The organism is Nonomuraea cypriaca, from assembly GCF_015645445.1.
In the GTDB taxonomy this organism is placed as follows: domain Bacteria; phylum Actinomycetota; class Actinomycetes; order Streptosporangiales; family Streptosporangiaceae; genus Nonomuraea; species Nonomuraea cypriaca.
The window spans coordinates 1-57,671 of the sequence record NZ_JADOGI010000009.1; the positions used below are offsets into that span (position 1 = coordinate 1).

At 70.1% G+C, this 57,671-nt stretch carries 43 protein-coding genes and 2 pseudogenes (1 of these 45 running past the window's edge); 20 read left to right on the forward strand and 25 right to left on the reverse strand.

Features of this window, described 5'->3' with window-relative positions; translation table 11 throughout:
- The 4 genes from ITP53_RS04770 to ITP53_RS04785 form a co-directional block, all read right to left on the reverse strand.
- A partial coding sequence (locus ITP53_RS04770) for an FAD-dependent oxidoreductase (protein ID WP_195894051.1) occupies window positions 1-470 on the reverse strand: 470 nt, incomplete at its 3' end.
- A 98-nt stretch (window positions 471-568) separates the two neighbouring features.
- Window positions 569-1,276, reverse strand: a complete 708-nt coding sequence (locus ITP53_RS04775) for an aminoglycoside phosphotransferase family protein (protein ID WP_328813975.1) — start codon at window positions 1,274-1,276, stop codon at window positions 569-571.
- A 235-nt stretch (window positions 1,277-1,511) separates the two neighbouring features.
- The gene (locus ITP53_RS04780) at window positions 1,512-2,213 is read right to left on the reverse strand and encodes a hypothetical protein (RefSeq protein WP_195894052.1); all 702 of its coding nucleotides are present in this window, start codon (window positions 2,211-2,213) and stop codon (window positions 1,512-1,514) included.
- A gap of 2 nt (window positions 2,214-2,215) precedes the next feature.
- Complete coding sequence (locus tag ITP53_RS04785; RefSeq protein ID WP_195894053.1) at window positions 2,216-2,983, reverse strand: bestrophin-like domain; 768 nt, start codon at window positions 2,981-2,983, stop codon at window positions 2,216-2,218.
- Between the two features lie 667 nt (window positions 2,984-3,650).
- Between ITP53_RS04785 and ITP53_RS04790 the strand changes: the two genes are divergently transcribed.
- Complete coding sequence (locus ITP53_RS04790; protein WP_328813978.1) at window positions 3,651-3,992, forward strand: hypothetical protein; 342 nt, start codon at window positions 3,651-3,653, stop codon at window positions 3,990-3,992.
- Window positions 3,993-4,069: 77 nt separating this feature from the next.
- Here ITP53_RS04790 and ITP53_RS04795 read toward each other — a convergent pair whose 3' ends face one another.
- Window positions 4,070-4,741 carry an Lrp/AsnC family transcriptional regulator gene (locus tag ITP53_RS04795; protein WP_328813980.1) on the reverse strand — a complete coding sequence of 224 codons (672 nt, stop codon included), beginning with the start codon at window positions 4,739-4,741 and terminating at the stop codon, window positions 4,070-4,072.
- 106 nt (window positions 4,742-4,847) lie between these two features.
- On the opposite strand from ITP53_RS04795, the gene ITP53_RS04800 reads away from it, so the two are divergent.
- The 6 genes from ITP53_RS04800 to ITP53_RS04825 are packed head-to-tail and all read left to right on the forward strand — an operon-like array spanning window position 4,848 to window position 11,060.
- Window positions 4,848-6,431, forward strand: a complete 1,584-nt coding sequence (locus ITP53_RS04800; protein WP_195894055.1) for an ABC transporter substrate-binding protein — start codon at window positions 4,848-4,850, stop codon at window positions 6,429-6,431.
- A 16-nt stretch (window positions 6,432-6,447) separates the two neighbouring features.
- Window positions 6,448-7,488 carry an ABC transporter permease gene (locus tag ITP53_RS60085; RefSeq protein ID WP_328813982.1) on the forward strand — a complete coding sequence of 347 codons (1,041 nt, stop codon included), beginning with the start codon at window positions 6,448-6,450 and terminating at the stop codon, window positions 7,486-7,488.
- Window positions 7,485-8,363, forward strand: a complete 879-nt coding sequence (locus ITP53_RS04810; protein WP_195894057.1) for an ABC transporter permease — start codon at window positions 7,485-7,487, stop codon at window positions 8,361-8,363. Before ITP53_RS60085 ends, ITP53_RS04810 begins: the two co-directional genes overlap by 4 nt.
- A complete protein-coding gene (locus ITP53_RS04815; protein WP_195894058.1) occupies window positions 8,360-9,133 on the forward strand; it encodes an ABC transporter ATP-binding protein in 774 nt (257 codons plus the stop codon). The genes ITP53_RS04810 and ITP53_RS04815 overlap by 4 nt, the downstream gene beginning before the upstream one ends.
- Window positions 9,130-10,083, forward strand: a complete 954-nt coding sequence (locus tag ITP53_RS04820; RefSeq protein ID WP_195894059.1) for an oligopeptide/dipeptide ABC transporter ATP-binding protein — start codon at window positions 9,130-9,132, stop codon at window positions 10,081-10,083. Before ITP53_RS04815 ends, ITP53_RS04820 begins: the two co-directional genes overlap by 4 nt.
- Complete coding sequence (locus tag ITP53_RS04825; RefSeq protein WP_195894116.1) at window positions 10,083-11,060, forward strand: M24 family metallopeptidase; 978 nt, start codon at window positions 10,083-10,085, stop codon at window positions 11,058-11,060. The genes ITP53_RS04820 and ITP53_RS04825 overlap by 1 nt, the downstream gene beginning before the upstream one ends.
- Window positions 11,061-11,129: 69 nt before the next feature.
- Here the strand turns inward: ITP53_RS04825 and ITP53_RS04830 are convergent, their stop codons facing one another.
- Window positions 11,130-11,699 carry a bactofilin family protein gene (locus tag ITP53_RS04830; RefSeq protein WP_207755537.1) on the reverse strand — a complete coding sequence of 190 codons (570 nt, stop codon included), beginning with the start codon at window positions 11,697-11,699 and terminating at the stop codon, window positions 11,130-11,132.
- Window positions 11,700-11,951: 252 nt separating this feature from the next.
- Here ITP53_RS04830 and ITP53_RS04835 point away from each other — a divergent pair, with 252 nt between their 5' ends.
- Together ITP53_RS04835 and menC are read left to right on the forward strand one after the other, a co-directional pair.
- A complete protein-coding gene (locus ITP53_RS04835; protein ID WP_195894060.1) occupies window positions 11,952-12,734 on the forward strand; it encodes a GNAT family N-acetyltransferase in 783 nt (260 codons plus the stop codon).
- The gene (menC, locus tag ITP53_RS04840) at window positions 12,731-13,831 is read left to right on the forward strand and encodes an o-succinylbenzoate synthase (protein WP_195894061.1); all 1,101 of its coding nucleotides are present in this window, start codon (window positions 12,731-12,733) and stop codon (window positions 13,829-13,831) included. The genes ITP53_RS04835 and menC overlap by 4 nt, the downstream gene beginning before the upstream one ends.
- A 48-nt stretch (window positions 13,832-13,879) precedes the next feature.
- Here menC and ITP53_RS04845 read toward each other — a convergent pair whose 3' ends face one another.
- The gene (locus ITP53_RS04845; protein WP_195894062.1) at window positions 13,880-15,736 is read right to left on the reverse strand and encodes a S9 family peptidase; all 1,857 of its coding nucleotides are present in this window, start codon (window positions 15,734-15,736) and stop codon (window positions 13,880-13,882) included.
- 222 nt (window positions 15,737-15,958) lie between these two features.
- Between ITP53_RS04845 and ITP53_RS04850 the strand changes: the two genes are divergently transcribed.
- The 3 genes from ITP53_RS04850 (at window position 15,959) to tuf (ending at window position 18,469) form a co-directional block, all read left to right on the forward strand.
- Window positions 15,959-16,174 carry a hypothetical protein gene (locus ITP53_RS04850; protein ID WP_195894063.1) on the forward strand — a complete coding sequence of 72 codons (216 nt, stop codon included), beginning with the start codon at window positions 15,959-15,961 and terminating at the stop codon, window positions 16,172-16,174.
- A gap of 331 nt (window positions 16,175-16,505) precedes the next feature.
- On the forward strand, window positions 16,506-17,060 hold the full coding sequence (locus ITP53_RS04855) for a dihydrofolate reductase family protein (RefSeq protein ID WP_195894064.1): 555 nt from the start codon (window positions 16,506-16,508) through the stop codon (window positions 17,058-17,060).
- Between the two features lie 242 nt (window positions 17,061-17,302).
- The gene (gene tuf / locus ITP53_RS04860) at window positions 17,303-18,469 is read left to right on the forward strand and encodes an elongation factor Tu (protein WP_195894065.1); all 1,167 of its coding nucleotides are present in this window, start codon (window positions 17,303-17,305) and stop codon (window positions 18,467-18,469) included.
- A gap of 313 nt (window positions 18,470-18,782) precedes the next feature.
- Here tuf and ITP53_RS04865 read toward each other — a convergent pair whose 3' ends face one another.
- The 4 genes from ITP53_RS04865 to ITP53_RS04880 all read right to left on the reverse strand — a co-directional run bounded on the left by ITP53_RS04865 (window position 18,783) and on the right by ITP53_RS04880 (window position 27,815).
- Entirely contained in the window at window positions 18,783-21,554 is a 2,772-nt protein-coding gene (locus ITP53_RS04865) for a glycoside hydrolase family 2 TIM barrel-domain containing protein (protein WP_195894066.1), read from the reverse strand.
- Window positions 21,555-21,728: 174 nt separating this feature from the next.
- Window positions 21,729-22,979: a M20 metallopeptidase family protein gene (locus ITP53_RS04870; protein ID WP_328813988.1), complete on the reverse strand. Its 1,251-nt coding sequence runs from the start codon at window positions 22,977-22,979 to the stop codon at window positions 21,729-21,731.
- 40 nt (window positions 22,980-23,019) lie between these two features.
- Window positions 23,020-24,204: an amidohydrolase family protein gene (locus tag ITP53_RS04875; protein ID WP_195894068.1), complete on the reverse strand. Its 1,185-nt coding sequence runs from the start codon at window positions 24,202-24,204 to the stop codon at window positions 23,020-23,022.
- 194 nt (window positions 24,205-24,398) lie between these two features.
- Complete coding sequence (locus ITP53_RS04880; RefSeq protein ID WP_328813991.1) at window positions 24,399-27,815, reverse strand: phosphodiester glycosidase family protein; 3,417 nt, start codon at window positions 27,813-27,815, stop codon at window positions 24,399-24,401.
- 106 nt (window positions 27,816-27,921) lie between these two features.
- Between ITP53_RS04880 and ITP53_RS04885 the strand changes: the two genes are divergently transcribed.
- Entirely contained in the window at window positions 27,922-29,106 is a 1,185-nt protein-coding gene (locus tag ITP53_RS04885) for a cytochrome P450 (protein WP_407941214.1), read from the forward strand.
- Between the two features lie 211 nt (window positions 29,107-29,317).
- On the opposite strand, the gene ITP53_RS04890 is transcribed toward ITP53_RS04885, so the two are convergent.
- The 4 genes from ITP53_RS04890 to ITP53_RS04905 form a co-directional block, all read right to left on the reverse strand.
- On the reverse strand, window positions 29,318-31,567 hold the full coding sequence (locus ITP53_RS04890) for a hypothetical protein (protein WP_195894070.1): 2,250 nt from the start codon (window positions 31,565-31,567) through the stop codon (window positions 29,318-29,320).
- Between the two features lie 61 nt (window positions 31,568-31,628).
- A complete protein-coding gene (locus ITP53_RS04895; protein ID WP_328813994.1) occupies window positions 31,629-32,480 on the reverse strand; it encodes a sugar ABC transporter permease in 852 nt (283 codons plus the stop codon).
- Entirely contained in the window at window positions 32,477-33,451 is a 975-nt protein-coding gene (locus tag ITP53_RS04900; RefSeq protein WP_195894120.1) for a carbohydrate ABC transporter permease, read from the reverse strand. Before ITP53_RS04900 ends, ITP53_RS04895 begins: the two co-directional genes overlap by 4 nt.
- A 24-nt stretch (window positions 33,452-33,475) precedes the next feature.
- Complete coding sequence (locus ITP53_RS04905; RefSeq protein WP_195894071.1) at window positions 33,476-34,762, reverse strand: extracellular solute-binding protein; 1,287 nt, start codon at window positions 34,760-34,762, stop codon at window positions 33,476-33,478.
- A gap of 340 nt (window positions 34,763-35,102) precedes the next feature.
- Here ITP53_RS04905 and pulA point away from each other — a divergent pair, with 340 nt between their 5' ends.
- Both pulA and ITP53_RS04915 read left to right on the forward strand, forming a co-directional pair.
- Window positions 35,103-40,931, forward strand: coding sequence for a pullulanase-type alpha-1,6-glucosidase (pulA, locus tag ITP53_RS04910; RefSeq protein WP_328813995.1), 5,829 nt, complete (start codon window positions 35,103-35,105; stop codon window positions 40,929-40,931).
- A 259-nt stretch (window positions 40,932-41,190) separates the two neighbouring features.
- A complete protein-coding gene (locus ITP53_RS04915; RefSeq protein ID WP_328813996.1) occupies window positions 41,191-41,856 on the forward strand; it encodes a hypothetical protein in 666 nt (221 codons plus the stop codon).
- A 114-nt stretch (window positions 41,857-41,970) separates the two neighbouring features.
- Here ITP53_RS04915 and ITP53_RS04920 read toward each other — a convergent pair whose 3' ends face one another.
- From ITP53_RS04920 to ITP53_RS04935, 5 genes and pseudogenes are all read right to left on the reverse strand, one after another.
- Window positions 41,971-42,294 (reverse strand): helix-turn-helix domain-containing protein, encoded by a 324-nt coding sequence (locus ITP53_RS04920; protein ID WP_195894072.1) that lies wholly within the window; start codon window positions 42,292-42,294, stop codon window positions 41,971-41,973.
- Window positions 42,295-42,790: 496 nt separating this feature from the next.
- Window positions 42,791-45,379 (reverse strand): outer membrane protein assembly factor BamB family protein, encoded by a 2,589-nt coding sequence (locus ITP53_RS04925; RefSeq protein WP_195894073.1) that lies wholly within the window; start codon window positions 45,377-45,379, stop codon window positions 42,791-42,793.
- Between the two features lie 62 nt (window positions 45,380-45,441).
- The gene (locus ITP53_RS04930; protein WP_195894074.1) at window positions 45,442-46,380 is read right to left on the reverse strand and encodes a HupE/UreJ family protein; all 939 of its coding nucleotides are present in this window, start codon (window positions 46,378-46,380) and stop codon (window positions 45,442-45,444) included.
- A 383-nt stretch (window positions 46,381-46,763) separates the two neighbouring features.
- A pseudogene (locus tag ITP53_RS61695) lies at window positions 46,764-46,886 on the reverse strand (IS701 family transposase); the annotation flags it as partial.
- A 500-nt stretch (window positions 46,887-47,386) separates the two neighbouring features.
- The gene (locus ITP53_RS04935; protein ID WP_195894075.1) at window positions 47,387-49,435 is read right to left on the reverse strand and encodes a DUF4091 domain-containing protein; all 2,049 of its coding nucleotides are present in this window, start codon (window positions 49,433-49,435) and stop codon (window positions 47,387-47,389) included.
- 11 nt (window positions 49,436-49,446) lie between these two features.
- Here ITP53_RS04935 and ITP53_RS04940 point away from each other — a divergent pair, with 11 nt between their 5' ends.
- Complete coding sequence (locus ITP53_RS04940; protein ID WP_195894076.1) at window positions 49,447-49,593, forward strand: hypothetical protein; 147 nt, start codon at window positions 49,447-49,449, stop codon at window positions 49,591-49,593.
- Window positions 49,594-50,201: 608 nt separating this feature from the next.
- On the opposite strand, the gene ITP53_RS04945 is transcribed toward ITP53_RS04940, so the two are convergent.
- Together ITP53_RS04945 and ITP53_RS60090 are read right to left on the reverse strand one after the other, a co-directional pair.
- Window positions 50,202-51,167: a reverse transcriptase domain-containing protein gene (locus ITP53_RS04945; RefSeq protein WP_328813999.1), complete on the reverse strand. Its 966-nt coding sequence runs from the start codon at window positions 51,165-51,167 to the stop codon at window positions 50,202-50,204.
- Window positions 51,168-51,873: 706 nt separating this feature from the next.
- Window positions 51,874-53,064 (reverse strand): helix-turn-helix transcriptional regulator, encoded by a 1,191-nt coding sequence (locus ITP53_RS60090; RefSeq protein WP_195894077.1) that lies wholly within the window; start codon window positions 53,062-53,064, stop codon window positions 51,874-51,876.
- 75 nt (window positions 53,065-53,139) lie between these two features.
- Here ITP53_RS60090 and ITP53_RS04955 point away from each other — a divergent pair, with 75 nt between their 5' ends.
- Genes ITP53_RS04955 through ITP53_RS04965 form a run of 3 tightly spaced genes read left to right on the forward strand, consistent with a single transcriptional unit; the run spans window position 53,140 to window position 54,931 of the window.
- Entirely contained in the window at window positions 53,140-53,697 is a 558-nt protein-coding gene (locus ITP53_RS04955; RefSeq protein ID WP_195894078.1) for a YceI family protein, read from the forward strand.
- Window positions 53,698-53,739: 42 nt separating this feature from the next.
- Window positions 53,740-54,339, forward strand: a complete 600-nt coding sequence (locus ITP53_RS04960; protein WP_195894079.1) for a dihydrofolate reductase family protein — start codon at window positions 53,740-53,742, stop codon at window positions 54,337-54,339.
- A gap of 25 nt (window positions 54,340-54,364) precedes the next feature.
- Entirely contained in the window at window positions 54,365-54,931 is a 567-nt protein-coding gene (locus ITP53_RS04965) for a dihydrofolate reductase family protein (protein ID WP_236050453.1), read from the forward strand.
- 588 nt (window positions 54,932-55,519) lie between these two features.
- Here the strand turns inward: ITP53_RS04965 and ITP53_RS57030 are convergent.
- The 3 genes and pseudogenes from ITP53_RS57030 to ITP53_RS59055 all read right to left on the reverse strand — a co-directional run bounded on the left by ITP53_RS57030 (window position 55,520) and on the right by ITP53_RS59055 (window position 57,107).
- On the reverse strand, window positions 55,520-55,753 hold the full coding sequence (locus tag ITP53_RS57030; protein WP_236050454.1) for a hypothetical protein: 234 nt from the start codon (window positions 55,751-55,753) through the stop codon (window positions 55,520-55,522).
- A 69-nt stretch (window positions 55,754-55,822) separates the two neighbouring features.
- A pseudogene (locus ITP53_RS60955) lies at window positions 55,823-55,918 on the reverse strand (transposase); the annotation flags it as partial.
- A gap of 1,060 nt (window positions 55,919-56,978) precedes the next feature.
- Window positions 56,979-57,107 carry a hypothetical protein gene (locus tag ITP53_RS59055; RefSeq protein WP_268960933.1) on the reverse strand — a complete coding sequence of 43 codons (129 nt, stop codon included), beginning with the start codon at window positions 57,105-57,107 and terminating at the stop codon, window positions 56,979-56,981.
- A gap of 533 nt (window positions 57,108-57,640) precedes the next feature.
- Here ITP53_RS59055 and ITP53_RS04975 point away from each other — a divergent pair.
- On the forward strand, window positions 57,641-57,671 hold the 5' end (the start) of the coding sequence (locus ITP53_RS04975) for a multicopper oxidase family protein (RefSeq protein ID WP_195894081.1). 1,388 nt of this gene lie beyond the right edge of the window; the window shows 31 of its 1,419 coding nt (coding positions 1-31); it begins with the start codon at window positions 57,641-57,643; its stop codon lies off the right edge, out of view.

Here is a 57,671-nt window from a genome sequence, read left to right on the forward strand (position 1 = left end):
CGGTAACCCGCGTAGTGCAGTTGCCGCCCCGCGAAGCCGGCCGCGCCCGGATAGTACGGCCAGTACGGACGCGTCCAGGTCCCGGTCGCGTTGACCACGGCCCGAGCCGCCCACTCCCCCACGTCCGTCCCAACGAGCAACCGGCCGTCCGCGCTACGATGAACGGCCGTCACCTTGACGGGTCGTACGACCTCCAGCCCCACCCTGCGCTCGTAGTCCGCGTAATACTCGGGGACGACCTCGGCGGCGGGCTGCCCACCGTCCGGCTCCGGCTGACGCCGCACGCCCGGCAGATCGAAGATGCCGTGCACCTTCTCCATCGTCAGGGAGGGCGAACGATGCCGCCACGCCCCGCCCGGCCCTTCCGCCGCGTCCAGCACGACCGGCTCATACCCGAACCGGCCCAGATGGTACGCGCTGGACAGCCCCGCCTGCCCGGCACCGATCACGACGACCTCGGTCTCCTCCACGATCAAACCAAACCACCGACACCCCCGAGCTCTTCCCGAACGGCCCCGCCCACCTTGATGCCGTCCGAACGAAGGCGGTCGGATGCGATCGGGCTTGTTCAGGGGCCGGGGGCGGGCGGCTCCGTGAGCGTGGACTGGAACGCGGCCCGGTGGCGGGCGATGTGCGCGATCTCGATGAGGTAGAAGCGGTCGTCGCCGCGCGCGATGTGGCTCGCGAACGCCTCGTTGCCCTTGGCGGCCTGGTCGTGCATGTGGCGGATCAGGTGGTCCAGGCGGGCGCGGGCGGTGTCCGTGAGCGTGTTCCTGCCTGCGGCGTCGAGTCCGTACGCGTCGGCGAACAGCCGCAGCCGGCGCGCCTGCTCCGCCACGGGGAACGTCGGCGTGTGGTCGGGATCGCTCAGCGGCACGAAACGGTAGGCGGCATAGGACACGTCCCAGACGCGCGGCCCCGGGTGAGCGGTGTCGAAGTCGATGAACGCCACCGGCCGCCCATCGCGGAACACGCAGTTGTACGGTGCCACGTCGCCGTGACAGATGACCTCGGCCGGACTCTCCGGCGGGAAATACCACGCGCTGTCAGGCATTTCATGAAATTTCAGGAAATCGGCGGTCGCATCGTGGTACGCCCGCAACAGCTTGGCAACGCCGGCCAGCGCGCCATCCGACAGCGCCCATTCTGGCAAGGGATGGTCCGGCACCTCCCCGGCCACGAAGTCCAGGACCTCCCGCCCCTCACCGTCGACCCCGTGACTCCTCGGCGCACCCTCGAACCCGCCCGCCGCCAGATGCCCGAGCAACGCATGCACGGCCGGCGTCCATGGCCCCACAGGCCGCCGGACCGTTCCCCCAACCCTGACGACATGATTCACGCCCCCACCGGCAAGCACCTGCTCATCCACCACAGGCCGCCCATCCGTCACGGCGGCTGCCTGACGAGGTTGGGTTCACTATGCGGGCTCCTCATGCCGGTCGGCGGGGGTTCGCCGGTCAGTGTGTCATGTGGCCCGATGGCGTGGCACCCGGATAATTCGCCGCGGACGGTCAGCGGCGCGCCCCGAAGGCTACGGCGGTCGTCGATGCGATGGTCGTGACCAGAACCACCATGAGCAGCACAGTCGTCATGGGGTTCTTGCGACGCGGTGTCGGCACCAGACGTTTCGCCCGGGAACGAGGCGTGACGACCGGCGTCGGGGTCGGCACGTGCACAGGCGCCAGCCGGGGCGCGAGACGGGGCGCTTCGCGCGGATTCCGGCGCGGGCACTCCCCCACCTGGACCCGCCGCCCGCACACCACACCCGGGAAGATCGTCATCCCGGGCACCGTGACCTTGGGAACAGGCCGCTGCTTTCCCTGCGGCACCGCGATGGACACCCGGGGAACGGGCGAACGGCGTACCGAGACCCGGGGAACGGATCCGCTCGAATCCACGGAGACGTCCCGAGGGGGTGAGCGGCGTGCCCGGACCCGGGGAACCGCGACGTCCCGAGGGGGCGCGGGGCGTACTGAGACGCGGGGCATGAATCCGCCGGGGACGCCACGCGGAGGTGCCGGGGGCCGTACGGACAGTTCGCCGCTGGGCGGGGGGTCGCGGTCGGCACCGGCCGGACCCGCGACGCCCGCGACGCTGGCCGGGCCCGCGACACTGGCCGGACCCGCGCTCGGGCCCGCGGCGCTGACCGGGCCAGCGGCGGCGGTCGCGAGCAGGGCGGCGGCGAGCAGCAGGGGCGCGCGCCTGACACCCACGATCACATTCCCCCGGCGATCCGGGAGAACTCCTGCAGCGCCCCCTGGAACGCCTCGGGCCCGACGGCCAGCGGCCCATCGAAGGCGCGGGCGATGTCCCACGTCAGGTAGGTGCCGAAGCCCAGCAGCCCGGCCATCGCCACCAGCGGCAGGATCGCGGCCCCGCGCGGCCTGGCCCCGGCGAGGAACGGGAACACGATGACGAGCACGCCGGTCAGGACCGTCAGGAGCAACAGCCCCTGGGGCGGCGCCGCGGCGGCGTCGGCGGTGCGCTGGGCGCGCGCGGTGGAGACGGCCCTGATGTGCTCCAGCACGTCCGCCTTGGCGTCCTCCTCGTCGTTGTCCTTCACCTGAACGTCGTAGACGCGGCTGCGGAGCTGGTCCATGCGGGCGGCGCCGACCGGGTCCATCCGGCCTTGAGCCATGAGCGGCCACTCGTCCCTGACCACGAACGTGACGTAGTCGCGCAGCGCGGAGCGCACCTCCTGGGGCGCGGTGCCCGGCAGGTCGTCGGCCGCCCAGTAGGCGTCGATCGCGGCCTGGCTCTCGGCCTGGGTGTTGAGGCGGGCGGCGTCGGCGGTGGTCCAGGGCACGATGATCGCGATGGCGAACACCAGCAGGAACATCGCCGACAACATCGCCCCCGCGTGGGCGGCGGACGGGCCGCCGGGATCGCGATCGTCGCCGGCCTGTTTCACCAGCCTGAACACCAGCGCGGTGAGCGCTACCACGCCCACCGCCGCCAAGATCGAGAGCGTGTACGCCGCCATGAGGATCTCCCAAATCCCTTCGAATACGCAGTGTCACATTACTATCACACAGCGCAATGTTGGCGTCAGGCCCGCACGGGTAAAGGCCCGGCAACGCCGGAGCATGCCCCAGACCCGTCGCCGCACGGCCTACACGGGAGAGCGGAGCGGTCGCCGCACGGCCTACGCAGCGGGAACGGGTCGATCGCCGCACGGCCTACACGCGGGAACGGGGCAATCCCCGTACGGCGCCTATCGCGCGGGAGTGTGGCCCGGGGCGGTCGCCGCATGGCCTACGCGCGGCGACCGCCCGGGGTGCCACCGGCCCCTGCGCCGGCATGGCGACCCGGCGCTCCCTCGTGACGGCTGCTCCACGGGGGCCAAGGAGGCACATCCACCTGTCGCGCAGAGGATCCCGGCCGTCCTTCCGCGGAACGGCCCAAGGTCTTCTGCCGCGCCCTCCCACGGGCGGACACCTCATATGATCCGGTTCGCCGGGCGGCCCGCGCGTCAGGGTGTGTCCCGGGGATTCCCCTCGGATCCCAGCCTCAAAGATCACGAACCGACCTGCTCGCGTACGACCCCCAGCACCGGGCCGGGTTGGACGGATTGCCGATCATTGACAGAAATCCCTCACCATATGTCCAGCCAGATGCTGATATTTCGGAAATGTAGGAACTATGGAGGCGTGAATCTCAACGGCCGTAAATTCGTGATGATGAGCTCGACGGCGAGCGCGGTGAACCTGGAAAGTCCCACGGAGTTCCTGTACGAGGAGGCCGACGGGGTGGTGTGGGGCAGCTACACGGGCGACACCGTGACCCACGGGCGTTTCGTCGGCACGCGGGACGGCGACCAGGTGTCCATCGCGTACGCCCACGCGCTGAAGGCCGGCGGCAAGGCGGGCGGGCGGAGCAGCAGCCGCGTCGAGACCGGGGACGACGGGCTGCTGCGCCTGGTGGAGGAGTTCAGCTTCGACGGCGACGACACCGTCCACGTGAGCGTGTGCACCGAGGTCCCCCAGCCCTGACAGCAGCCCTGGCGACAGCACTGCCAGCAGCTCTGACAACAGCCGTGGCAACAAGCCCGCACACCGGCGGCGGCCGGTCAGAGGTCCTTCTGGAGCGCGGCGCGGCCCTCGGCGGCGCCGACGAAGCGCATCTTGCCGAGCGGCACGTCGCCGCCCTGCGCCTCCCCGGCCGGCCGCCGCGCGGAGCGGCCCCGGCCCTGTCCGGGGTCGCGGTCACGGTCGTGCTCGTGGTCGCTGGGCAGCACGTACGGCCGCTTGAGCACCTCGTCCAGGATGAACACGGTCTCCGTCGCCTTGACCGCCGGGATGTTGGCCAGCCGGTCGGTCACCATCGTGTGCACCGCCGCCACGTCGGCCACCCGAACCTGGATCATGGCGTCGTGCTGCCCGGTGGTGATGGCGCAGTACTCCACCTCGGGCATCCGGGCCAGCTCGGCCCTGAACTGCTTCCACATCTGCTGCCGCACGGTCACGAAGATCAGCGCGGTGATGCCGAGCCCGGCCCGCACGTGGTCGATCTCGGCCGTGAACCGCTTGATCGCGCCGTCCGCGCGCAGCGCCTCGAAGCGGGTGTACGCGCTGGCCCGGGAGATGCCCACCCGCTCGGCCAGCGCGGCGACGGAGATCCTGCCGTTCTCGCGCAGGACCTCGAGGATCTTCATGTGGATGTCGTCCAGTTCGAGACCGATACCGATCCGTCCAGACTGACCGCCGCCGCCGACACCATTTCTGGAAATTTCACTCATCATTACCTCAGCGACCTTTATATACGTCTAGCCGACCGCACAGTGCCTGGACGTTCTGCCGGACAATCCTCGACATCTTCCTGCCGAACGTCCAATTTTGGAGGACTCCATGGCGACCCGCTCACAGACGGCGGCCGTGCTGCTCGCCGGTGCACTCACCCTGGCCGCCTGCGGAAGCGGCGGCACCTCCCAGCCGCCCGGCGGCGGCGCGGCCTCCGGGGGCAGGACGCTCGTCATCGACACGTCCTTCGACCTCAAGACGGCTGACCCGGGCCGCACGTACGAGCCGACGGGACTGATCGTCGGCAAGGCGATCTACGAGACGCTGCTGACGTTCGACGGCGCGGACGTGACCAAGCCGGTGCCGGCGCTGGCGGAGTCGTACGAGCTGTCCGAGGACGGCAGGACCCTCACGCTGAAGCTTCGGCAGGGCGCGACGTTCGCCGACGGGTCGCCGGTGACGGCGGACGACGTGGTGTTCTCACTGACGCGCGTGCGTGACATGAAGGGCACTCCGTCGTTCCTGCTGGACGGCGTCGAGGTGGCCAGGACGGACGACTCGACGATCACGCTGACGTCGGAGGCGGCGAACCCGGCGCTGCCGTTCATCCTGCCCAACCCGGCGCTCGGCGTCATCAACAGCAACGTCGCCAAGCAGCACGGCGCCACCACGGATCCGCAGGACAAGGCCGAGCAGTACCTGAACTCGGCCTCCGCCGGCTCAGGCCCGTACATGATCGAGTCGTTCAACGTGAGCAGCCAGGTCACGCTCAAGGCGAACCCGAAGTACTACGGGACCAAGCCCGCGTACGACAGGGTCGTCCTCCGCAACGTCGAGGCCGCCACGCAGAAGCTGAACGTGCAGCGCGGCGACAGCCAGGTGGCGCTGAACCTGTCCGGCGACCAGGTCACCGGCATGCCCGCGACCCTCCAGGTCAAGAGGACCGCCTCGGCCAACGTCATCTTCCTGCTGGCCAACCAGGACTCCGCGATCAGCACGACGACGCCGAACGCCGAGTTCGTGGAGGCGGTGCGCAAGGGCGTCGACTACGCGGGGCTGCTGGAGCTGGCCGGTGAGGGTTCGGCGCAGGCGCCGGGCGTCATCCCGTCGCAGTTGCTCGGTGCGCTGCCCGCCGACCAGGGCGCCAAGCGGGACGTGGCCGGCGCCAAGGCCGCGCTCGCGGCCAGCGGGTTGTCGAACCCGACGGTGAAGCTGGAGTACCCGAGCGAGCTGACCGTGAGCGGCCTGTCGTTCCAGCCGCTGGCCGAGCGGATCCAGGCCAACCTGAAGGAGGTCGGCATCACGGTGGACCTGCAGCCCGCGCCGGTCACCACGGCGCTGGACAACTACCGCAACGGCAAGGAGGAGATGGGCCTGTGGTATTGGGGTCCTGACTATCCGGACCCGAGCGACTACCTGGCGTTCCTGCCCGGCAAGACGGTGGGGCTGCGGGCCGGCTGGAAGGCCGGCGCGGCGAAGGAGATCGAGGCCGCGGGCGAGAAGGCCGCCGCGACGCTCGGGGACGACGCGCGCGAGGCCGCGTACGCCGACGTGCAGACCAAGCTGAACGAGTCGGGGCCGTTCATCCCGCTGATCCAGCCCGGCCAGAACATCGTGACCGCGGGATCGGTGACCGGGCTGGAGTACCACCCGGTGTGGACGGTCGACGTCGCCGACCTCGGCGCGAAGTAAGGTGCCGCGAACCAAGGTGCGGGGAAGAACCGGCGGGCATCCGCTCGCGCGTTTCCTCATCCGGCGGGTCCTGCTGGCCGTGCTGATGGCCTGGGGCATCACGCTCGTCACGTTCGTGCTGACGAACCTCGTCCCCGGCGACCCGGTGGCCGCGAACCTGGGCCAGCGGGCGCTGGGCGACCCGGCCATCGTGGCGCAGTGGCGCGCCGACCACGGCCTGGACCAGCCGCTGTGGCGGCAGTACCTCATCCATCTGCAGGGCCTGCTCCAGGGCGATCTCGGGACCAGCCAGCAGAGCCACCGCCCGGTCAGCGCGGACCTGGCCGAGTTCGTGCCGGCGACGCTGGAGCTGGCGGGCGCGGCGATCCTGGTGTCGCTGGTGCTGGGCGTCGCGTTCGGCGTGGTCGCCGCGCTGCGCAGGGACCGGCTGCCGGACCACGTGCTGCGGGTGCTGAGCCTGGTCGGCATCTCGGTGCCGACGTTCTGGCTGGCGCTGGTGGCGTTCTACGTGTTCTTCTACCGGCTGCAGATCACCCCGGGCAGCGGCCGGGTGGACGCGGCGCTCGGCTCGGCGCCGGCCGTGACGGGGCTGCAGACGGTCGACGCGCTGCTGGCGGGCCGGTGGGACATCTTCACCTCCGCCGTCGGCCACCTGATCACGCCGGCGCTGGTGCTGGCGCTGTACACGATCGGGCTGCTCACCCGCTTCACCAGGTCGGCGGTGCTGGAGGTGCTGGGGCAGGACTACGTCCGCGCCGCCAGGGCCAAGGGCCTGCCCGGCAGGGTGGTGCTCTTCAGGTACGTGCTGCGCTCGGCTCTCGTGCCCATCATCACGGTGGCGGGCCTGGCCTTCGGCAGCCTGCTGTCCGGCACCGTGCTGGTCGAGGCGATCTTCGCCTGGCCGGGCATCGGGCAGTACGCGTACAAGAGCGCCACCTCACTCGACCTGCCCGCCGTCATGGGCGTCGGCCTGGTCGTGGGCGTCGTCTACCTGGTCATCAACCTGATCGTGGACGTCCTGTACGGCGTCATCGATCCCCGAGTGAGGCTGCGATGAGACGACGGGACCCTCTGGCGGGGAAGGGCCTGCTGAGGCGGCTGCCCGAGGCGTGGCGGCAGCCGCTGGCCGTGGCCGGCGCGGTGCTGGCGCTGGCCTGGCTGGTCGTCGCGCTGGCCGCGCCCGCGCTGGCGCCGCACGACCCGCTCGCGCAGGACCTGCCGCGGCTGGCCGCCCCGGGTCCCGGCCACTGGTTCGGGACGGACCAGCTCGGGCGGGACATCCTGAGCCGGGTCGTGTACGGGGCGCGGGTGTCGATCCCGCTGACGTTGCTGCTGGTGGTGCTGTCGGTGCTGATCGGCGGCCTGCTCGGCGCGTGCGCCGGCTACTTCGGCCGGTGGGCCGACGAGACGATCATGCGGCTGGCGGACCTGGTGTTCGCGTTCCCGACCGTGATCCTGGCCATGGTGGTGGCCGCCGCGCTGGGCGCGAGCCTGACGAACGCGGTGCTGGCGGTGCTGGTCGTCGCCTGGCCCGCGTACGCCCGGGTGACGCGCGGGCTGGTGCTGGGGGTGCGGGAGCGGGAGTTCGTGCTGAGCGGGCGGCTGCTGGGCTTCTCGGTGTGGCGGTCGTTGCGCGTGGACGTGCTGCCGAACGTGATCGGCCCGGTGCTGGTGCTGGCGACGCTGGACATCGGCACCGCGCTGCTGTTGCTGTCCGGGCTGTCGTTCCTGGGCCTCGGGGCCAAGCCGCCCTCGCCCGAGTGGGGGGCGATGGTGGCCTCCGGCGTGGAGGTGTTCGACAGCTGGTGGGTGGCGACGTTCCCGGGGCTGGCGATCCTGACCGTGGTGCTGGCGTTCAACTTCCTCGGAGACACCTTGCGGGACGCGCTCGACCCCCGTACGGCCCGCGCGATCAAGGAGCGTGCGCTGTGACGCTGGACATCACCGGGCTGGAGGTCTCGATCGGCGGCAGGGAGATCCTGCGCGGCGTCGACCTGCGGCTGACGGCCGGCCGGGTGCACGGACTGGCCGGGGAGAGCGGTTCCGGCAAGACGATGACCGGGCTGGCCGTGCTCGGGTTGCTGCCGCACGGGGCCCGTGTGTCGGGCGCCGTCAGGCTCGGCGAGCGCGATCTGCTCGCGATGCCGGCCAAGGAGCTGAACCGGGTGCGCGGCGGCGAGGTCGCCATGGTGTTCCAGGACCCGGCGACCAGCCTGCACCCGATGCTGACGATCGGCCGGCAGCTCACCGAGCACATGCGGCACCACCTGCGGCTGGGCCGGGCGGAGGCGAGGGCGCGGGCGGTGGAGCTGCTCGCCAAGGTGCGCATCCCCGGTCCTGAGGAGGCGTACGGGCGGTTCCCGCACCAGTTCTCCGGCGGGATGCGGCAGCGGATCGCGATCGCCATCGCGCTGGCCTGCTCCCCGAAGGTGCTGATCGCCGACGAGCCGACGACGGCGCTGGACGTGACCGTGCAGGCCGGGGTGCTGCGGCTGCTGCGCGGGCTGTGCGACGAGCTGGGGCTGGCCGTGCTGCTGGTCACGCACGATCTGGGAGTCATGTCGGCGGTTGCGGACGAGGTGAGCGTGATGAAGGACGGGTTGGTCGTGGAGTCGGGGCCGCGCGGCCGGGTGCTGCGCGAGCCCACGCACGCCTACACCCGTTCCCTGCTGGAATCCCTGCCGGACGCGGAGGCACGATGACCCCGACGACCCCGACGACCCCGACGAGCCCGACGAGCCCGACGAGCCTGCTGACCATCGACGACCTGGTCGTCGAGCACCGCTCCCCCGGCCGTCCCGTCGTACGTGCTGTGGCGGGGGCGAGCCTGGCGGTCCACGCCGGCGAGGTCGTCGGCCTGGTCGGCGAGTCCGGGTGCGGCAAGTCGACGCTGGCCCGCGCCGTCTGCGGGCTGAACCCGGTCACCGAGGGCTCGATCACCTTCGACGGGCGGCCGGTCACCCCGCTGGGCCTGCGGCGCAGGACGCTGATCGGGATCCAGATGGTGTTCCAGGATCCGTACGCGTCGCTGAACCCACGGCGACGGGTCGGCGACCAGATCGCCGACGGGCTGCGCGCCGCGCGCGACACCGCCGCCTCGCCCGCCGACCTGCTGGAACGGGTGGGCCTGCCGAGAGACTTCGCGGGGCGGCACCCGCACGAGTTCTCCGGCGGCCAGCGGCAGCGCATCGCGATCGCCAGGGCGCTGGCGGCGCGGCCGCGGCTGCTGATCGGCGACGAGCCCATCTCGGCGCTGGACGCCTCCGCGCAGTCGCAGGTGGCCAGGCTCATGCGGGATCTGGCCGTGGAGTCGGGTGCGGGGCTGCTGTTCATCAGCCACGACCTGTCGGTGGTGCGGCTGATCGCCGACCGGATCGCCGTCATGTACCTGGGGAAGATCGTCGAGGTGGGCGAGACGGCCGAGGTGTGGGCGGATCCGCGGCATCCGTACACGAAGGCCCTGTTGAGCGCCATTCCCCAGCCGGACGGGATGGGTGTGCTGCCCGCCGAGTTGCCGGGTGATGTGCCGGATCCGGCGAATCCGCCGGGAGGGTGCCGGTTCAACCCGCGCTGCTCGTACGTGATGGACGTCTGCCGGGTGAAGGAGCCGGACTTCGGGCCGGTCGCCTGCTGGCTGCACGAGCCGACGTGATGGCGGGGCCGGCGGACGGACGGCTGGCGGCGGTCCGCGCCACCATGGAACGGGCGCGGATCGATGCCCTGGTGTTGCGTCCCTCGCCCGACTTCCGGTTCCTCGGCGGCGGCGACGGGCCGTTTCTCGTGGTGACCGGGGACGCGGTGACCGAGACCGACGAGCCGGCCTGGTCGCTGCCCAAGGGGGCGCGGCGGGTCGCAGTGGATCCGGAGATGCGGGTGCGCGAGCTGTTCGGGCTGACGATCGAGGCCGAACTCGTCCCCGCCTCCTCCGTGCTGGAGCCGCTGCGGCTGCGCAAGGAGCCGTACGAGGTCGAGGCCATCGGGCGGGCGGTGGCGGCGGCCGAAGGGGTGCTTCTGCAGGCGCTGGAGCTGTCGTGGTTCGGGGCGAGCGAGCGGGCGATGGCGGGCCGGCTGCGGTCGCTTTCGCTGGAATCGGGCTGCGAGGAGGTGGTGTCGCTGGGGGTGGCGGCGGGCGAGCACACGGCGCTCCCCGCGCACGTGCCCGGGGAGCGGGTGATCAACCCGGGGGACGCGCTGACGGTGTCCATCTGCGGGCGGTGGGACGGTTACTGCGCGGAGGTCGCCCGCGTGTTCGCCGTGGCGGAGCCGCCCGAGGATTTCGAGGCGATGTACTCGGTGGTCCTCGCCGCGCATCGGGCGGGGCTCTCCGCTCTCCTGCCGGATGCCCCGGTCGCTGGGCTGGCCAGGGCCGTGGGTGACATGATCGACGGAAGCGGGTACGGGCGGTTCGCGGCGGCGCATGTCGGCAGGGGCGTCGGCCTGGGCCCCGACGAGGGACCGCGACCGGGCGAGGGCCTCCTGATGGCTACCGGGATGACGTTCTGCCTCGAACCAGCCATCTACGTGCCCGGCCTCTTCGGAGCCAGGGTGGCGGACGTGGTGGCGTGCACCGGCGAGGGGCCGGTGGTGCTGGGCGCGAGCCCGCACGCTTTGCACGTCCTTGATCGATAGGTGGTCGTCCCCGGGGGGAGGCGGCGGAGCCCCCGGGGCGTCGCACGGGCGGTCAGAAGACGGGCGGCATCAGAAGCGGCGGCACTGGCCTTCCTTGTCGCCGCGCACCGCGTTCTTGCCACCGCTCACCTTGGGCCGGTTGCCCTCGCACTCCAGGTTGCCCTTGACGGAGTTGCGGTAGACCCGCAGACCCTCGCGGTTGCCCTCGACCTGGATGTTGCCGTCCACCTTGTTGCCCTCGACCCGCACCTGGCGGCTGTTGCCCTCGAGCTGGATGTCGCCGTCGACCCGGGTCGAGGTCACCGTGACGACGCCGCTGTCCTCGACCTGGATGTTGCCGTCCACCTTCGAGCCACCGGTCACCGACACCGAGCGGGCGCCCTCGGCCTGGACGTCGCCGCCGATCCGCGCGTCGCGGGCCACCAGGGTCGCGCCGCGCGCCACCTTGACGTTGCCGTCCACCCGGGTGCCCGCGAGGGTGCAGGTGGCGCCCTTCGGCACCCGCACGTCGTCGGCGGAGACGGCGCGCATCGTCCCCGAGCAGGTGCGCGTGTCCGCCAGCGCCGGCGTGGCCATGGCCAGGCCCCCGAACACCGTGCCCAGGACGGCGCCGGCCAGGGTCAGCTTGATCTTGTTCATGTCGTCTCCTTCGTCAGCCTGGGGCCGGGCTGTTCGCCCCGCCACAAGAAGGATCTCGACGGGCCGTGGCTGCTTCATGAGAGGGACATGAGGTACTTCTCATCAAACGCCGGAAAAAACCCATGGAGTCCCCCAAACCCGCCCGCCGCGTGGGACGCGGGCTGGGCACCCCGACGAAGAGGGGCGCTCCTCTTGGTGGTGCCGCACGAATCCCGCGGGCGCACCATGGCATACCGTCGCCAGTGAGAGTCCATGAGGAGGAGCGGCAGGTTGATCGAGGTCAGGGAGCTCCACGAGATCGCGGAGTTCGAGAGCGTCTACGCGCTGTTCGACGACATCTGGCATTTCAGCCCCGGCGAACCACCCATCACGGTGGAGCTGATGCGGGCGCTGTCGCACACGGGTGGCTACGTGGCCGGGGCGTTCGACGGTGACCGCCTCGCCGGCGGCTCGGCCGGGTTCCTCGCGGCGGGCGGCGCACTGCACTCGCACGTGACGGGCGTGGTGGCGGGACGTGGCATCGGGCTCGCGCTGAAGCTGCACCAGCGGCGCTGGGCGCTGGAGCGCGGGCTGGAGCGGATCACCTGGACCTACGACCCGCTGGTGCGCCGCAACGCCCACTTCAACCTGGCCAAGCTGGGCGCCCGGCCGCGCGAGTACCTGCCGGCCTTCTACGGCGTCATGGAGGACGCGATCAACGCGGGCGACGAGTCCGACCGGCTGATGGCCGAGTGGCGGCTGCTCGACCCGCGCGTGGTGGCGCTGGCGCGCGGCGAGCCGCGGGTCACGCCGGTGCCCGCGGACGCGGTGGTGGCGCTGGCCGACGACGGCGGCCGTCCCGTGCCGGGCCCGGTGGACGCCGGCACGGTGCTGGTGGCGGTGCCCGCGGACATCGAGGGGTTGCGCCGCGCCGACCCGGGAACGGCCAAGGCGTGGCGGCACGCCGTACGCGACGTGCTGGGCGGCCTGATGGCCGAGGGCCGCGCGGTCACAGGGTTTTCCGGCAGGACCTACTACGTCGTGGAGAGAACATGAAGATCACTGGAGTGGAGCTGCGGCGGATCGCGATGCCTCTGGTGTCGCCGTTCCGCACCTCGTTCGGCACGGAGACCGCCCGCGACATCCTGCTGGTCAGAGTCGTGACGCCGGACGCCGAGGGGTGGGGCGAGTGCGTGGCGATGGCCGAGCCCCTCTACTCCTCCGAGTACGCCGACGGCGCCGCCGAGGTGATCCGCCGATTCCTGCTGCCCGCGCTGCCGGAGAGCCTCGACGTCCACGGGGTGGGCCGGGCTCTCGCGCCGGTCAAGGGCCACCGGATGGCCAAGGCCGCCCTGGAGACGGCGGTGCTGGACGCGCAGTTGCGGGCGGCGGGCGAGTCGTTCGGCCGCTTCCTCGGCGCGGCCAGGACGCGGGTGCCGTGCGGGGTGTCGGTCGGCATCATGGACTCGATCCCGCGGCTCCTCGACGCCGTCCAGGGCTACGTGGACGAGGGATACGTACGGATCAAGCTGAAGATCGAGCCCGGCTGGGACGTCGAGCCGGTCCGGGCCGTGCGCGAGCGGTTCGGCGACGACCTGCTGCTCCAGGTGGACGCCAACGCCGCCTACTCGTTGAGCGACGCCCGCCGCCTGGCCCGGCTGGACGCCTTCGACCTGCTGCTGATCGAGCAGCCGCTGGCCAACGACGACCTGGTCCAGCACGCCAGGCTGGCCGAGCGGCTCAGCACGCCGATCTGCCTGGACGAGTCGATCGAGTCGGCCGAGCACGCCGCCGCCGCGATCGCGCTCGGCTCGTGCTCGATCGTCAACGTCAAGCCGGGCCGGGTCGGCGGCTACCTGGAGGCCCGGCGCATCCACGACGTGTGCCGGGCGAACGGGGTGGCGGTGTGGTGCGGCGGCATGCTGGAGACCGGGCTCGGCCGGGCGGCGAACGTGGCGCTGGCGGCGCTGCCTGGGTTCACGCTGCCGGGCGACACGTCGGGGTCGCGGCGTTACTACGAGACCGACATCACCGAGCCGTTCGAGCTGGTGGACGGACATCTGACGGTGCCGTCGGGCCCCGGGCTCGGCGTGGAGCCGATCCCGGCCGTGCTCGACGCGGTGACCACGGCCACCGAGTGGATCACCCTCTGAGCCTGGGCACCTCCGCCGGCAGGGCACGCGCGTGCGCGGACTCGGCGATCAGGTCGGCGAGCCGCTGACCCATTGCTCCAGCCACGCGAGAATCCTTTCGTTGTAGTCGTACCGGTGTGAGGGCCGGCCGTTCAGGATGAACAGATGACTGGCGCCGGGATAGCGCACCAGCCGGACGGGCACCCGCCGCTCGCGCAGCGCGGCGAACCACTGCTCAGACTGGCCGACGGGGCAGCGGTCGTCGCCCTCGCCGTGCAGCAGGAGGGTGGGGGCGGTCACCTCGGCCACGTGCGTGATCGGTGACTGGGCGGCCAGGTCGCCCGGGTGTTCGTGGGTCTTCAGCAGGTATCCCATGTCCGAGGTGCCGGACATGCTGGTCAGGTCGCTCACGCAGCCGCCCGGGATCGCCGCCTTGAACCGGCCCGTCGTGGAGGTCAGCCAGCACGTCATGTAACCGCCGTAGCTGTAGCCGGTGACGGCCAGCCGGCCGGGATCCGCGGTGCCGTCCGCCACCAGGTCGTCGACGGCGGCGAGGAAGTCCTGCGTGTCGGCCACGCCCCAGGCGCCGACCGCCGCGGTGTAGAAGTCCTCGCCGTAGCCGTCGCTGGCGCGCGGGTTGAGTGCGAGCACCGTCCACCCGTTCGCGGCGAGGACCTGGTGGTAGAGGTGGAAGCCGTCGAGCACCGGCGCCCAGGCGTTGTGCGGGCCGCCGTGGATGTCCAGCAGCAGGGGTCCCGGCGCGTCCGCCGTCTCGTCGCGCAGGACGAATCCCTCCACCTGGGTGCCGTCGGGGGCGGTGAAGGTGCGCCGGGCGGGCGTGAGCAGGTCCACGCCGTCGAGCGCGTGATCGGTGAGCCGGGTGACGTCCTTTACATTGTCGATCAGGTAGACGTCGCCGGCGCTGTGCGGGGTCGCGGCCACGTACGCGATCCGGCCCGCCGCCACGCTCGCCCCGGACACGCTCACCTCCTCCGGTACGAGCTTCTCGCCGGGAGCCCGGTACAGGTGGGTGCAGCCGTGGTCGCGCGCGCAGAACAGCAGGTCGTCGCCGAGGAGTGCGGGTGTGGCGCCCGGGTAGCCGGGGTGGCCGGTCATGACGTTGCGGTCCAGCCCGGTCTCGACCTCGGCGAGGCCGCCGGGACCGAGCTCGAACAGGCGGGTGTGCCCCACCGGGCTCCCCTTCAGCCCGGAGACGACCAGCCGTTCACCCAGCCACCACGCGCCGGTGCAGATGATCTCCGGCTCGGTCAGCCGCTCCGGCTCCCCACCCACCTCCACGGTGTACACCGCGCCCCCGGTCTCGAGGTCGCGGTCGGAGTCCATGCTCGCCACGAACGCCAGCCGCGTCCCGTCCGGCGCCCACGACGGCTCCCCCGCGTGGAAGTCCCCGTCCGTGACGCGGGCCGTCTCCCCGGTCGCCACGTCCACCACGAACAGGTGCGAGGTCACCCCGCGCAGCAGCCCGGCGCCGTCGGCCTTGTACTCCAGGCGGTCGGCCACGACGGGCGCGTCCGGATCCGGCGCCGCTCCCCCGGGCCCGGCCGGCCCGCTGAAGGCGATCCTGGTCCCGTCCGGCGACCACTGCGGCGCGCCAGCGCCGAGCGTCGCCGAGGTGAGCGCGTACGGCTCCCCGCCGTCCATGGGCAGCAGATGGATCTGCGGTTTACCGTCCACGGGCCGCAGGAACGCCAGAGCGCCGCCGTCGGGCGACCACCGTGCCGCGCTCCCCTTGGCCAGGCGGCGCGGCGGCTCACCCGGCACGGCGAGCCACACCTCCGTACGGTTCTCGTCGGCGTCCCGGTCGATGGTGGTGAGCGTGTACGCGACCGCACCGCCATCGGGACGCAGTCGCGGATCAGAGGGAACGGCGAAGCGGAAGAAATCATCCAGAGTGAGACGCGGCATACCCGAAACCGTAAGCCAGCACCCTCCGCCCATCTTCGGCCGATCCGACGAACAGCGCCGATTCCGTTGTACGCGGGACCAACCCGGGCCGCGAGGTCTTCCACTCAGGGCGCAGAACCAGATCCACGATGGCGCAAGTCCTCGTCGGCTAATCTCGGAGCAGAGCACTGGGGATGGCATATATCCCCGGTGCCCGACCCCCACAGTAAGGGAAGGGCACCGATGAATGTCAAAACGACCGCAGAACGCCTGACGACGTTGGAGGCTGGAGCCTTCCGCACAGGTGAGGACCTGGCGGAGATCAAGGCGGGGATCGCGGAGCTGCGCGAAGACGCGGCCTACACCCGCAAGGACGTGGATCTGCTTCTAACCCATTACGGCATCGAGCGTCCCGGAACGGGATCTGGGTCGATATTCTGCGGTGGCTCCCAGGGCTGAGATCCCCGCCGGTTCGAGCCCCTCCCCGCGTTCTGTCCGGGGAGGGGTTTCTCGTCCCTCAAATCGTGCCCACGAGCCGGACAGGTGATCTCGCGGTGGGTGATGGCTTGGCGCAGGGGTGACGGGTCGGGTTCCGCCGCAGGCAGATGCACGAAATCCTGCGCGGCGCCTCGTGGGACCCGCTCGCCGTGTCCGGGATGTCCTGACTCCGGCTTTTCGGCTGCTGAGCCCGGGCGGCGCCCGCTGAGCCGCACGGCGACGCGGTGACCGATGAGTTCGGTGGACTGCGCTGGTCTCTTTCAGCGCAGCCCACTCGAACCGGAGGTTCACGATGAGAGATCTGATCGTCACCGAGAACGTCACGCTCGACGGGGTCATCGACGCGAAAGGGGGATGGTTCGACGTGGCCGGTGAGTCGGACGTCGATCAGTCCGACCTCCTGGCGGCGCTCCAGGAGCAAGCCGGGGCGGCCGACGCCTTTCTCGTCGGGCGGGTGACGTTCGAGGACATGCGAGGTTACTGGCCGCACCAGAGCGACGACACGACAGGGGTCACCGACTACCTCAATCGAGTGTCGAAGTATGTCGTCTCCCGCACGATGCGGGATCCGCGATGGGAGCACACCACCGTGCTCAGTGGGCTCGGCGAGATTCGGGCGCTGAAGGCCGTACCGGGCGAGGACATCGTCACGACAGGGAGCATCACCCTGGTACGCGAGCTCATCGCGGCCGGACTGGTGGACGAGTACCGGTTGTTCGTCTATCCGGTCGTGCTCGGGCAGGGCGAGAAGCTGTTCGACGACGCGGGCGGCGCCGCGGCGCTGCGGCTCGTGGAGGCCCGGCCGTTCCGTTCCGGCGTGGTTCTCCTGCGCTATCGAACGACGTAGCCGCGCGCCACGACCGGTGGCGGAATAATCCGTTGCGATCTCATGCTGATGATCGCACTATGTTCCTCATGTTCCAGCACGCTCACCACGCGACGCCCGCCCTGGCGGCGGGCGCGTTCGAGCGTGCCTGCGACGGCCTGGAGCGCTGACCTCTTCCCGTAAGTCCTGCGGTGACCCGGCGGGGGGAGGTTGACCGGCCCTGACGGGTCACGAGATTTCCAGGACTCGCGAGAAGAGGAATCATGGCCAAGCAGGCCTACGTACGCAACAAGCCGCATCTCAACATCGGCACGATGGGGCACGTCGACCACGGCAAGACCACGCTGACCGCCGCGATCACCAAGGTGCTGGCGGAGCGGGGGCAGGCGACGTACACGCCGTTCGAGCGGATCGACCGGACCCCGGAGGAGGCCTCCAGGGGGATCACGATCAACATCTCGCACGTCGAGTACGAGACCGCCACCAGGCACTACGCCCACGTGGACATGCCGGGCCACGCCGACTACGTGAAGAACATGATCACGGGGGCGGCGCAGCTCGACGGCGCGATCCTGGTCGTGTCCGCGCACGACGGGATCATGCCGCAGACCAGGGAGCACGTGCTGCTGGCCAAGCGGGTCGGCGTGGAGCACCTGGTGGTGGCCGTCAACAAGGCCGACGGCGCCGACCCGGAGCTGACCGACCTGGTCGAGCTGGAGCTGCAGGAGCTGCTGACCGAGCACGGTTACCAGGGCGTCCCGATGGTCCGGGTGTCCGGGCTGCGGGCGCTGGAGGGCGACCCGGTCTGGACGGCCTCGGTCGAGGCGCTGCTGCAGGCGGTCGACGAGCACATCCCCGTGCCGGTCCGGTACGTCGACGCGCCGTTCCTGATGCCGGTCGAGAACGTGCTCACGGTCACCGGCCGCGGCACGGTCGTGACCGGCGCCATCGAGCGCGGCACGGTCCGGGTCGGCGACACGGTCGAAGCGGTCGGGTTCGGTGACGGGTTCGACGCCGTCGTGACGGGCGTGGAGACGTTCGGCAAGACGATGGAGCGGGGCGAGGCCGGCGACAACGCCGCCGTGCTGCTGCGTGGCGTGCGCCGCGAGCAGGTTCGGCGGGGCATGGTGCTGGCCGAGCCCGGCAGCCAGGCGGCCCACAGGTCGTTCACCGCCCGCGTCTACCTCCTCACCCCCGAGGAGGGCGGACGGCGCAGGCCGATCGCGTCCGGGTACCGGCCGCAGTTCTACCTGCGCACCACGGACGTGCCGGGTGAGCTGGCGCTGCCCGCGCCCGCGCATCCGGGTGACACGGTCGAGGTGACGGTCGAGCTCGGCAAGGCGGTCGCGCTCGAGCCTGGGCTCGGCTTCGCGATCCGCGAGGGCGGGCTCACGGTCGGCGCGGGCACCGTCCTCACCGTGACCGGCTGATCGGCGTGTGAGGCCGGGTCCCGCCACCGTGCGGGGCCCGGCCTCTCGGACAAACCCAGGCCTCTTGGACAAACCCAGGCCTCTCGGACCAACCCATGCCTCTGGATCAACCCAGGCCTCTCAGAACGACCCAGGCGACAACCCATGCCTCTCGGACCAACCCGGCCTTTCGGGTCGGGCCGCGCCTCAGGGGTCAGGCCGCGCGCAGGGTCAGACCAGGCCTCAAGAGTCCGGCCACGCCTCAGGAGTCAGCCGCCTCAGGGGTCAGGCCGGGCCTCAGGTCAGGATCGGTCGAGGGGCCGGGCGTTTCTGGTCAGGAGGGGTCGAAGCGGAGGCGGAGGGTCGCGCGGCGGGCCCTCAGCTCGTACGCGGGCAACGTCCCAGGCCCGCAGGTGGCGGTGCCGATGCCCTGGTGGGCGAGGTCGAGGTGGAGGTGCACCCGGTCCCCGGCCACCAGGTCGGGCCGATGCCGGGCCGCCGCCAGCTCGTCGACGCTCCACCGTCGCGCGGTCATCCCGAAGGTCGGCTCACCCGACACCCGGAACGCCCCGAACCGGGCCCACCGCACGTCGGCCCGGTGCCCGTTCTCCTGCGGACGGACGTACGGCGTCTGCAGCTCGTCGACGGTGGCCGACCACCGCCCCACCCTGGCCCCCATGCCGGTGTCCGGGTACGCCTCCCCCGGCCCAAGCCCGAACCAGGTCACCTCGCCGACGTCACCCGGCACGGACATCGTGACGCCGAGCCGCGGGATCGGCTCCCGCCAGTCGCCGTCCGGCTCGATGTCCAGGACCAGCCGCAGCCCCCCGTCGAACGTCCACCGGTACGTCGCCCACATCCCGAGATCCGTGGCGGCGGGCGCTACCCGGGTACGGACGGTCAGGCCGTCGCCGGTCTCCAGGGAGTCCACCCGGTGGGTGAGGCGGTGCAGGCCGAGCCCGCGCCACTTGCCTTCGAGACCGCCGTACCTGTCGTTGTCGGTCGGCGCGCGCCACAGGTCGAGCCGCGGACCCTCCACCTCCAGCCCGAACAGCCGGACGAGCCGCCCGGTGGCCGCGTCGAAGGCGCAACCCCCGGCGGCGATCTCGTCACCGTCCCGCACGAAGGCGGCCGGCGGAGCGGCCGGGGGCCGGACCGAAGGCCCGGCCAGGAGTGCCTGCGCCCACGCCACCTCTTGCCCCGCCGGCGCCCACGACTGGTCGCCGGCCAGCACGGCCCGCACGGTCAGCCACCGCTCGCCCGCAGGTCCCGGCGTGTCGGGCACCTTGCACTCGCCGCCCCCGGCCGGCACGTCGAGCCGGTGCTCGGCGACGGTCTCGCCCTCCACCTCCACCGCGGCGACGAACTCCAGGTGGGACAGGTCACGGAAGTCATAGGAGTCGACGACCCGCACGACGCCGTCCCCGAACTCGAACTTGACCGGCTCGAACACCTTCTTCAGGTCGATCAGCCCGGGCGAGGGCGTCCGGTCGGGGAACACCAGCCCGTCGATCACGAAGTTCCCGTCGTGGAGGGGCTCGCCGTAGTCGCCGCCGTACGCGTACTCGAGCTCCGGATGCGCCAGGCCGTGGTCGATCCACTCCCAGATGAAGCCGCCGGCCAGCCGCGGATGGGTCTCGAACAGCTGCTGGTACTCGGCCAGGCCGCCGGGCCCGTTGCCCATGGCGTGGGCGTACTCGCACTGCAGGAACGGCATCTCCCGCCGCCGCGCGTCCAGTTCGAGGTCGTCGAGCGGGTCCTCGGCGCGCCGGCCGATGGCCTCGACCTCGGCGTGGGAGGCGTACATGCGCGAGTAGACGTCGGTGTGGGCGCACGACCAGTCGCCCTCGTAGTGGATCGGGCGGGACGGGTCGCGCTCCCGCGTCCAGCCGGCCATGACGGCCAGGTTCTGGCCGACGCCGGCCTCGTTGCCGAGCGACCACATGATCACGCTGGGGTGGTTCTTGTCGCGCTCGACCATCCGGCGCATGCGGTCGAGCAGCGCGTCGGCGTAGCGCGGGTCGTCGGTGGGGTTGGCGCGCCAGCCGACCTGGCCGAAGCCGTGCGTCTCCAGGTCGCACTCGTCGATCACCCACAGGCCCAGCTCGTCGCACAGGTCCAGGAAGTGCGGGTGGGGCGGGTAGTGACTGGTCCGGACGGCGTTGACGTTGTGCCGCTTCATCAGCAGCACGTCCTCGCGCATCGTCTCGTACGGCACCGCGCGACCGTGCCCGGGGTGGAACTCGTGCCGGTTCACGCCCTTGAGCAGCAGCGGCGTGTCGTTGGCGAGGAGCACGCCGTCCACGATGGAGATCGTGCGGAAGCCGACGCGCAGCCGTACGGACTCCTCCGGGCAGGTCACGACGGCGTCGTAGAGGCGGGGTGTCTCGGCCGTCCACGGCTCCGCCGCGACCTCGACCTCGACACCGGGCTCGAGATCGGCGACGCCGAGCTCGGGGACGCTCAGCGTGCCCGGCCCGTCGAAGCTCAGGGTGCCGCGCCCGCCCGCGTAGCCCGCGCGTACGAACACGTCGGCCGAAGATCGGGTGAGCGTGACGTCACGGAAGATGCCGGGCAGCCACCACATGTCCTGGTCTTCCAGATAACTGGCGGCCGACCACTGGTGTACGCGTACGGCCAGCACGTTGCGGCCCGGCCTGAGCCACGGCCCGGCGTCGAACTCGACCGGCAGCCTGCTGCCCGTCGAGAAGCCCAGCTCGTGACCGTTCAGCCAGACCCGCGCGAACGAGTCCACGCCCTCGAACCGCACCCTGCCGCCCGTCCAGCCCGCCGGCAGGTCGAACACGCGGCGGTGGTCACCGGTCGGGTTCTCGTCGGGGACGCGGGGCGGATCCACGGGGAACGGATAGGACACGTTCGTGTACGCGGGCGCGCCGTGGCCGTGCAGCGGCCAGTGCGAGGGGACCGGGAGGTCGTCCCAGCCCGCGTCGTCGAAGTCCGGCCTGGCGAAGTCGTCGGGGGCGTGCGCTGTGGGTGAGAGGCGGAACCGCCACGTCCCGTTGAGATCGAGCGCGGGCGCGTCGGAGCGGAGCGCGGCCCGGGGTTCGAGGCGGCCATGTCCGGGGGCGAAAGTTTCGAGATCCATCGCCGCTGAGCCTAAAGGTTCAAGACCGATTTCGACAGTGATGAGCCCTCTGTCCGTACCGGTTGACGACCGTCCGGGGGCGACCCACGACACACATACTCGACGTGCCGGACATCACGGTGCCGGACATCACGGTGCCGGACATCACGGTGCCGGACATCACGGTGCCGGACATCACGGTGCCGGGGACGCCGCCAGGTAGCCGGCCAGCAGCGCCTCGGCGACCGTGCCCACGCTGGTGGCGTCGGGCAGGAACTCGGGGGTGTGCAGCCCCGCCGCCGTGTCCACGCCCACGAACATCATCAGCACCGGCGCCACCTGCCCGTAGTGCGCGAAGTCGTCGGCCCCGCACGAGCGCAGCCTGTCGGTCACCGCCCACCCCTGCGCCCGCAGCAGGTCCCCCGTCCGTACGGCCAGCGCCACGTCATTGTCCAGCATGGGCTCGCCGGGCAGGATCTCGACCTCGGCCGCGCATCCGTACGCCCTGGCCACGTCCTCGACGAGCTGCGTGAACCGGTAGTGCAGCGTCTCCCGCCAGTCCTCCGACATCGCCCGCAGCGTGCCCCTGGCCACCGCCTCCCCGGGGACGGCGTTCGGCGTGGTGCCGGCGTCGATCATCCCGAACGTGACCACCGTCGGCACCATGGGGTCGGCGACCCGGCTGACGAGCTGCTGCGCCGCCACCACGACCTGTGCCAGGGCCACGACCGGGTCGCGGGTGAGGTGCGGGTACGCCGCATGGCCCCCCTCGCCCCTGACGGTCACCCGGAACTCGTCCGACGATGCGTTCACCGGGCCCGGGGTGCAGGCGATGGTGTCCTCAGCCAGCACGGGCTGCACATGAGCGCCGATCATCGCCCGCACGTCGTTGCGCTGGAGCACGCCCGAGGTGACGACGTCGTGCGCGCCGGACGGGAAGGTCTCCTCACGCGGCTGCAGCACCACGACCAGCGGCGCCATACCGGCGCCTGGGGCCGTGACGTCCGGAGCGGGCGGGATGGCGAGCTGGTGGACGGCCCTGGCGAGCGCGACGACGGCGGCGAGGTGGACGTCGTGGCCGCACGCGTGCATGGCGCCGTTGACGGCCGCCCAGGGGACGCCGGTGCGTTCGATGATCGGCAGGGCGTCCAGCTCGCCGCGCACCGCCACCGCCGGGCCTGGCCCGCCGATCCGTAGCACCGCGCCCGTCCCCGCCACATGCTCGGCCAGGCCGTCGGGCAGCGCGTCGAGCACCCGTTTGAGCGTCGGCCCCTCCTCACCGGACACGCGCGGCAGGGCATGCAGCTCCCGCCTGAGCGCCTCGGCGACAGGCAGTTCCACGCGCAGCGCCTCCCGCAGTGCCTCCCATCGGGCCTCCCGCAGCGTCTCCCATCGGGCCTCCCTTTGGGCCCCCCGTTGGGCCGCCTCGTACAAGTCCCGCCTCACTCCGGACTCCTCCGTTCTCGGTCCTGTCCTCATTCCGTCCTCATTCCGGCGCCCCCACCGTGCCGACCCCCCACCGCGCCGGTCCCAGCTCGTAGACGCGGCGGGCGTTGTCCGCGCCCACCAGCGAGGCCACCCGCACCGCCTGCTCCACCGACCAGTCCCCCTCGGCCACGAAACTGCCCAGGACCCGCACCATCGCCCGCCGCCACAGCACCGCCCCCAGGTGGTGCAGCTCGGCGGGCCCCCAGGCGTCGGACGAGAACAGCACCTTGGCGAACGGCGCGACCTCCAGGCTCTCGGCCACCAGGGCCACGCTACGCGCTCCGGTGAAGTTCACGCCCAGCCCCACGTCGAAGTACACGTTCGGGTACGCGTGCGCGAGGAACCCGGCCTGCCGCTGGTACGGGTAGCAGTGCAGCAGCACCAGCGGCACCCCGGACGGCTCGGCCAGCTCGATCAGCCCCCGCAGCAGCAGCGGATCCGCGCGCCGCAGGTCCGCGTCAGGATCCCCGAACCCGGCGTGGAACTGCAGCGGCAGCCCGCGCTCGATGCCGGTCCAGATGAGGTGCCGCAGCAGCACCGGGTCGTCCAGCCGGCGAACGCCCGAGTCCAGCCAGCGGCCGGCCGCCTCCTCGACCTCCGCGCCGGTGGGCGGCGAGGGGTCGAAGTCGAGGCCGCAGCGGTAGGCGGCGATGCTCTTGAGCCCGCGCGCCGTACGGGTGCGCTCCCACAGCGCCTCGGCGAACCGGCCGGCGAACGCCCGCGCCTCGCACCCGGCGGAGGCCACCTGCTCGGCCACCGCCTCCAGCCGGACGACCTCGTCGGCAGGCACGCCGCTCACCTCCGCCATCCCGGAGGGCCCGAGCAGTTCCTCGCCCCGGTGGCCTGTCTCGACCAGGAAGTGCGCGACGCCGCCGGCGCCGAGCAGCAGCCGGTTGACCTCGTACGCGCCGAGCCTGGCGCGCCTGGCCAGGTATTCCTCCGGCGTGCAGTGCGGGTCGAGCCCGAGCACGGGAGCGCAGTGGCGCAGGATCGCGTAGCCCACCTGGGAGTCGAACTGCGTCATCCACGGGGGCACCGGCCGGTCGGACTCGGTGATCAGCTCCTCGAACGCCGTGCGCGACAGGTCTCTGCCGGTGGCGCCGTGGACGTGGTGGTCGACGAGCGGCAGCTCCTCGACGGCGCGGACGAGCCCGCTCGGCACGAGATCGAGCTCAATGGACATGCGGCGCCCCTCCCCCGGTCGCTGCCCAGGCGGTCGGCGGCGAGCAGCGCTTCCACGATCTCGTACCCGTGACCCTGCCCGCGACCCCGGCACGGTGAACACCGAGGAAAGGGGCCCCGCGCGACCGTCCGCGCGAGGCCCCCGACCATCAGACGGCCATCAGACGACCGTCAGGCCTGAGGGGACCAGGGCCGTCAGGCGGCGGCCCTGGCCGTGACGGCCACGCTCGCCTGGCGGGTGACGCCGTTGACGGTGACGGCGACCGTCACCTGCCCCTTCCTGAGCGCGGTCAGCGTGCCCACCGCCGGGTCGAGCACGGCGACATGCCACGGCTTGGCCGTCCCGCGGGTGCCGACGTGCAGGTTCGGCGAGCCCGACCAGGTGACCGACACCGGGTAGGCGGCGGGAACCGTCCTGCCGGCCTGCTCGACCGCGGCCGAGACCGGGGCGGGCGTCCCGAGGGCGACCGTGGCCGGCGCCGTGAGCACGAGGTCGTCCACGTGCGGCCTGACCTGGGTGCCGATCCAGCCGGGCGCGTCGGCGAACCAGTTGCGCCGGACCTGCTCGGCCTCGGCCCGCGTCACGGGGTCGACGCCCCACAGCGACCAGCCGGTGAACCCGCCGTCGTCGGGCGCGGTGGCCGGGTTCTTGCCGGAGTTGCCGTTGATGAAGTACGGCACCGCATCCACCCGCTCGGCGTGGAAGGTCCCCACGTGCGCCCCGATGTAGGCGGCGCCCTTGCCGGTGGTCCGCTGGAAGTCGGCCAGCCACCCTTCGACGAGCGCCGCCTCCTTCCTGTCGCCGAGCTGGCTGCCCTTGCCGGGCGTCGGGTCGCGCGGCGGCACGTGGAAGACGACCGCGACGGATCCGACCGACGCGTCCTTCGCGGCCTTGTCCAGCTCGGAGCGGAGCAGGGCGACCTGGTCGAAGCCGCCGCCCCTGATGCTCAGCCGGGAGGTGTCCAGGGTGATGAACCGGGTGCCCTTGTGGTCGAAGGTTCGGTACGTGTCACCGAAGACGGCCTTGAAGTTGTCGATCTGCCCGCCCATCACCTCATGGTTGCCAGGAATGTAGTGATATTTCAGCTTTCCGCCGAGTTCCTCGTCCAGGACCCGCTTCGCCAGCGCGAAGTCCTCGGGCGAGGCCTCGTCCACCAGGTCGCCGTTGATCAGCAGGAAGTCCGGCTTGGCCGCCTTGATCTCCTGGAGCGTGCGGCGGGCGTTCTTGACGAGGTCGCTGTCGGGGTCCCTGGCCACGAACTGCGCGTCCGACATGACCGCGAACCGCCACGGCATCCTGGCCACGTCCGCCTTCACCACCGGGTCGGCGACCTTGGGTCCGGCGGGCGCGGACACCGACGGCGGCACCTTGGCGACCAGGCCGTCGATGAGGATCTCGTTGGTGTACTTCGCGTCTGCCTTGGTCTCCGCGACGTAGAAGCGCCGCAGCTTGAGCGGGTAGCTGACGCCGGCGGGCACGGGGAACTCGACGTACCTCCAGCCGGTCCACGTCATGTAGGGGCCGCGCAGGATCTGCGACTGGCCGAGCGCGTCGTAGAACTCCAGGCTCGGCCACTCCCCCTTGCCTGTGGAGTTGATCCAGAGCCCGAACGCCTGCGGCTGCCCGTCCACCACGATCTGCTGGGGCGGGCCGGCGTACGCGGCCCGGGTGGCGGTCGAGGTGGTGAAGTCGTACGACAGCTTCAGCCCGCCGCCGCTCTGCCCGGGGGCGGCCGACAGGGAGCCGGTGGCACGGGCGGCGGCGAACTGCCACGTGGCCGCGTCCTCGAAGTCGGCGACCGGCTTGGCCTCCATCCCGACGGTCACCGGCACGGCGGTGGTGATCGCGCCGACCTTGGCGGTGATCAGCCCGGACCCGGTGGCCTGCTTGGCCTTGACGGTGAAGTAGCCCTGCTCGGCGGCGGTCACCTCGAACAGGCTCTCGTCGTAGTCGAGCGTGAGGTCACCCGGCTCGATGGGCGCGGAGTTGCCGTTCTGGTCGTATCCGACCACTCCGAACGTGGCCGTCCCGCCCGCGCCCTGCATGCCGAGCCGGTCGGCGGTGGCGCCGAGCCGCTTCAGCGGCTGCAGCACGGTCAGCTCCAGCGTGCCCTTGGCGCCGCCACGCGAGGCGGTGACGGTGGCAGGGCCCGGCACCAGGGCATGGAACCTCCCGTCGCGGACGACGCCGTGCACGACCGGGCTGGACCGCCACTTCGGCGTGCCGGCGGCGGGGCCGTACGTCTCGTCGTATCCGGCGGCGGTCAGCCGCCTGGTGAGGCCGGGGAAGACGCGCTCGGTACGGCCACCGGCGACCGGCCCGCCCCCGGGGGCCCGGCTCGGGTCACTGGCGGTCTCCACCCAGAAGCCCTTGAGCTTGCCGCTGCCCTCGGGCGCGTAGAGCGCGAGGCCGTTGGGGACGTGGCGCTCGCCGCCGTCCGACGGGGTGTTCTCGATCTGCACGTCGGCGGCGCCCGGCTCGCGGGCGAGCATGGTGGAGGAGCCGCCGCCGTCGAGGTTGAGCGCGTTCGCGGCGCCGAGCTCGATCATCATGGCGGCCAGCTCGTTGAGCGTGACGCCCCGGCTGTCGACCTGGCGGCCGTCCACGGTCAGCAGGTACATCTTCCTGCCGTCGGCGGAAAAGCCCACGGCGGTACGGGGGTGCGCGGCGGTGTCGGTGGAGTTCTGCACCTCGCCGTCCTTGACGAGCACCCAGTTACCGCCCACGGCCGCCTTGACGGTGCTGCCGTCGGACGACTTGGGCTGGTACTTCACGTCCACCCGGTCGCCGGCCTTCAGCGCGGACAGCGCGGCCGCCCCGGCGTCCCTGCCGAGCAGGATCGAGGTCCCCGCCGGGATCGGGCCGGTGCCCGCGGACGTGCGTACCTCGGAGACCACGCCTTCGGCCAGGACGACCTCGGTGACGGACGCGGAGCCCTCGACGGCGCGGGCCCGGTTGTACGAGCCCCACAGCGGCGTGAACAGCCCGACGCCGTCGCGCTGCACGATCTGGTTGAACTGGGTGAGCGCGACCGGCGATCCGCCGGCCGGGGTGGCGGTGCCCTCGAAGTACATCTTGAGCACGCGTCCGACGCCGTCACCGGTGATCGCTACCGCGTTCTCGTGCCCGGCGACCGGTGACTGGACCAGGTCGCCGTTCTGGACGCCGATGCCCTGGGCCGCGCCGGAGTTGTTGATGTCGAAGAAGTCGCCGTTGACGGCCGCGACGGCGTGGGAGCGCTTCGCGGGCCCGGACAGCGGCTCGGTCTTGGACACCTCGCCGGAGAACACGTAGTCGGCCGTCGCTCCGCCCAGGTCGGCGGTGACGGCGTCGGCGCGTAACCAGCCGAGCGCGTCATACGTGTCGAACGACGTCAGCGAGATCCCCGGGGCGATCGGCCGGGTCTTCTTGGCCGTCTCCAGCTTCGGCGCGGCGGCCGTGGCCGCCGGGGCGAGCAGCGTGGACGACGGCGGATAGGACGACGCCTGGAGCGCGTCCTCTGCGGTTTCCCCTCTGGGGGGTGCGGTGGGATCGGCCTGAGCGGGCGCGGCGGTCAGGGCCAGGGGGCCTAACACGAGCGCGGCTGCGGCCAGCATTCGGAGGGTCTGCACGACCGAACTCAATCGCTCGTGGATATAACTTTCAAGACTTAAGAGTGAACTAAAAGATAATTTCACACCTTGCTCCGCCCGCCGCCCGGCTTGCAGCATGGGACGGGTGGATCGAGAAGCGCTCTACCGCGACCCGTATCCCGTCTACGCCAGGGCCCGCGCGGCCCCCGGGCTGACCTTCGCCGAGGAGCTGGACGCCTGGCTCGTGACCAGGCACGCCGACGTGCGCGAGGTGCTCGGCAGGCCGGACGACTTCTCCTCCAAGGGCGCCCTGCGCCCCGACGTGATCCCGGCCCCGGCCGCGCTCGCCGAGCTGACGGACGCTCCCGGCGGCGCGCCGGTGGTGCTGAGCACGGACGGCGCCGCGCACCAGCGCTACCGCCGGCCGCTCACCCGCGGCCTGTCGCCCGCCAGGGTCGCCGCGGCGCTGCCGTTCGTCCAGGAAACGGCGGCCGGGCTGATCGCCTCGTTCGCGCCGGCGGGCCGGGTGGAGTGGATGTCGCAGTACGCCGGCCCGCTGCCCGCGGCGGTCATCGGCCACCTGATGGGCCTGGACCCTGCGGACGTGCCCGGCGCGATCCGGGCGGCGGACCGGGCCGAGGACCTGCTGTTCCTGCCGATGCCCGAGGAGGAGCAGATCGCCACCGCCCGCGAGGTGGCCGCCCTGCGTCACCGGCTCGACGCGCACGCCGCCAGGTCGCGGGACCAGCAGAGCCTGACCGGCGAGCTGGTCAGGGGGCTGGCCGCCGGCGAGCCGAGCGCCGGGGAGCGCGACGAGATCGCGGCCAACCTGATGAACCTCATGCTGGCCGGCCACCTGACCACGACCGCGCTGCTCGGCACCACCGTGCACCTGCTGCTGCGCGACCGCCGGCAGTGGGAGCTGCTGTGCGCGCGGCCCGATCTGGCGCCGGCGGCGATCGAGGAGGCGGCCAGGTTCGAGGCGCCGGTGCAGGGCTTCCGCCGCCTCGTCACGCGGCCGGTCGAGGTGGCAGGGACGCGGTTGCGGGAGGGCGAGACGGTGTTCGTGTCGTTCGGTTCCGCGGGCAGGGACGAGGCGGTGTTCGAGCGGCCGGACGAGTTCGACATCGCGCGCGAGCCGGCCCGGCACCTGTCGTTCGGGCACGGCGTGCACGCCTGTCCGGGCGCGTTCCTGGCCCGTGAGCAGCTCAGGGTCACCCTGGAGCTGCTGGTCCGTGAGCTGCCCGGCCTGCGCCCGGCCACCGGGGACGTCGCGATGTCCGCCACACTCATCCACCGCGCCCCCGAGGAGCTCCACCTCACCTGGTGACCGGCCGACCGGCACGCCCGGCCACGGTCACCCGGCGCGCCCGACCACGATCACCCGGCACGCCCGACTACGGTAGGCCGACGCGCGTGACCGTGGCCAGCCGGTGCGCGTGACCGTGGCCAGCCGGTGCGCGTGACCGTGGCCAGCCGGTGCGCTTGACCGTGGCCAGCCGGTGCGCGTGACCGTGGCCAGCCGGTGCGCTTGACCGTGGTCAGCCGGTGCGCTTGACCGTGGTCAGCCGGGCCAGTGTCTCGTCGTACGCCGGGTCGTCCCAGTAGGCGGCGTGCCAGCGCGTCTGCCCCAGCGGTTCGCCTGGCCCGGGTCGCGGGGGATCCCAGCAGAACCGGTCCACCGCATCGGTCGCGACCGGCCCGGCGGCGAGGGGATCGGCGTGCCGGAACACGGGCCCGCCGATGGGGTCGCTCAGCCGGTAGAGGTTGCACCAGGTGGCGCCCTCGCGTACGGCCGCCAGCCCGCGGGCGCCGAAGTAGGCGGGGAAGTAGGCGGCGTACAGGCGGCGCAGCGGCGACCCGTGGGTGAGCAGCCGGACGCGGCCCCGCAGCTCCGGTTCGAGCTGCGGCACCAGGGCGGCGGCGATGACGCTGCCCTGGCTGTGACCGGACAGGACGACCTGGTCTCCCTCGGCCGGGGCGAGCTCGCCGAAGCGGGCGACCATCTCGGGGATGACGCGTTCGGTGTAGCAGGGCGGCGACAGCGGGTGGATGGCCCGGGGCCAGAAGGTGGAGACGTCCCACAGGATCCCGATCGTCCTGCGCAGCCGGAGGTCGCTGTGGGTGCGGCGGCCGAGCAGGACCAGCCCCGCGACGGCCGCGATCATGGCCCAGCTACCTGTCGTGGCGAGCAGCCCGGTGAGCCCGTCGTCCGGCGCCGGCACCCCGAACCGGTAGAACACGGTCACCCCGCCGAACCCGGCCACGCCGATGCCGGTGAGCACCGCCAGCACGAGACCTGCGCGGTCGGTGAGCGCGGCGAGCGCCCACTTGGCCGCGACCGCGGCGGCGTGCCGCTCCCCGTAGTGCGGCTCAAGCGCGGCCGCCAGCCGCCCCGCCTCGGCCCGCTGGATCAGGTAGAGGACGAACGCGACGGCCAGCAGGCCCACGGCGATGATCGGGACCAGGGCGGCCGTCCACCAGACGGGGTCGTCGAGGAAGAGCTTGCGGCCGATCGGCTCGGCCTCGGCGGAGGTCCCCGGCTCGCCGAAGAACGTGGCGGTCCAGAACAGCACGCCGAGGGCGAGCACGTTCGCGCTGCCCGCGGCCACCATGAGCACGAACCACGCGGCCACGCCGTGCATGGCCCGCCGCTCGATCGGGTCCCGCTCTCCCCTGGGCCGGTCCATGCGGGCGAGTACGCAGGTGGCGACCAGGATGAACAGCCCCAGCACCAGCATGAGGACGAACTGGAACGCTCCAATGCCGACGCCGGGCAGTTGCCGCGCGGATCCCCCCGCGGGCATCCCGGCCAGGCCCGCCGCGAACGTGGCCACGAACACCAGCGGAGCGGCCACCCGCAGCACCTTGCACGCGAGCGTGAGCCAGCCGGGATCCCGCGTGCCGGAGTGCGGGTCCAGCCGCCTGGCGGTCGCCGGGAGCACCACCAGCACCGCCGCGGCGAGTTGCACGTAGGTGTTGGCCACGGTCAGGACGAACCCCTGCGGGCTGTGGGCGAAGGGCGCGGACACCGCCAGTCCGATGGACGCGATCGCGAAGCAGACGTGCACGACCCGCAGCCGCCACACCGGCGCGCCGCCGTGCCACAACCGCGGCCTGGCCAGCGGCGACCCGCCGCGCTCCGCACCATCGGGCGGGGTGGTGGGCGGGATGACCGTGCGCTCGTCCCTGCGCCAGGTGCGCCGCGCGATCCACCACAGCAGGACGACGAGAAGCAGCGGGACCAGCGCGGTGACGGCCAGCCGCTTCGACGGCTCCTCCCCCCACAGCACCCCCAGCCAGCGCACCCAGACGGGCGCCGTCTCGTGGGTGCAGGCCCGGCCCGCCGCGGTGCACTGCCAGCCGATGAGGTCGACGCCGGCCCGGGTGACGGCGCCGACGAGCGTCCCGGTGAGCAGCAGGGCGAAGAGCCGCTGCGCGGCCTCCACCACGTGCCGCAGCCGTCGGCCGCCGGCGGGCCTGGGCAGCATGAAGTACGACAGGTTGGCCAGGGCGAAGGGCAGCAGGAGCAACCACAGCGCGATCGTCCTGCCGCCGGAGGTGAGGCCGCCCCACGCGTACGCCTCCCGGTGCCGGATGCCAGGCACGTCGGCCTCCGCTCCCTCCGGCCGGCCGCCCGCCCACCAGCGCCGGTAGAACCCGGTGGTGCCGTCGCCCGCGACGAGCCTGGGGTCGGGGTGGTTGAGCATGCCCGCCGGAGACGCGCCGCTGGCTCCGTGCACGCGTAGCTCGGTCACACCTCCGCGGGTCTCGTCGATGAATCCGTCCATGCGACCAGGATCGCGCCCGGACCACTGTCACGTACAGTGACTGATCGGTTACTCAACAGTGTTACGACTTGGTGGCGCCCGCCGTGAGGCCGGTGACCAGGTGCCGCTGGACCAGCAGGAAGACGACGCCGGCGGGGATGGCGATGAGCACGGCCGAGGCGGTCATCAGCCCCCAGTCCGACCAGTGCTGGCCGATGAACTGCTGCAGCCCGGCCCCCAGGGTCCGCTGGTCGTCCCCGGTCATGAACACCGTGGCGTAGCCGACCTCGCCCCAGGCGGTCATGAAGCAGTAGAACGCGGTCACCGCGATCCCCGGCCTGGCCAGCGGCAGCACCACCCGCCAGAACGTGCCGAACGGCGTCAGCCCGTCCACCATGCCGGCCTGGTCGATCTCGATCGGCACGGTGTCGAAGTAGCTCTTCATCATCCACGCGCAGAACGGCACCGCGATCGTCATGTACGCGATCACCAGGCCCGGGATCTGGTTCAGCAGACCGAGCCCGGCCATCAGGTTGTACAGCGGCACGATCAGGATGGCCACCGGGAACATCTGGGTGATCAGCAGCAGCCACATCACGCTCCGGTGGCCGGGGAAGCGGAACCTGGAGACCGCGTAGCCGGTGGTGGCCGCCAGGAACACGCCCAGCACCATGGTCAGCCCGGCCGTCAGCACGCTGTTGAGCAGCCACTGCGGGAACGCGGTGGCGGTCAGGACGCGGGCGTAGTTGTCCAGCGACGACTCGTTGAACAGCTGCAGCTCGGCCGACAGCCAGCCGTCGCGCGGCTTGAGCGAGGTGAGGACCAGCCAGACCACCGGGAACAGGGAGATCGACACCGCGAGCAGCAGCCCGGCGTGCAGGCCGGTGGAGGCCAGCGGGCCGCGCTCGCCGCGCCGGCGAGGGGTCGGGGTCACCAGGGGTCTCCTTGACTGCGCAGGGTACGGCGGTAGCCGATCGCGAGCACGACCAGCATGAGCAGGATGATCACACCCCAGGCGGCCGAGCCCGAGTAGTTGCGGATGCCGGAGAACGCCTCGCGGAAGGCGTAGGTGACCAGGATCTCGGTCTCGCTGCCCGGCCCGCCCCGGGTGACCAGGAAGATGATCGGGAACATGTTGAACGTCCAGATCGTGCCCAGCAGCAGCACCGTGCTGGACACCTGCCGCAGGCCCGGCAGCGTGATCGACAGGAAGCGCTGCCAGGGGCTCGCGCCGTCCACCTCGGCCGCCTCGTACAGCTCGGCCGGGATGGACTGCAGGCCGCCCAGCAGCGCGACCATCATGAAAGGCACCCCGATCCACACGTTCACGACGATCACCGCGAGCTTCGCCGTGGTCGGATCGTCCAGCCAGCCGACCCCGCCGAGACCGGCCGTCCTCAGCAACGCGTTGATCACGCCGTAGTCGCTGTTGTAGAGGTAGCGCCAGATGAACGCGGCCACGAACGCCGGGACGGCCCAGGGCAGGATCAGCAGCACCCGGTAGACCGACCTGAAGCGGAACTCGCGGTTGAGCAGCACGGCCAGGCCCAGGCCGATCCCGTAGTGCGCCGCCACGCAGACGACCGTCCAGATCACGGTCCACAGCAGCTTGTCCCAGAACAGGGCGCTGGTCAGGATCTGAATGTAGTTGTCCAGGCCGACGAACTCATAGGTGGCGGGGACGACGTTCACGCCGATCGTCCTGCCGATGTTGCCCTCGGTCGCGTCCGTCAGCGAGAGATACACCCCGCGCGCCAGCGGCCAGCCGATCAGCACCAGCATCACGACGGCCACCGGCGCGATCATCGCCCAGGCGTACCAGTGCCTGGACAGCGCGCGCCGCCACCGCCCGGGACGGTCGTGGCGGCGGCTCCGGCCGCGGGCGGACTCGCCCGCGGCCGTCATCCCTCCAGTGGAGACCGCCACCGGTCAGCTCCAGCCCTTCATGATCCCGCGGTACTGCTCGTCGACCTTCTTGAGCATGTCCGCGGGCGCGGAGTCACCGCCGACGAGCGCCTGGTAACCCTCCAGCAGCGGCTGGAACAGCTGCCCGCCCTCGGGGATCCACGGGCGCGGCACGGCGGTGTCCATGATCGGCTTGAACACGGCGACGTCGGCGTTGCCCTGCACGTCGGGGTTCGCGTAGGCGGAGGTCCGCGTGGGCAGGAGGCTGATGTCCTTGGCGATCTTCGCCTGCGCCTCGGCCGTGGTCATGAACCTGACGAACTCGTACGCGGCCGGGATGTTCTTGGATCCGGCGTAGATGGCGAGGTTCCAGCCGCCGGTGGGCGCCCCGGCCTTGACCGAGCCCGCCGGGACGGGGGCGATGCCCAGGTTGTCCTTGTCCTCGAACTCCTTGCCCTGGTAGATCTCCGACAGCGCCCACGGCCCGTTGTAGATCATCGCCGCCTCGCCCTCCTTGAGGGCCGTCATCGCGTTGGCGTAGCTCTCCGTCGTCGCGGGCTTGGGCGCCGCTCCCGAGCTGATCAGGTCGGCCACCGTCTCGACGGCCCGCACGTTGGCCGGGGAGTTCACCACGATCTTCTTGTTGGCGACGTCCAGCAGGTCGCCGCCCTCGCCGTACATGAACGGCAGCAGGAAATAGGAGTCGACGTTCAACGCCAGGCCCTCCGCGCCGGTCTTGGCCTTCACGTCCAGCGCGGTCTGCTTCAACTCGGCGACCGTCTTGGGCGCCTCCTCGTGGCCGGCCTCCTTCAGCAACCGCTTGTTGTAGATCAACGCCAGGGTGTCGGTCACCTGTGGCACGGCGTAGGTCTTGCCGTCGTACTTGGTGCTGCTCAACGGGCCGGCCAGGAAGTCCGCCTCGTTGTCCACCGCCCGCGAGCCGTCCAGCGGCTGCAGATATCCCAGCGAGGCGAACTGCGGCGTCCACGCCACCTCGGAGCGGATCACGTCCGGCGCTCCGGCGCCGGCCTGCGCCGCCGTCTGGAACTGGTTCTGCGCCTGATCCGATGGCACGTTCACATATTTGACCTTGATCCCCGGATGGGCGGCCTCGAACTCCTTGATCAACGCCTGGAACGTCGGCCCCTCACTGTCCGGCCGCGTCGTGTCCCACCACGTCACCTCACCCGTGATCTTCGACGGGTCGGACACGGAAGGGGCGGGGGCGGCGGTCTCGCCACCGCCGCCGCAGGCGGAGATCACCAGGGCGAGCGCCGCAACGACTGCTGCGGCAGGTAAGAGTCGTCGCATGTCCTTCTCCTCACAGCTCGGTCAGAGTACGCCGGACGTTACGCCGACGTGACGCCGACCGAAAGATGCCCACGGGAGGCTTCTGCAAGTTGTTACATTGATCCGCGTTCGTGGCGGTCCACCGGCGACGAGCATCGCTTCCCGCCGTTTTCGCAGGTCATTCGCTGGTACGCGTGGACGTTTCCGACATTGTGCACCCCCGCCGCCCACGCGTCTGCTGGCGGACCGGCCAGGAAGCGGTATATGCCCTTTCAGAAATTTCCAGAAAGGATTGCAAAGATCTGGCTGGGTGAGTAACTTCCGGGCAACACCCTCGAAATCGTGACATATGGAGGCCGTGGTGGTCTGGCCGTTATCCCCTGCGTCCCGGCTGATCGGCGGCGGCCTGTCCGCCCTGCTGCTCACCTCCGCGCTCGTCACCGCCGCCCCGGCCGCCCGAGCCGCCGCCCCGGGCCCCTCACCCGCCGCAGCTCCCGCCTCACCCGCCGCAGCTCCCGCCGCCGTGCCCACCGCCGTGCCCACCGCCGTGCCCACCGCAGCGCCCACCGCAGCGCCCACCGCAGCGCCCGCCTCAGCGCCGGTCTCTGTGCCGGTGGCGTCCGCCGTCAGCCGTACGGCCGAGCCCGGCGACGCGGAGCTGGCGGGAACCGCCGCGCGCGGCGGCCTCACCCGCGAGCGGTTCTACTTCGCGATGAGCGACCGCTTCGCCAACGGCGACCCGCGCAACGACCGGGGCGGCCGGTCCGGCGACCGGCTCACGACGGGCTTCGACCCCGCGGACAAGGGCTTCTACCAGGGCGGCGACCTCGCGGGACTGCTGAAGCGGCTGGACTACATCCGCGGCCTCGGCACCACGGCGCTCTGGATCACCCCGGTGTTCGCGAACCGCCCGGTGCAGGGCGAGGGCGCGGACGCCTCCGCCGGCTACCACGGCTACTGGATCACCGACTTCACCCGCATCGACCCGCACCTCGGCACGAACGCCCAGATGAAGACCCTGGTCAAGGAGGCGCACAAGCGCGGGCTGAAGGTCTTCTTCGACATCATCACCAACCACACGGCCGACGTGATCGAGTACGCCGAGGGCACCCGCGCCTACCGGCCGAAGGGCGCGTACCCGTACGTGGACGCGAGCGGCGTCCCCTTCGACGACCGCGACCACGCGAGCGGTGACACGTTCCCGGAGGTGACCGCGGAGTCGTTCCCCTACACACCGCGGGCGCCCGCGAAGGCCAAGACGCCGAAGTGGCTGAACGACCCGGCCATGTACCACAACCGGGGTGATTCCACGTTCGCCGGCGAGAGCGCCGAGTACGGCGACTTCTCCGGCCTGGACGACCTGTGGACCGAACGCCCCGAGGTCGTCGACGGCATGATCGACATCTATCGCACGTGGGTCCGCGACACCGGGATCGACGGCTTCCGCATCGACACGGCCAAGCACGTCAACATGGAGTTCTGGGAACGCTTCTCACCCGCGCTGCGCGACTACGCGGCCAGGCGCGGCAACACCGGCTTCTTCACGTTCGGGGAGGTCTACTCCGCCGACCCGGCGTTCACCAGCCGCTACTCCACCCGCGGCGGCATGGGCGCCACGCTCGACTTCCCGTTCCAGGAGGCGGCGCGGTCCTTCAGCGGCGGGGGCGCCGACGCCGGCCGGCTGGCCGCGCTGTACGCGGCCGACGACCACCACACCGACGCCGACTCGAGCGCGGCGAACCTCCCCACGTTCCTCGGCAACCACGACATGGGCCGCATCGGCCACTTCCTGGCCCAGGACAACCCCGGCGCCGGCGACGCCGAGTTGCTGCGCAGGGACCTGCTGGCGCACGAGCTGATGTACCTCACCCGCGGCCAGCCGGTCGTCTACTACGGCGACGAGCAGGGCTTCACCGGCGGCGGCGGGGACAAGGACGCGCGGCAGAGCATGTTCGCCTCCAAGACCGCCGACTACCTGGACGACGATCTGATCGGCACCGACGCCACCCACGCCGGCGACAACCACACGCCGTCGCACCCGCTCTACCGTGGCATCGCGGCGCTGGCCGGGCTGCGCGACGCGCACCCGGCGCTCGCCGACGGCGCGCAGGTCGAGCGGCTGGCCCAGGGCGGCGTCTACGCCTTCTCCAGGATCGGCGCCAATGAGCAGATCGAGTACGTCGTCGCGGTCAACAACGCCGAGACCGCCGCGAACGTCGCCATCCCGACGTACTCCCCCGGCATGACCTTCACCCCCGTCTACGGCCAGGGCGCGGCCGGGGGCGTGAGCGGCGCCGACGGAAAGCTGGCCGTGACCGTGCCGCCGCTGTCGGCCGTGGTGGTCAAGGCCGCGGCCCCGCCGGCACCACCTGTCGGCGGGCCCGCCGTCTCGATCGCGCTGCCCGGGGCCGAGATCAGGGGGACGGCCGAGGACGGGCGGGTGCCGATCACCGCGACCGTGCCGGGGACCGGGTTCGGCCAGGTCACGTTCGCGGCCAGGGTCGGCGACGGCGCCTGGCGGCCGATCGGCACGGACGACGCGCCCAACGGCGGGACGTACCGGGTGTTTCATGATCTGCGCGGGCTGGCGGCCGGGACGAAGGTCGCGTACAAGTCCGTCGTGCGGGACTCCGCCGGGGCGCTCGCCTCGGCCACGGCGGAGGCGGTCGTCGGACCCGAGCCCGCGCCGCAGGAGCCGGGCGCGGTCAAGCGCGACTGGCTGGTCGTGCACTACCAGCGGGGCGATTACGACGGGTGGGGCCTGCACGTGTGGGGCGACGTCGAGAACCCGACGGAATGGGGGAGCCCGCTGGCGCTGGAGGGCGAGGACGCGTACGGCAGGTTCGCCTGGATCAGGCTCAAGCCTGGCGCCACCAGCGTCGGGATCATCGCGCACAAGGGCGACGAGAAGGACGGCGGCGACCGCGTGGTCAATCCGTCGCGCACCGGCGAGATCTGGCTGGCCGAGGGCGAGGCGGACACGTTCACGTCGCGGGCCGCCGCCGACGGGTACGCCACCGTCCACTACCACCGCCCCGACCAGGCGTACGACGGGTGGGGCCTGCATCTGTGGGGCGACGCGATCGCCGACGGCACGGCCACGGACTGGGCGGCCCCCCGCGCGCCGGACGGCGTCGACTCCTTCGGCGCGTACTGGAAGGTGCCGCTGAAGAACCCCGCGCTCCCGCTCGACTACGTCATCCACCGGGGCGACGTCAAGGATCCCGGCGCGGACCAGTCCTTCACCCCGGCCGCGCAGCCGGAGGCGTACGTGAACTCGGGGGAAGAGACCGTCCACCCGGCCAGGGCCGCCGCCGAGAACACGGTCGTCCTGCATTACCGCCGCCCGGACGGGAACTACGACGGCTGGGGGTTGCACGTGTGGGGTGGCGCGGCCGAGCCGACCGACTGGACCTCCCCCGTGTCGCCGTCGGGCACCGACGGCTTCGGGGCCGTGTTCAGGGTGCCACTCGCCGAGGGGGCGACGAGCCTGAGTTACATCATCCACAAGGGCGACGACAAGGACCTGCCCGCAGACCAGTCGCTGGACGTGTCCGCGTCGGGCCACGAGATCTGGCGGCTGGCCGCCACCGAGGGCCATCTGCTGCCGCAGGAGGCGGCGACGGCCGCGGACGCCGACCTGACCAAGGCCAGGGCCCACTGGATCGACAGGGACACGGTCGCCTGGCAGGCGGAACCGTCGTTCCAGCACTTCCTGGCCTTCAGCGCCGAGGGCGACATCGCCTACGACGAGGGCGACCTCACCGGCGACCTGCGGCTCATCCGGCTCGTTCCCGGCACGTTGAGCGAGGAGCAGCGGCGCGCGTGGCCGCACCTGGCCTCCTACCCGGCGTTCAAGGTGGACCCGCGCGACGCCGACCTCGTCCGCACGGCGCTGCGCGGCCAGGTCGTGGCCGTGGAGCGGGACGCGTCCGGCACGTTGACGGCCGCCACCGGCGTGCAGATCCCCGGCGTGCTGGACGACCTCTACGCCGCCGCGGCCGGCGCCACGCTCGGCCCGACCGGCCGGGTGGTCCCGAAACTGGCGTTGTGGGCGCCGACCGCACAGAAGGTCGAACTGGCCCTCTACGGTCAGGGCCGGAGCGTGCACCGGATGCGGCGCGACGACGAGACCGGCGTCTGGTCCGTGCACGGGCTGCCGACGTGGCTGGGCCGCGAGTACACGTTCCTCGTCACGGTCTACTCCCCCAGGGCGGGCAAGGTCGTCACGAACGAGGTCACCGACCCGTACAGCCTGGCCGTGGTCCCGGACGGGGCGCGCGGCAGGCTGGTGAGCCTGGACGGCGGCGAGCACAAGCCGCCCGGCTGGGACCGGCTGGCCAAACCGGCGGCGGTGCCGCAGGACCGGGCGTCGATCTACGAGCTGCACGTGCGCGACTTCTCCGCCTCCGACCCGACCGTCCCCGCCGGGCGGCGCGGCACGTACGCGGCCTTCGGCGGGGACGGCGCCGGCATGCGGGAGTTGCGTACGCTCGCCAAGGACGGGCTTACGCACGTGCACCTGCTGCCGGCGTTCGACTTCGCCACGATTCCGGAGCGCGCCGCCGACCGTACCGAGCCGGACTGCGACCTGGCGGCGCTGCCCGCCGACTCTGACCAGCAGCAGGAGTGCGTGGGGCGCACGGCCGCGAAGGACTCCTTCAACTGGGGGTACGACCCGCTGCACTACACGGTGCCAGAGGGCTCCTACGCGACCGACCCGGACGAGCGGACCAAGGAGTTCCGCGGCATGGTCGCCGGGCTCAACCGGGCCGGGCTGCGTGTGGTGATGGACGTGGTCTACAACCACACCCACTCCACCGACGTGCTCGACCCGATCGTGCCCGGTTACTACCACCGGCTGCTCGACGACGGCACCGTGGCCACCTCCACCTGCTGCCCCGGCACCGCGCCCGAGCACACCATGATGGGCAAGCTCGTGGTCGACTCGATCGTCACCTGGGCGAAGCAGTACAAGATCGACGGCTTCCGCTTCGACCTCATGGGCCACCACCCGAAGGCGAACATGCTCGCCGTCCGCGCCGCCCTCGACGAGCTGACCCTGGCCGAGGACGGCGTGGACGGCAAGTCGATCATCCTGTACGGCGAGGGCTGGAACTTCGGCGAGGTGGCCGACGACGCCAGGTTCGAGCAGGCCACCCAGGCGAACCTGGCGGGGACCGGCATCGGCACCTTCACCGACCGGCTCCGGGACGCGGTGCGCGGCGGCGGCCCGTTCGACGAGGACCCGCGCGTGCAGGGTTTCGGCTCAGGCCTGGCGGGCGACCCCAACGGCGCCCCGGCCAACGGCACGGCCGAGCAGCAGCGGGCGCGGCTGGCCGGCTACTCCGACCTGATCAAGGTGGGGCTGACCGGGAACCTGGCCGGCTACGTGCTTCCCTCGGGCAAGAAGGGCTCGGAGGTCGACTACAACGGCTCGCCCGCCGGTTACACGGCCGCTCCCGGGGAGGCGGTGACGTACGTGGACGCGCACGACAACGAGACGCTGTTCGACGCGCTGGCGTACAAGCTGCCCCAGGCGACGCCGATGGCGGACCGGGTGCGCATGCAGGCGCTCTCGCTGGCCACGGCGGTGCTGTCGCAGGGCACGACGTTCGTGCACGCGGGCAGCGAACGGCTGCGCTCGAAGTCGCTCGACCGCAACTCCTACGACTCCGGCGACTGGTTCAACCGGCTGCTGTGGGACTGCGCGGCGGGCAACGGCTTCGGCGCCGGCCTGCCGCCCAGGGCCGGCAACGAGGCCAAGTGGCCGTACGCGCGGCCGCTGCTGGCCGACCCGGCGCTGCGACCCGACTGCGCGGCGATCAACGCCTCCCGGGCCAGGTACGGCGAGTTGCTGCGGATCAGGGCGTCGTCGCCGGCGTTCGCGCTGGGGTCGCTGGGCGAGGTGCAGCAGCGGCTGTCGTTCCCGGACTCGGCGGAGGGCGTGATCACCATGCACGTGGACACGACGGGCCTCGATCCCCGGTGGAAGTCGGTCACGGTCGTCTTCAACGCGACGCCGTCGGCCCACACGCAGGCGATGCCTTCGCCGGCGGGGCGGCGGGTGGGGCTGCATCCCGTACAGGCGGGGTCGGACGATCCGGTCGTACGGCAGTCCTCCTTCGACCCCGGCGCCGGCACCCTGACCGTCCCGGCCCGCACGGTCGCCGTATTCGTCACGTCCTAGCCCTCTTCGTCACGTCCCAGCCGTTGGACGGATGTCGTGGGCGCGTTGGCCGGATGTCTGGGGGCGCGTTGGCCCGCCATCCCTTGGCGGGGTCCGCGCGGGGGTCCGCCGTCTCGTGGGGGCCCTCCGGCGCATGTTACGGGTGCCCGATAGCGGGCAGCATCACCATGTTCGTGTCGAAGACGGCCCATCACTGGCGTCGGGGCGCACGACGGCGCAGACTGGGTAGACGGCGATCGCGTGGAGCAGTGGAGCACCCGTGGACAATCACCTTGATCACATGCCGGTCCTGTCCCGCGGCAGGCATCGCAACCCGAAACGCGGTGCCTGCTTCATGGAGCTGGCCTCCTACCTGGCCGGCGAGCGGTGGAGCGACCATCCGGCCTGCACGCATCCGTTGCTGGCCGCACTGGCCCGGCTCGTCAACGACAACACCAGTGACGAGAGCCGCGCCAAGCTGGTCCGGCTCGTCCCCTCCATCATCGGCCTGGCCAGCGACGACCTGCGGGTGGACGCGCGGATCGCGCTGCGCTGCGCCACCACGGCGCTGCCGGTGGCCGCCGCCGAACGCCAGCTCGCGCTGGCGGTGTCGGTGCTGGCGGCCGAGGAGATGCTGGCCCGCCTGGACGGGGCACCGTCAGGACGGCTGAGCGAGCAGAGCCGGCGCGCGATGGCGGAGGTGCCGCACGCGACCGAGCAGGCCAGGCGCTTCAGCCGCGCGGCCCGGATCACGGACAAGGGCTTCCGCCGGTACGCGGCGCCGAACGCGGTGCAGCTGTCGGTGGTGGGCATCGTACAGGCGTGCATCCCGGACCCGGACGCGCTGCTGCGCACGCTCCTGGAAGAGGCGATCGCCGACACCACCGCCCTGATCGACGTCCCGCAGACAGACACGCCCGCGGTCACCACCCCGATCCACGCCTGACCCGCCCACCGTCCCCCGCGCCGCTCCCACCGAGCTCCACGGGGTGAAGCGGCTCGTACGCTCGCCTGCCGGCTGGAGCGAACTCTCGCCCAGCCCAACAACCGGGTTCGGGTTTCACGCGGCGTGCGGGGTGAAAGTCACGCGGGAGTCACCCTCGTCGATGGCTACGTTCAACACACCGTCCAGGGCCTTCGCCAGGCGCCGTAGCAGCGGGAGCGTAGGCACGGTGTCTCCGCCCTCCATCCGGGAGACCTGAGGCTGTGTCATCCCGGCCCGCTCGGCCAACTCGGCCTGGGACAGGCCAAGCTCGATCCGGCGGTTGTAGACCGCCTGCCCGAGATCGCCGGCCAACCGCGCGTCGACGTACTCCTGGTCGTACTCCACCGACTCACCGGCAAGCTGCCGGGTTCGGCGCGTCTTCCACGTGCTGTGGTTCATCAGTTCTCCTTGCGCCGACCGTAGGTGTGCTGAGCATGGCCGTGCCCGGCCTCGCAGACCTTCTGTGTCTGCTGGGCACGCTCTACTTCCGACGCTTCACGCATCTTCGTCTTACGGAACACCGTCAGCAGAACGATCCGCCGCCCGGGCGCGGTGCGGGCAGCATGCTCGGAGACCTGGTCAAGGCGGTCCTGGAGCGGGCGCTGGAGGCCGCCGGATCGAGCGTCCGGCCTCGCTGCCCGGAGCCGGGATATTCGTCTGCGTTCGCTCCGGAGACCCGCGACACGGACCTGGCCGAGGCCGAAGGTAAACCGGTCATCTGCCCCGGTGCAGTCATCTGGCCGATTACCGCCCCGGGTTCCCGGAACGCCCAGCCGCGCCACCTGTTCCCCAAAACGGGAGCCGCGCCGGGGAGCCAGCCGCTAAAGAGCCGAGGGTCGTGGCGGGGAGGGGCTCGGCAGCGTCCTCCCCACCACGAGCGCCCGGTCGTGGGTGTCTACTCCTTTGTCGTGAAGGCGTACAGGTTGCCGTCCCATGCGCCGGCAACGAGCGTGTCACCGGAGACGGCGGGCGCGGAGGCGACCCACGTGCCGATCTCGTAGTTCCACACCGTGTTGCCGGTCAGCCGATCGAGACCGTAGAGGATTCCGTTGTTGGAGCCGATGTACACCGTGTCGCCGCTGATGGCAGGCGCCGACAGGACGCCCCCGAGGTAGGGCTTACCGGGCAGGTTCACGCTCCACACAACCGAGCCGGTCGCCACGTTGAGCGCGGTGACGCGCCCGTCCGGGAAGCCCATGTACAGGGTGCCGCCGACGACGGCCGGCGCCGAGGGAGTGGCATTGCCGGCGATCCATGACGCGCCGGGGCTGCGGTACGTCCACAGGGTCGCGCCCGTGGTGCCGTCGCGGGCGATCACGCCGTTGTTCGAGCCGATGAAGACCCCGCCGTCGACGGCGGTGGGGGCACCGTCCTGCCAGCCTCCGAGCAGCGCCGCGGATGTCCAGAGCCGCGTACCTGTGGCCACGTCGTACGCGACGACCCGGTCCGCGGTGTGGTTGCCGACGTAGACCTTCCCGTCCGCGACCGCCGGAGTCCCGTCGCTCATGGTCGACCCGGTCATCGGGGATTCCCAGAGGCTCGCACCGGTCTTGGGGTCCAGCGCCGTGAGCAGGCCCTGGCTGGCCTTGCCGTAGCGGGTCTGGTAGGCCCAGAACACCTTGCCCTCGGCAACGGTCGGCGAGTAGTACGAGTACGAGCGCTGCCGGTTCGGCGTCGCGGGCTCGGGCTCGCGCTTCCAGCGCTCGGTGCCGTCGGCCGCGTCGAAGGCGTGCAACGTGCCGTTGATCGTCGGGACGAACACCAGGCCGTCGAACACGGCGGGCGAGCCGTGCACGGAGGCGTCGGTCCGAGCCGACCACAGCAGCTTGCCGGTCTTCAAATCGACGGCGCGCATGCCGTTGTTCTCCAGCCCGTTCTCGTCGCGGGTGCCGACGTAGGCGACGCCGTTCACGATCGCGGACGAGCCGGTGAGGATCGTGCCGGGCGTGCGGTGCGTCCACGCCAGCTCAAGATCTGGGCGCACCACGTCCCCGCTGACCCCGCTGTGGCGCGCGTCACCGTGGAACTGCGGCCAGTCGGCGCCGGGCTCGATCTTGGCCGGTGCGGCGTCGGTCAGCCGGAAGGTCGACGACTTCTGCCACTTGGCTCCGCCCTTGGCGACGGCCTGCACGTCCAGGGTGTGCTCACCAACCGCAGGCTTCGCGCTGCCCGCGTACGGGCCGAACCATGTGAAGTCGCCGGACTTGTTCAGGGAGCGCCACTCGCCACCGTCTACGCGGTAGCGAACCTGCCCGACCTCATCGGTGGTTTGGTACGCGTTCACCTGGATCTCGCGGAGCCCCTCGGCCGAGACCGACGTTCCAGGGGCGGGGTTGGTCACCGAGAGCGCCTGCTCGACACCGTACATCCGGAACGGGTTGTCGAAGTTGTCGCCCCACATGTTCACGTAACGGAAGCCACGCGGGCTGTGGTCGATGGTGTACGAGCTGGAGTTGGTCTGGATGTGCTTGGCGCCCTTGACCCAGTCGGTGTCGACGTCGTTGGAATGCTCATGGCCGACGAGCACGAGCTCGGTCTCGTACTTGTCGAGCAGCTCGGAGAATGAGTCGTAGCTCGAGTTCCCGCCGAACGGAACGTTCATCGGCTGGTGCATCAGGACGACCACGCGCTTGTCCTCCGCGTGAGCTTCCAGGTCCTGGCGCAGCCATTCACGCTGCTCCTCGATCGGCGCGGCGCCGTTGTTCTCCAGCACTACGAAGTGGCGGTTGCCCTGGTCGAACGAATACCATTCCGGGCCGACGTAGCGCCGGTAGTTGTCGATGCGCGCCGCGTAAGTCGCTCCGGGGCGGTACTCGTGGTTGCCCACCGCCGGCCATACTGGCAGCTTCGATGCCGCCGTGCCAGTGCGGTACTTCTGGAACTCCGCGTCCGTCGCGTTGTTGGTGAGGTCACCACTGACCTGCACGAATGCCAGGTCCTGCGAGGTCGAGGTGATCGCCCGCATCTGGTCGGCGAGATTCCCGTTCACGTGCGGGTCGGCAACGTTGGCGAAGGTGAACCTGTCGCTGTTCGACTTCGGATTGGGCAGGAGCGCGAAATCCGCCGTGGACTGCGCGCCGTCCGCGAGTTGCCCCAGATCCCGATAGAACCGTGGGGTCATAGCCTCATCGGTGGGGACGTCGAAACCAGCCGGCTTGGTGATGAAGACCAGGTCAGTTGTCCGGCGGTCCACGTCGATGCTCAGGGCGTACCGGCCCTCGTCATCCGTCACCACGGTTTTCGCGCCGTCGGAGACGCTGACCCCGGCGACACCTGGCTCGGTCTTGGCCTTGCGGCCGTCGCCGTCCTTGTCCTGGAACACGACACCTTGAACGGTCGCCACGACCGGGTCCAGGACCTCGGCGACCACCGGCACCAGCGGGTTGACCAGCACGAGCGCGGCCATGCCGCCCATGGTGACGACCAGCGCCCGGCGTAACGTCGGTGATACACCGCGCGCGCCGAGTTCATTGGTACTTCCCACAACCAACTCCAATTTCTTGATGGGTTAACTACTTGCGTGGAAAGAAGGCCTTGTAATGGGGGTCAGGTCAGAAAGCGTTCGAAGAACCAGACGAAGCCGAATATCCCGGCCACGGCCGTCGCGCCGACGTGTGCGTACGACGACCACGCGAAACGGCGGATGAGCAGCAGCAATGGAAAGAGCAGGCCGATGATCAGCAGCTGCCCGAGCTCCACGCCCACGTTGAAGCTCACCAGCGAACCGAGCAGGCGGCCGCCGAGCTGATCGGTGAAGCTGAGTGTGCTGGCGAAGCCAAGGCCGTGGAGCAGGCCGAACCCGAAAACCACGAGTGGCCGGTGCCGCGACGCGCCGCCCAGGATGTTTTCCACGGCGACATACGCGATGGACAGCGCGATCAGCGGCTCGACGATCTTGTCTGGCACTTCGACCCATCCGAGTGCTCCCATGATGAGAGTCACGCTGTGGGCCACGGTGAAGCTCGTCGCGAGGGTGAGCACGCTGCGCCAGCCCCGCGCACCAAGGAGAAGCAAAGCAATGAACAGCACGTGGTCGATGCCGCTGAGGATGTGCTCGGCGCCCATGACGATGAACCGGGCCACCAAGTCGAGAACGCCGGTCTTACCCGCTTCGAACTCGTGGTGGCCGGTGTCGAAGACATACGTGCCGGTGGCCGCGCCGAGTGCGTAGTCCACGATGTTGGTGTGGTTGTCGACGACCGCGTCTCCGGCGGCGAAGACGTTGTAACGCACCGTGAAACCGCCGGAAGGTGAGCCCGGGCAGGCGTAGATGAGCACGCTGCGCGCGTAGACCTGTTCCTGCCCCTCCACAACACCCGTGTTCGCCAGCTCGCCGGAACATCCCACTCCATCCACCGACACCGTGACACGCTCGGTGAGGTAGGACTCGAGCTGGTCATGCTTTTGCTGCAGCAGCAGCTCACGGCCTTGTCCACCCTTCCAGGTGCCGAGCCCGGCGGCCGCGGCCAGCACGTCGTACTCCAAGTCGAGCTCATAGCGCACGGAGGAGCCGTCCTGCCGGATCAGCGAGGTTCCTTCCGTAGCACGGGGGTGCGCAGAGGCGGATCCTGACGCGAACGTGATGAGCAGGACAGCAGTCATCACGGCGAGGCTCGCGGCTCTACAGATCCACACCCCGCCCGGAAGACGCATCTCCCACTCGTCCAGGCCGGAAGTCTTAGTCACGAGTTGGATCTTTATAGAGCACTTATACGGACAGGGGCGTGATCGGTTCACTCGGGGTGAACAGTTCCGGGCGACGGCGCGAACGGATGGGTAGCGGCCTAAACTGCCAGAACTCGGACTTTCCGCCGCGCGTAGCGCGCCTATCGCGGAGGGCCATGCTTGTCCCCCCGGGCGCTCCCTTCCAGATCACCGAACGTCGCCTTTGGTTCCGGTCGGTTGAACAGCCGATCGGCGATCCGTGAGGTCAGCGCCGTGAGTTCGGCATCCCAGGACACGACGAGATCGTAGGTGAGACACAAGGTCACTTGCAGGCCATCGCCCATACACGCACCGTCACGATGGCGAACAGCTTAAAGATCTACCGATGTAGTACGGGGATCCGGGACCGCGGACAGCAATACATACAACTCGCACTGCTCACCGTCGGTCACCACGGCCGGTGGATCAGGGTCGGTGGGTCGGCGCGGCAGCAGCGTGTCGATCGGCGATGATGGCATGAGCGGGTGTGACCTTCCGGTGTCATGTTGTCTCAGCAACTCCGTGATCACCGATGTGGTCGCACCCGCCCTCGCGCGACTCCAGATCTTCGCATCCAGCCGACGCCACCCGCATATGCCCGAGTCAGGCGCCCATTAATCGACTACGCAATTGCCCTGGGCCTGACGACCGGGCCTGTGGCGCAAGCAGGCAGATCCATGGCCACCGCTCGCCGGTTGTGGCGGACCGTGACCGAGCAGGTCTCGCGACCGCTCCTGAGGAGTTTCGGATGGCGCTTTAACACCGTAGGTCGTTGCCCATCCAGTGCTTACCGAGAGGTGAGGCGCTCAATCTCGTGGATAACGGCTGCCCGGGAGTCGAGGAGGTTCTTGTATGTATCGGCGGTTGGCAGCGTGCGCGACGTGTCTACGTCTTGCAGCGCTTGTAGTCTCACCGGGTTGTCCGCGCCGCCGAGTTGTGCGAGCTGGTCGAGGAGTGCGAAGTCCTCCTGACCGTCGCGGAATAGCTCCCAACGAATGCTGGACACCGGGCCGTTGGGGCCGGGATAGACGAGGTATTCGTCTCCGGGCCGGTACTTACCGAAGTTGGGGAAGGTTACTCCCATGAATGTGGGGTTCGTGTAGGGGTCTTGCGGCCACGAGTTGTAGGACCAGCGCAGGTAGCCGTCAAGGTTGCGCTGTGCGCTGATCCAGGGCAGCAGGCGGGCACCGACTGGCGGCGACTGCGTGAGGGTGTTCGGGTGGATCGGCTGATTCCAGGTGTAGAACGTGGTCTTCTTGCCTTCAGCCTTGCGCTTGTCGATCAGTTCTTGCGGCCAGGAACTACGCGAGCCTTCGTTGAGTGACAGCTCATTGGCGAGCGGATCGGAGCTTTCGCCGCCGGCGATCGCAAACCGGTTGGCCGCCAGGTCCGGCGCATATTTCTGTACGAGGTCGAACGCCACCTGCATCTCGTTTGTGGGCCGCTCATCGAAGGCGAGATGCGTCTGGTGGAGCCAGCCCTTTGTGCGGAGGTGTTCCTCGAAGGTGACTAGGAACGCCGACCACGCGTCTGTCCATCGCTGCCCGCCGAGGTCGACCCACTCCCACACTTCGGAATTTGTCCGCGTGTCGGTGTAAGTGAGGTGGGGTGGTGGTCCCCCGAATCCGAGCAGACCGAAGACGCTGATTTGTGGGCCGATGCCGGAAGCTAGCGATTCTGCGACAAAGCGGTCCCAGTTGCGGAAGTCGAACGACCAGTCTTCCCCGTTGTAGGACCAGCTGATCAGCGAGTGCCACGGGATGTACGTCTGCGAGTGCCATGACCCATCCGGGCGTTCAAGCGGCCACGGATCGGTCACCGCTGCTGTGTTGACGACGCGCTGACCATGCTCGGCGAGATCGGCCAGATACGGTCGCAACGCCGCGAAGTGAGCGTCCGACCATAGCGGCAGGTGCAACTGGTCAGCGATGGTGTCCGGCTGGAACCACACATTGAGATAGAAGTTCCGCTGCGCGGGAGGCGGCAGCGTCACATCCGCAACCTTGACGGTCAGGTCATACGTCACCGCCCTCGCGTGCTGGGCACGCACCACGATGCGGCTGTGGTACGTGCCGGGGCGCGCCGTTTCGGGAACATCGAAGGTGAACCAGACCGGCTGAACCATGCCGGCAGGCACGTCAACCGTGTCGACGCCGCGTAACGGATCAGCAATCACGCCGCCGGGGGCGTTGGGGCTGTTCGGGATGTACTGCGGATAACGCACCTGGATCTTCTTGGAGATCGCGCCGCCCTCGCCAGTCGGCTTCAGTGGATCAACCTGCACCCGGAGCTTCTCGAGGTCCTGGGCGCTGGTGACGGCGAGCTGGGCGGACGCGTGCCCGCCTCGTACGACCGACAGGGACAACCGCCGGTCGCCGGCGGGAACCGGATCAGGGGCGGCCTGCGGGACGCGGTCGAACGACGAGGACGCGAAGTCGCCGGTCGGGACCCAGGTCCTGAGAGTGTCCGCGAGTGGACGCGCGTTCGCCGAAGCGGGTGTGACGGCAGATCCGATCAGGAGCGCGATGACCGTGAGCCCCACGGTGAAGCGGCGTGACCTGACCACTCTGGTAGGTAGATGAGGGATGTTCGACGGTGCTGGCACGTGATCAACTCCCTGAGCGATATTGCTGGCATCCGACGGATGTCGATCAGTATTGAACAGGGCACTGAGTCCCGCAAGAGGAGAGTGCTCGATAGCGACGGCTTCTCGGCAATATCGAGCAGAAAACTCCATGCTGGTCCGACGGCCTAACCACTGACGAGGAGTCGCGCTGGCCGGGCGGGGAACGTGATTCTCGCCGTCGCGCCGAACCCGGCGCTCGACGTCACCCATGGATTCGGCGATTGCACCGCAGCTCGGTGCAGCGGGTACGGACCGTCAGCGAGCGCCCCGGCGGCAAGGCGGTCAACGTCGGCCGGGTGCTGCATCAGTTGGGGGAGAAGGTCCCCCGGAGGGCGGCCCCTTCGTTCCCTCGCCTGCACACCGGGTGACGTTGACAATGCACGGAGACTGGTTCATCCCGTGGCCGATCTTCCGTCGCTTCATTGACGGTGTCCGGGCGTCGGGGGACCTCGTGGAGGTTGGCCGGGAAGGGTTGCCCACGCAGGAGCTGGGTGACTAACTGGGTGACCACCGGGGCGGACACCAGCGGACGACCAGGGACACCGAAGGACGATCAGAGCGGGTCAACGCTGATGGCGTTCCAGGTCATCGGGCTGTGTTGGTTGCCTGGGGGGTCAAGGGGTCGCAGGTTCAAATCCTGTCGTCCCAACCAGATTTTTACTGGTCGAGCAGGGTGTCACTCAAAAGGGTGGCACCTTTTGGAGCCCGTGTACAAACTGATCCCTGAACCCGCTGCGTGGGCGACAAATGGGTGAAATGGTGACGTAGCGCGAATCGTCGACAACGCGGAGCGACCTTCCGGTAGTAACAGCGGTTATCCAAGCCCTGTCACCAACCGGAAGGCCTGCCGCCGTTGTACGCCACCGCTCCTGTCGTTGTCCCCCGCAACGAAGAAACTGCCTGCTCATGTGTGGCCTGCCGCTATGGTGGCGGAGCTCGCCGCCCGCCCCCATCAGCAGCAACCGATACGATCACGCTAGCCGCATGACAACCCCAACGCGTGTCCACTTTCGCGGGGAAGGCCCCTGACCCATCGCCTTGAGCGCCGCCGCGCTGACCGCGGGCAGAAAAGACGTGAACGCCTTCCCATCCGGATACGTGGCCTTGCGAGGGCGGAAGGTGTAGCCGAGGAAGGTGAACGAGATGTGCTCGAAAGAGCCTCGCCGCCTCGAATCCCGGCAGTACACGATCTTCGTTTGTCGGGATGCAGCCGCAGCCCGACCTGTTCCATTCTCTCGGCGAGCGCAGCAAGCACCTGACGTGCCTGCCGCTCGGTCACGCAATGCACCACGGCGTCGTCGGCGTAGCGTTCGAACTCCACTGTCGGGACCTCGCGTTCCCCAGCCACGTGTCGAACGCGTAGTGCATGAACAGGTTGGCCAGGACGGGCGATACCGCTGATCGGGGTTCCCCGGTGCCGGTCGACCAGGGTTCCGTCGGGTTGCTGGATGGGGGCGGCGAGCCACCGCTTCACATACAGCAATACCCATCGTTGGTCGGTGGTGATGTTGGCCTCGACCGCCTTGACCATCAGGTCCCACGGCACGCTGTCGAAGAACTTGGCGACATCAAGGCCAATCACCCAGTCCTTCTTCCAGCACCGCTGACGGCACTTGGCCACCGCGTCCAGGGCGGAGCGACGGGGCCGGTACACATAGGAATCGTCATGAAAGATCGACTCCGTTCGAGGTTCCAGCGCCAGCGCCGCCACCGTCTGGGCGACCCTGTCGGCCACGGTCGGTAATCCCAGAACGCGGGTACCTCCCCCCCAGCCTTCGGGATTTCCACCGCCATCACCGCAGGAGGGAAGTAGGTTCCCGACGACATTCGATTCCAGATCTTGTAGAGGTTGTTCCTCAGATCGGCTTCGAAGTCCTCGATGGACTGCCTGTCCACTCCGGCAGCGCCCTTGTTGGCCTTGACTCGCTCGTATGCCTCCCACACCAGCCGCTTCGAAATCGCGAAGGGCTTGTCCTTCGGTTCCGACATGCTCACCCGCTTCCTCCCAGGCCTTGCCCGGTTGTTCGTGCGAACAAATCGACAGATGAGCCGGCCCCTTCGCTCCACCCCCATTACCGGGGCTTCGTCACTACTACGGGCCGGTCCGCCAGCGGACGCCGCGACAGTACTCAACGCCTCACGATTTCTGCCGCCCGGCGCACTCCCTCTCGCCACCCCGACCGCGCACGGCCCGGACAGCGGTGTCGGCATCCGCCTTCCCACGTTCCATGCAGAAGCCGCAGACCGGACTCGCGCCGCCTCTACGCCGGACACCACCTGGCCAATAGACGGGCACCCGCCAGGCTCATCCCGGGCCCTTTTAACCACCCCGGTTTTGATGTCATCTACTTGTTTCGACGCGTCCTCGGACGGTTCGCTCTCGCTCGCCTTCCCGGTCCCCACCTGACGCATCACGTGCGCCTTTTCCTCAACGCTCACCACGACGGTCTTCAGCCAACGCAGCTTGAGGTGGTTTGACGTCTCCCCCCGCAGGGCGACGCCGAAGGGCCAGACCTTCATCTCCTGCACAGCACCGCATCCAGCGAGGTCACCTACACAACGACCTCACCTTCTGCGCTCGTGGCGCACTCAAAGAACAAGCTAAGCAACCCAGCATGACCACGTCACAACAATCGGGTCAGAACCGTTCACCACCACATGTCTGCGGCGATTCCCGACGTCAAGGAGACGGCGTAATGATCGAGGAACAGCCGGGCGATCAGATCGCCGCGTGAACCGGTGCCCGACTTGGCGAAGATCGACTTCAGGTGGTCCTGCACGGTGTACGACGACACGTGCAGCCGGCCGGCGATCTGCTTGGTGGACAAGCCCTTGGCCACCAGTTCGGTGACCCGGCGCTCGCTGTCGGTGAAGCCGTACGCATCGACCATCAGGGGCGCCATCTCGGCGGGGCGAGCAGCTTCCAGCATCACTGCGACCTGCGGTTCCGGGCCGTCATTCAGCAGCGAGCCTCGGACGATCAGCCACCGGCCGGCCCGGGTGCGCGCTCGGGCCTTGGCCGGCCGGGTATCGGTCGGCGCAGGTGCTGCACTCGTTGCCGGGCCGCAGAGGGAACGGGCCTGGCGGGCGACAGCGGAGATCACCAGTGGCAGCCGAGCGCCCTCTCTGTCACCGGTGCCCAGCTCGTCCAGCAGGTGATCCGCTGCCTTGTTGGACATGCGCACGCCGTCATCGGCGTCGAGGACCAGCAGAGCGACGTCGTCGGCACCGGCCTGTGCGTCACCGAGCAACAGGCCGCGCCGTAGTCCATCGGCGATCAGGCCGGCGATCGACGAGACGAACTCCACCTCGGCCGGGGAGAAGTACGGGCGCCCCGCTTCCCGGAACACGGTCAGCTGCCCCCATGTCCCGGTGCTGCCGGCGAGCACCACCCGCAACTCATCGGAGAATCCCCCGGGGCGGCGGATCTCCCGCTGACGCAGGCTACGGTCGAGATCACCGGCGGTGGCCTCACTCAGGGTGCCGGCCGAGCGGCCGGCGTGGGCGAGCTGTGACCACTTGTTGAAGTCCGGCTCACGCACCTCGATCTCCACGAGCCGGAGCAGCGCGGCCGCGGGCAGGCCGTTCTCCACGAACTCCGCGGTCGGGAGCATGGTCGCCGGGTCGGTCGTCATCATGCAGGTGCCCTCGGCGGGCACGGCCCGGCCCAAGGCATCGCCGACGGCACGCGCGAAGTCCGGCACGGACAACCCTCGGTGAACCAGCCTGACGATTTCGTCGCGGACGCGCGCATGCGCCGCCGATGCGTTAACCACGATCGGGAGCTTATGGCGATCGACGGCATAATCCCAGAAATCTGGGATACAACCCGGCTCCACGATCTCGCATGCTGGTCGCACAGATACGGTATCCGCCCGGGCAGGCCGGGCCGCACAGAGGGAGCCCCGTACGCCATGATCACCGTCGATACCACCCTCGCCGCCGGCACCTGGGTCGGCGATCCCGTCCATTCCGACGTCTCGTTCAAGGTCCGCCACATGGGCGTCGGCAAGGTCAGGGGAACGATTGCGCTCGCCTCGGCGGCGCTGACCGTCGGCGACGACGGCGGCCGGGTGACCGCCCTCATCGACCCCGCCTCGGTGCACACCGGCAACGAACAGCGCGACCAGCACATCCGGTCGGCCGACTTCCTGAACGTGGAGAACCACCCGCAGATCGAGTTCACCTCGACCGAGGTCCGCGGCTTCGACGGCGAGACCTTCATCCTGGTCGGCGAATTGACCCTGCACGGTGTCACCAGGACCGTCGAGCTGGAGGCCGAGTTCCTCGGCGTCGTCGACGACCCGTCCGGCGCGGAGCGCACCGGGTTCTCGGCGACCACCACCATCAGCCGTGCCGCGTTCGGCGTCGACATCCAACTCGGCTTCGGCGCCGGCAACGTCGTGGTCGCCGACACCATCGAGATCGCCATCGCGGTCGAGTTCACGAGCACCGGACCGGACCCACGATGACCCTCGTGGCACACCGTCGTACGTACCGAAAGGATTGGAAACGTGAGTAAGACCGTGCTGTACATGTCGATGTCGGTGGACGGGTTCATCGCCGGGCCGAACGTGGCGCCGGGCAACGGGCTCGGTGACAAAGGGCAGCGGCTGCATGAGTGGTTTCTGCCGGATGCCGACGCCGAGCACAGAACAGGCAGCCACCTGGCGGGCGTGAACCGTGAAGTCATGGACGAGGCCATGGCCACCGGGGCGGTCGTCGTCGGCCGGCGGACGTTCGAGCTCGCCGACGGCTGGGGCGGCGACCACCACGATGGCGTGCCGATCTTCGTCCTGAGCCGCCGTCAGCCCGATCCCAAGCTGCAATGGCCCGGGGTCACCTATGTAAGCGACGTCACGGCCGCGATGAGCATGGCCAAGGACGCGGCCGGCGACAAGGACGTACTGGTCCACGGAGCCCGCACCGCTCGGCTGGCACTTGCCGCAGGCGTCCTCGACGAACTGCAGATTCACCTGATCCCGGTCCTACTCGGACAGGGTGAACCGCTCTTCGAGGACATGCCACCCGACCACATCGAGCTCGAACTGCTCCGTGCCGTGGACGGGCCGGGTGTGGCGCACCTGCGCTACCGCGGAAGAACGGCGGGCTGAGGCGATGGCACTCATCCGGCTGTACATGACCATATCCCTGGACGGTTACGTCACCGGGCCGCGGGACAGTCTGGACACCCCGATGGGCATCGGCGGGTTCCGCCTTTTCAACTGGCTCGATCGGCGCAACGACCCGGGACCAAGCGGACAGGTGTACACCGAGGTGCTGGTCACCCGCGCCGTCATCTCCGGCCGCCGTACCTACGAACACGCCGACCGCTGGCAGGGCGACCATCACGACGGCGTCCCGATCTTCGTCCTGACCCACAACGTCCCGGACGACCCGCCACCGGGCGGCGTCCGCTACGTCACCGACGTCCGCGAGTGCGCCGCACATGCCCGCGCGGCGGCCGGGGACGGCGACGTGATGGTGCACGGTGCCGGGGCGGCGCAGGCGCTGCTGCGGGCAGGGCAGCTCGACGAACTGGAACTGCACGTCGTACCGGTCCTGCTCGGGCAGGGACGAAGGCTGTTCGACAACCTGCCCGCCGAGCACATCGAACTCGACGCGGTCCGCCGGTTGACCACTCCGCAGGTCGAGGATCTCGCGCAGCACGTCACGCACATGCGCTACCGCATCCGCCGTCCGTGACCCGGAGCTTGCTGATGGTCGGAGAGGGGGATAGCGCCTCACAGTCCAGAGCCGAACCCAGTGACCGTTGACATCGTCTCTTTCATCGCTGCTCTGATAGGCGTCGTCACTCTGATGTTGGGTTCGGGAGCAGCGAGCGCCACAAGCATCGCGCACTCAGCTAATGCGGCGGATTCCGCTATACGGGACAATTCGATTCTGAAACCAAGGAACGAGGTTATTCATGCCATCCATTCGTCGTATTACGTCTTGTCTAGTCGTGGTCGGGTTGTGCCTGACCATGTCCGTGACCCGAGCGTTGGCGTCATCCGGATCCGAGCGGGAGGTTGCGCCCGCCACCGCTGGCCCGTGGCTTTCCAGCGGTTGGTACTGGAACAACGAAAGGCAGTGTTACGCGGATAAAATCGCCAAGTGGGGGCAGGGCTATGAAGTCCGACCGGTAGAGCAACTTTGCTATCACAGCGGCCCCGACATGACGTTCTTCGGATATCGGACGCCCTGACACGTGAATCAACCTCAGCCAGGCAGGCGGCAGCGAACCCTGGCCGGCGACGGTGATCGTCGATCAGGGATTCGGCGGGGATGGGGTTAGGCGGCCGCTGGTTCGACGGTGACCTTAGGGCCCAGGGCCTGGAGTTTGGCGATCAGTCGCTGGGCTTCCTTCTCGGGGTCTTTGCGGGTGGTGAAGTAGTCTTCGCCGAGTTCGTGGTACAGCGTGCTGGTGGCCAGGACGTGCCAGATGATGACGATCATGGCGTGGGCGACGGTGACGATCGCCTTGTTCTTGGCCACGCCGCTGCGGTAGCCGCCGTTCTTCATCACGTGCCGGTGGTAGAGCGAGCGCAGGTAGCCGGTATGTCGCACCGCGGACCAGGCGGCCTCGACCACGACCGGTTGCAGGTGCTGGTTGCCGTGGCGGCGTCGTCCGGGCTTGCGTTTGCCCGCCGACTCGTGGTTACCCGGAGCCAGTCCCGACCAGGCGGCCAGCTTGGCGGCGGTGGCGAAGAACTCCCGCGGGCAGGTGAGGTTTCGCCGATCACCTGGGCGGCGGCCATCGGCCCGATCCCGGGGATGCTCGTCAAGAGCTCCCGGGCGAGGCGAAAGGGCACCATCATCTCCTCGACCTGCGCATCGAGTTTGGCGATCATCTGATCGAGAAGATCGAGATGCTGCAGGTGCAGCCGGCGAGCCGCCTCTTTGTGTACGCTGTAGAACGTCTTGTAGGTGCGCTTGATGGTGACCCGCCCCTGCGGGCCGTCACCGGGAGTGCGGACCGCGATGGCGATCTCGTCCTTGCCGACATCGATCGCCGCGCACCGCTGGTAGAGAACCTGCATGCCGTCCCGCCCTTCCCCAGGACCTGTTGATCAGGACATGCATGCCACCCGCGGAGCCCCGACAGTGATCTAAGAAGCTGACACTCGCGTTCACGACGCAACCCGGGGGACACCCGAAGGTGAGGGCTCCAGCGTCCATCTCATGGACGGTCTCCACGAGCCATAGCGGACCGACGTCAGCGGGCAGCACACCCAGCGATTCTCATCCACGCGAGCACGCCCGAAGGGCGGATCTGGATCTAATGGCCAAGTCGCGTCACAAGAACCTGCGCCAGTACTTCAAGCCGACGCCAGAGGCGATCGCGGAGGTGACCGCGTTGCTCGCGCCCGCAGGAGCGCAAGCCTCTGCTCCCCCTCCAGCCCTGCACAGCGGGCGCAGGCCACCATGTCGTCGCCGACCGCCTTGGGCCGCCTGCCCATACTGCCCCGCGCTCGCGGCCAGACGCCTGGCGTTCCAGAAACTTCTCCCGGATGTACTCACGCTCGAAGGTTTCGTCGACCCCGACGGGCCGATTTCCCACGGCTCATCTTCACGTTGCCTAGTTCGCTCGCGCCGCACCGGTGGAGGGCGGTCTTCGTTTCGCTCCTGACCGACGCCAATCTTCACGTTGGGAGGTCTCGGGAAGGGAGGTTGGAACCTGCGTCGGAAGGCATGTGACGACACCGTCGCCGTGATCGGCATGCTCCTGAACCGTACTGGTGTCCTGAGCTCAGTCGGCGACCGACGTGCCCAGTAGCGCGCCCAGGGCGATGCTGATGCCCGCGATGAGCACACCGCCGAGAGTGACGGTGGCCAGCGACCCGCGAATGAGACGCCGAAGAACCGGTGGCGCAGCCATGCGAGGGTCAGCAGTTCCAAGATGACCACCACCAGCGCGGCTACAAGCGCGGGCAGATACGACGGAATCAAGAACGGCAAGGTGTGCATGATGCCGCCGACAAAGGTACCGCCGCCGACGACGCAACCTCTTCGCCACGCGCTGCCGCGTTCGGTAACCGCTCCAGTGTCGGACAGTCCCTCGGAGAACGCCATACTGATCGCCGCCCCGATGGCCGTGGCCAGCCCCCGCCACGAACGCGTAACCCGGCTGCCGGGTCGAGACCACCACGGCGAAGATCGGCGCCAGCGAGGACAACGAGCCATCGATGAGCCCGTTCAACCCTGGCTGCACCCGCTGGAGAAGAACGCGCCTACCCAAAGAAGGACCGGTATGGTCTTTTTCCTCCATATGCCTAATCTTCGACCAGCCCGTCGTGGGTGGGGTCTTCCGTCCTCCTAGTGCTGGTAAAAAAGCAGGCCCGCGCAGATACGACGAAAAGAAGCGGGCATTCAGGCAGGCGTCGTTGTCCGTGTCTGAGGAGCACCATGGCCATGCCGCGATCTGCCGTCCTGCTCGGACTGG

What these genes read in the sequence shown, in the direction of transcription:
- ITP53_RS04845 (WP_195894062.1), bottom strand. Translation starts at nt 15,736, where the DNA reads ATGCCGCGTCTCACTCTGGATGATTTCTTCCGCTTCGCCGTTCCCTCT.
- ITP53_RS59055 (WP_268960933.1), bottom strand. Translation starts at nt 57,107, where the DNA reads ATGGCTGCGCCACCGGTTCTTCGGCGTCTCATTCGCGGGTCGCTGGCC.
- ITP53_RS04900 (WP_195894120.1), bottom strand. Translation starts at nt 33,451, where the DNA reads ATGACGGCCGCGGGCGAGTCCGCCCGCGGCCGGAGCCGCCGCCACGAC.
- ITP53_RS04830 (WP_207755537.1), bottom strand. Translation starts at nt 11,699, where the DNA reads ATGAACAAGATCAAGCTGACCCTGGCCGGCGCCGTCCTGGGCACGGTG.
- ITP53_RS04795 (WP_328813980.1), bottom strand. Translation starts at nt 4,741, where the DNA reads ATGATGAGTGAAATTTCCAGAAATGGTGTCGGCGGCGGCGGTCAGTCT.
- ITP53_RS04920 (WP_195894072.1), bottom strand. Translation starts at nt 42,294, where the DNA reads ATGAACCACAGCACGTGGAAGACGCGCCGAACCCGGCAGCTTGCCGGT.
- ITP53_RS04955 (WP_195894078.1), top strand. Translation starts at nt 53,140, where the DNA reads ATGATCACCGTCGATACCACCCTCGCCGCCGGCACCTGGGTCGGCGAT.
- menC (WP_195894061.1), top strand. Translation starts at nt 12,731, where the DNA reads ATGAAGATCACTGGAGTGGAGCTGCGGCGGATCGCGATGCCTCTGGTG.
- ITP53_RS04820 (WP_195894059.1), top strand. Translation starts at nt 9,130, where the DNA reads ATGACCCCGACGACCCCGACGACCCCGACGAGCCCGACGAGCCCGACG.
- ITP53_RS04800 (WP_195894055.1), top strand. Translation starts at nt 4,848, where the DNA reads ATGGCGACCCGCTCACAGACGGCGGCCGTGCTGCTCGCCGGTGCACTC.
- ITP53_RS04825 (WP_195894116.1), top strand. Translation starts at nt 10,083, where the DNA reads ATGGCGGGGCCGGCGGACGGACGGCTGGCGGCGGTCCGCGCCACCATG.
- ITP53_RS04935 (WP_195894075.1), bottom strand. Translation starts at nt 49,435, where the DNA reads ATGGGTGACGTCGAGCGCCGGGTTCGGCGCGACGGCGAGAATCACGTT.
- ITP53_RS04850 (WP_195894063.1), top strand. Translation starts at nt 15,959, where the DNA reads ATGAATGTCAAAACGACCGCAGAACGCCTGACGACGTTGGAGGCTGGA.
- ITP53_RS04865 (WP_195894066.1), bottom strand. Translation starts at nt 21,554, where the DNA reads ATGGATCTCGAAACTTTCGCCCCCGGACATGGCCGCCTCGAACCCCGG.
- tuf (WP_195894065.1), top strand. Translation starts at nt 17,303, where the DNA reads ATGGCCAAGCAGGCCTACGTACGCAACAAGCCGCATCTCAACATCGGC.
- ITP53_RS04785 (WP_195894053.1), bottom strand. Translation starts at nt 2,983, where the DNA reads ATGGCGGCGTACACGCTCTCGATCTTGGCGGCGGTGGGCGTGGTAGCG.
- ITP53_RS04855 (WP_195894064.1), top strand. Translation starts at nt 16,506, where the DNA reads ATGAGAGATCTGATCGTCACCGAGAACGTCACGCTCGACGGGGTCATC.
- ITP53_RS04875 (WP_195894068.1), bottom strand. Translation starts at nt 24,204, where the DNA reads ATGTCCATTGAGCTCGATCTCGTGCCGAGCGGGCTCGTCCGCGCCGTC.
- ITP53_RS04890 (WP_195894070.1), bottom strand. Translation starts at nt 31,567, where the DNA reads ATGGACGGATTCATCGACGAGACCCGCGGAGGTGTGACCGAGCTACGC.
- ITP53_RS04965 (WP_236050453.1), top strand. Translation starts at nt 54,365, where the DNA reads ATGACCATATCCCTGGACGGTTACGTCACCGGGCCGCGGGACAGTCTG.
- ITP53_RS04835 (WP_195894060.1), top strand. Translation starts at nt 11,952, where the DNA reads ATGAGGAGGAGCGGCAGGTTGATCGAGGTCAGGGAGCTCCACGAGATC.
- ITP53_RS04905 (WP_195894071.1), bottom strand. Translation starts at nt 34,762, where the DNA reads ATGCGACGACTCTTACCTGCCGCAGCAGTCGTTGCGGCGCTCGCCCTG.
- ITP53_RS04810 (WP_195894057.1), top strand. Translation starts at nt 7,485, where the DNA reads ATGAGACGACGGGACCCTCTGGCGGGGAAGGGCCTGCTGAGGCGGCTG.